Origin of the sequence: Bifidobacterium parmae (assembly GCF_002860365.1) — a bacterium.
Lineage (GTDB): Bacteria > Actinomycetota > Actinomycetes > Actinomycetales > Bifidobacteriaceae > Bifidobacterium > Bifidobacterium parmae.
On sequence record NZ_NMWT01000016.1, the window covers coordinates 1 to 57,671 of the forward strand.

A 57,671-nucleotide genomic window follows, 5' to 3' on the forward strand; every position below is an offset into this window, starting at 1 on the left:
GGTTTCCACACGGTCGTCGACAGGCGTGTTCCCAATCCGTGGAATGGAGCGCGTTGTCGACGACCGTGTGGAAACCGGCGAGGGCTTCGGCGAGCGTCGGATCATCGGGTCGTGGCGTATCGCCATCCCCGTGGGGAGGATCGAGGGGGGGCATCGAGAGGATCGGGCGGCAACAGCCCGCCGTCCATGTCGTCGAGGGGGATGCCGTCGTCCTGATGATGGACGCCGTGCCGCTGGTGGTAGGCGTCCATGGGACCGAGCATCATCCGGCCCGCCTCACGGGTGGGAATCAGCGGTCCGGACGATCCCTCGCGCATCAGATGATTCGCGTATTTGACGCATGTGTTCGACCAGAAGAACAGCACGTTGCGACCGTCGGCATCACGCTTCTCCTCGTCGATGCGCTTCAACACGCCGTCGAGTGCATAGGACGGCACTCGACGGCGCCGCATGACGGACGATTCGGATGCATCGGACGCGCCGGGCGCCGCATCCCCATGCCCGTCGGCCCATCGCCGGCGCAGTTCGTAGAGCACCGCGCCCACATGCTTGCAGTATGGCGTCCGGTGATACGGACAGGTGCATGCGGCCGACATGACATCACCGGCGTCGTCGATACGGACGTCGACGTCATAGGAGTCGGCCTCGTTGCCGGAGACCTGCGCGTGGAACAACGACGGCGCGACGCTCTCGATACGCCCCACACGGCCGTCCTGCCAATAATCGTAGGCGCGTTCGAGTATCCACGGTGCGTCGTCGAACATGGACTCGAACTCGTATAACGCGGGTTTCGCGGGAAGACTCATACCTCGAGTGTAGCCGCGAAACCCGCATGCCGGGGTCTGGTCCCGGAACCGGTCAGGCCTCTTCGTGCCAGTGCGGGTTCTGGCCGAACGTGTAGCCCTCCGGATTGTCCATCGCAGCGATGTCGCGCATGTCCTGCTCGTCGAGCGCGAAGCCGGTCAGGTCGAGGTTCGCGCGCTGGCGTTCGCGGTGCATCGACTTCGGGATGGCCACGTCGCCCAGCTGGATGTGCCAACGCAGGATCGCGGCGACGGGGGAGACGCCGTGCTTGGCGGCGATGCGCGTGACCGTCGGATCCTTGAGCATCTGGTTGGCGCGTCCCAGCGGGCTCCACGCCTCGGTGATGATGCCGTGCGCGTCGTCGTAGGCGCGCTGCTCGTTCTGCTGGAAGAACGGGTGCAGCTCCACCTGGTTGACCGCGGGCGTCACTCCGGTGGCGCGGATGAGCAGGTCGATGTGGCCGGGCAGGAAGTTGCTCACGCCGATATGCTTGACGATGCCCTGCTTCTGCGCGTCGACGAGCGCCTGCCAGGCCTCCACGAACTGGCCCTGCGACGGGTTCGGCCAGTGGATGAGGTACAGGTCGATATAGTCGAGGCCCATGCGCGCTACCGACTCCTCGATGGTCTCGCGCGCCTGGTCGTACTGGTGGTGGCGTCCGGGCAGCTTCGAGGCGACGATGATGTCCTCGCGCGGCACGTCGGATTCGCGGATCGCCTTGCCGACCACGCCCTCGTTCTCGTAGTTGAATGCCGAATCGATGAGACGGTAGCCGACCTCGAGCGCCGACTTGATCGCCTCCACGCCGGCGAAGCCGTTCACCTTGTACGTGCCGAAGCCGATGGCCGGCAGTTCCAGTCCGTCGTGCGCGCGGCGCACTGGGATGGCGGGAGGATCGAGCAGTGTTGCCATGATGGTTCCCTTCGTTGGTCATATGGTCGTATGGTGCGGGCGGGGCCGCCGCATCCTCATCAACTCTACGCGCGTCCGCCCGTCTGTGCCCCGGGATTCGCGACACGCCGAAACTGGTGCAGTTTCCGGTAGATATCTACCGGTTTCCGATTCACCTGGTGATGATGGAGGTCAAGGAGGTACCGACATGAGGCACTTGGACGGATTCTACGAGTTGTTCGACCCCAAGGTATACGACCGTGGCCACGCATATTACGATGCCGGTAAGGTCGATCATCCTGTGGAGATTTCCGAGGGGCTCTGGCATGCCGTGGTGCGTGGTTCCGAGGATTATCAGGTCGATGTGAGGCTGCGCCATGGCAAGGTGGTCTCGGCGGCGTGCACGTGTCCGTACGGACAGCGCGTAACCTACTGCAAGCATGTCGCCGGCGTGCTGATCTCCCTGGACGAGAGCCTGCGGCGTGAGGATTCACTGGATTCGTTCCCGCGCGAGGCGTCATTCTGCGTCGACTGGTATCTGATGAAGGAGTTCCCGACCCGCAAGAAGCTGAAGGAACTGGATTGGCGAACGGTGCGTATCCTTCTTGAGCGTTTATGCAATCCTCAGGACCTCGACGGGATGTTGTTCCATGAGGGAATACGGTTGTCGCGGGCACAATCCGAGATGATTGATGAGGATGCCGTGTCGAATGATGCACGGTCGCGTGACGAGAGACATCGTGCACAGACGCGTGCTAGAAGGAACGAGTATGAGCCGAGGACACGGACGTTATTTGAGGAATATGAGGACGGTTACCGGAAAAAAGAACGTGGAAACCGATTCCGGAAAGACCCCTTGGCGAATATCCGGCTCTTGGTACCGGGGCTGATGCCGACGCGCCTGAACGAACTGCCCCATGTCTGGCTGACGATTCTGGAGGCGGCATACGAGCACCTTCATGACGAAAAAGGGTTGCGGCACCTGTATGCGTACTACATCCTCATCGCTCAGACCGACCCGGAAGCCGTGTACGTGGAGAGACTGCGTCGCATCAGTGGACGGCATTGGAACGAGGATCGTGACATGATCACGGCATTGCACAGGAAACGTGACCGCATGCCGCGCTGGGCGCCGGTGAATCCCGCATACGAACGGTTGCTGCGTGAGGAGCGTCTGCCCGATGAGGCCTTCAACTACGCGTTGACGAAATCTCCGGACGTGATGATCCGCATGTTGGATGTCATTGCGGGGGATTCGGAGAAGGCCCAGTGGGCCGAGCAGTATTTGCGCAATACGCTGCTCGACCCCGACTCGGTACTCTATGAATCCGATACGGTGGAGTCGGCCGCTCGCGTGGGACGGTGGATCCGCAGAAGCGAGACCGTATATGGCTATGACGAGGCGCGCGCACTCGTCGCGGGGATTCTGGACATGTTCCCGCGGCGAAAGAAGCTGCACGACGAACTGTCCGAATATCTTTCCGGAGAACAGGACGGCGAGCAAGGACGCGAATCGATGTCCTCGGATGAGGGAGACGACGATGGAAAGCGATGACAGGACGGATACGCCGCGCATCATCGGCGATGGCGCCGCGGGACGTAAGATTTATGCGTACGTCTATGACCATTTCGGAGGGCACGCGCTCACACGAGACGAAACCTCGGATTACAGCATGATCACCGACGTGCGTGGGTGGCGGTGGATTCGCGATTTCATGCAGCGTTTGCTCGCCATGGACGACGGGCTCGAAATCGCCGTCTGTGCGAGAACCGCGCGCGAAACGAGTCAGCTCTTCGCGGAATGCCATTGCGGGCAGGAAGACGGACAGGTGAATCCGCCGATACTCAATCCTCCCGATATCTGCTGGACTTGGCTCGAAGCCTCTTATGAACGTCTCGGCGACGTCGAAGGCCTTTGCCGACTGTACGCATACCGGATCATCACGGATTCCATCGACGGTAGGATCCGGACGGAGGACGAGCAGCGGGCCCACGATTCATGGTACGTACGCAAACTGCGTGATCTCGCCGGAGACGCTTGGAACGATTATGTCCTCCGCATCATCGATCTGCAGGAGCGATACCATGGCGATCCCATGTTTCATGGGCGGAATCCCGCATACGAGGCGCTGCTCAGCCAAGAGATGCTCAGCGATGCGGCGTGGAAATACTGCAAGGCAAGATGTCGTGATTTCCGCGATGACAAAGTCATCGAACGCCTGTTCGCAGTGATGGCGCATACGCGAGCCGAGGATTCGTGCGATCTGTTGCTGGAACCATTGCACGACGCGGACTCCGACCTGATGCGCTCCGACTCGGAACGGAACGTCGATCGCGTATGCTCCATACTCCGACTCGTGGCCGGGGCAGCGGGCTCCGGCAAAGCGCGTGACGAGATCGACCGGTTGCTTCGCATGTACAGAAGCCGCAAATCCCTACGTGTCGCATTGGAGGGACTGCGTGACGAATTCGACATGAAAGGAGAGTGACGATAATACGAAGTATGAGCATGAGAACGGACGACAAAGAGATGGCATACGACCCGTTGAAGATCGCCATCGCGCAGTTCGCGGTGGCGAAAGAGCCGGGCGCGAACCTTGAGACCATCGAGGGGTATGCGCGGCGTGCGGCGGAAGACGGCGCGCGAGTGCTGCTGTTGCCGGAAGGACTAATCGCACGCGACGACGGGGATCCGTCGTATACGGCACGCATGGCACAGCCGTTGGACGGTCCGTTCGTCACGGGACTGCGCCGCATCGGCGAGCGGCATGGCATCACGCTGATGGGCACCGTGCACGTACCGGCGGACGCTCCGGACACCGTGGGCGCGACAGCCCGACGGGTATCCAACGTGTTCGTCGTCATCCGTGATGGCGAGATTATCGCGAGCTACCGCAAACTCCACTTGTACGACGCGTTCGCGGAACGCGAATCCGACACGGTCGAACCGGGCGACGCGCTCCCTCCGATCGTGGATGTCGACGGATGGCGCATCGGCGTGATGACCTGCTACGACCTGAGATTCCCCGAGACGGCGCGCTCGCTTGCCGTGCGCGGCGCGGATGCGATCGCGGTCTCGGCCGCATGGGTGCGTGGCCCTCGCAAGGAACGGCACTGGGAGATCATGACCGCCGCCCGCGCATTGGAGAACACCTGCTATGTGCTCGCATGCAGCACGACGGGCGCGAGGACCATAGGCCTGAGCCGCGTCATCGACCCGCTCGGCGAGGTCGTCGCGGCGGCCGGACCGCAGCCGGCGCTCATCACCGCCGAACTGCGCCGCGACGCGCTCGCCGTCGCGCGCCGTTCGCTCCCCGTCCTCGCCAACCGTCGTTTCGCCGATCCCGCACTGGCGTAGGCGCCGGTCCAGCGGCCGCCACCCGAATGCTCAGTTCCTCCCATCCGACGGCATGTCGAGCGGCACGGCGCGCGAGGCGCCGGCGGCATGCTCGTGGAACCAGTCGACGATGCGGGTCTCGCTCACCGGTTCGAGATTCCACGCGTCGAGACCCACGTTGAGCGCTTCCGGGCGGGCTCCTTCGGGTGAGAGCTGATGCGTGTGTCCGTAGAGCAGGCGGCGGCCGTCGAACGGCAGCGCCTTGTCGCGGAACCGCACGGCGTCGTCCGGCCAGCCGTAGGCGAGATCCTCGCGGTACGGGAAATGCGACAGGTTCACGGTCTCGACCGCGTCCGGCCGCGCGGAGTCGAGCCCGTCGAGGTCGACCGTGCCGTTCGGCTCGATCGATGCGAACAGGTTGCGGGCGGGACGGTCGTCCAGCCACCAGTCGTCATGGTTGCCGATCACCGCGTGCAGATGCCGGCAGCGCAGCTGCCTCAGACAATCCTTGAGATGGTTGACGGACGTGCGGAACCCGATGTCGCCGAGAATCCACAGCTCATCGTCCTCGCCGACCAGCCGGTTGATGTTCGCGACGACGGCCGCGTCATGCGCGTCCGTGTCGGCCGCCGTGTGGAACTTGAGCCGTGAATCGTCGAGCACGACGCCCTTCGCCCAATCCTCGGCGGCCTTGCGCCCCTGGGCGGCAAGCAGCGCGGCATAGTGCTCGCGACCGGGATCGAACCTCGTGAATCCGCGCAGCACGCTCACCAGCGGATGTCCGAAATGCGTGTCGGTGGTGAAATACCTCATATGCGTGTTCCCTCCTCGGACTGCATTATCGTACCGATGCCGGTCATGGAACGTCCCGGCGTGGAATGCCGGCTTTGAGCAGTTTCATCGTCAATGGTGTTCTTCGGATGACGTCGTCGTAGTTGAAATGGACGATTTCGCGTGCGCCGGCGCGTCTCAACCCCTCATCCCGGCGGCGTTCGTTCGCCACGATCTCGTGGATGCTTCGATTGTCGGTCATGTCGGGGTCGATGTATTTGCGTGTGCCGTCGTATTCGCCGACGACCGTCGTACCGTCCGCCAGCGTCCATACGAAATCGGCTCGGTATTCCGCTCCGGTCTGCGGATCCTTCACCGGCACCTGAAGGCGCGGCGTGGAGAATCGTTCCTCGATCATCGTTCCGCGTGCCAATGATTCCCCGCCGTTCTCGCTTTTCGCGTTCACGTGACGCAGCAGACGCAGGGCCGCGCGTGGATCGGCGTGCATCCGTCCGGTCGCGTCGAGCACATCCTCGGCGGTGGTCCCCTTGGCGAACGCCGAGTCGAAGAACGGCAGCGCGAAACGGAACTCATGTGAGCCGGCGCAGTCGAGCAGCGTCATGGCGGGCGGCAGCAGGAACAGCCCCGTCTCCTCGTGTTCGATGCGCGTCGTTGCCGGCTTCGACACATAGACGCGTTTCAGATGACGGTTGGGACGGTACGTGCCATGATCCGATGTGGCGATGGTCACCGAGCCGTCGTGCAGACACCATTGGTGTTCGAATCCGTAGGCGACCGCGGCGACGAGTCCACCGAACACCCATGTGCGATGGGCCTGCCCGAGCGTGCGGGCGATATGCATCGTGCGCTCCGGAGGCATCAGCCCGTTCCAGTACATGGTCTCGGCGTACAGCGATGGAATCCCCGGATAGACGCGCGTGAAATCGCCGGTCTTCGCGCGTCTGCGCAACGCCGCCTGCTCGGCCGCGTCGCGGGAATACGCGCACCTGCCTGCGCGCTGGGCATCCGTCATCAGCTTCGTCACCGTTCTATGCGTTCTCATGGTTCGACCGTAGCCGATTCGCGATCCATGGAAGTCCATGGATCGACCCTTGTGGTCGGAGCCCTGTTCTTCGGCGTGTCGGTTATGGGAATCGGCGGAATCAAGCCGATTCTCGCTCAAGGTGTCCGATGTGGATAACCGTACGGGGTCGGGATCCGGGTGAGGCCGCCATCCTCGCCGTAGCGGTAGCCGGGTATCATTGACGGCTCGCTGCAACAGGTGTGCCGTAACACAATAGGCGGTCGTACTGCAGCTGGCATGCCGGAGCGTTGCCGGCGGATTGCCCTCCTCTCCGTCGGTTTCGTGCCAAGGATGGCGCGGTTCCGCTGTTTGGAGGCCGCCCTGCGTCGTTTCCGTGCCATGGGTGGCAGAGAGGTGACGCCAGCAGGGGATTGGTCATCGGTTGCGTGCCATCCTTGGCGCGGAACCGACGGTGACGGCTCCTCCAGCGTCGCTTCCGTGCCACGTTTGGCGCAGCTCCGACGCCATGGGGCTTCCTAGCGTCGGAGCCGGCCAGTGGGTGGCGCGCATGCGACGCCGTTGGCGGGAAGCGATCGGAGGGTGATGTCTGGCGATGGGTAGGTGGGGGTACCCAGTGATGAATGGGGCGGAAGAAATGTCCGGCGATGAGAGGACAGGAGGGGCCGGCGATGAGCGGGTAGGAGTGTCCGGCTATGTGAGGCAGCGTGGACACGGAGCGCACCCGGCGATAATCGGCAGGTGCGGACATGGGGCGCGCCCGGAGATGAGCGGGTAGGAGGGGGTGCGGTTTGGATGAGGGGTGGTGCGGATACGGGGTGCGCCCGGCGATGGGGCGGCCGGTGCGAATCCCGGATCCGTTCGGCGGTGAGCGGGCGGCGAACGGATGGCGCATGACGGCAGGGGGTCGGCTATCATTTGTGGGGTTTGGGCATGTGAAGGCCATACAGCCGGCATAGAAGAACAAGCAGGAGCAACAGGAACCATGTCATTCGAGCATCCGAACAGGGACAACGAGACCATCCAGGACGTCGAGCTGGACATCATGAGCCGTCCGCCGGAGCACAACACCACGAACCTCGATCTGGACCGCATGACCCTGATGCTCGACGTGCTGGGACATCCGGAGGAGTCGTTCCGCGTGATCCACGTGACCGGCACCAACGGCAAGGGCTCCACCGCGCGCATGGCCGAGGCGATCTGCCGCGCCTACGGCATGCGCACCGGCCTGTACACGTCGCCGCATCTGGAGAAGATCAACGAGCGCATCGCCATCGACGGCCAGCAGCTCTCCGACGACGATTTCATCGACGCGTGGGACCAGATCAAGGACCTCGTCGCGCTCGTCGACCGGAAGATGGAGGAGCAGGGCAAGCCGCGCATGAGCTTCTTCGAGGTGCTCACCGCCATGGCCATCTGGAAGTTCGCCGACGCCCCGGTCGACGTGGCCATCGTGGAGGTCGGCATGGGCGGCGCCTGGGACGCGACCAACGTGCTCGACGCGGACGCCGCGATCATCGGCCCCGTCGACATGGACCACATGAAGTGGCTGGGGAACACCGTCGAGCAGATCGCCACCGAGAAGGCCGGCATCATCAAGCCCGGCTGCACCGCCGTCATCGGCCCCCAGCCGCACGAGGAGGAGGTCATGCCGATCATCGAGGCGGCCGCCGAACGCAACCACGCGAAGCTCGTGCGCGACGGCTACGAGATGGAGGTCGTCAACCGTATGCCCGCCGTCGGCGGCCAGGTCGCCACCCTGTCCACGCGGCTCGGCACGTACACGGAGGTCCCGATCGCCAAGTTCGGCGAGCATCAGGCGCACAACGCGCTTTCCGCGCTCGCCGCCTGCGAGGCCGTGATCCCCGTCTCCGGCGCGTTGGACGGCGACATCGTCGCCGAGGCGCTCTCCAGCGTGAGGATTCCGGGCCGCATCGAGCAGATCCGCACCTCGCCGACGATCATCGTGGACGGCGGGCACAATGTGAACGCCGCCGAATCCCTGCGTGCCGCCATCGAGGAGAACTACCACTTCGAGCAGCTGGTCGGCGTGATCGCCATGATGGAGGACAAGCAGGTCGAGGAGTACCTCGGCGTGCTCGAACCGGTCCTGAGCCAGGTGGTCGTCACCGAGAACTCGTGGCGCGACCGCGTCATGTCCGCCGACGGTTTGGAGAAGATCGCCGTCGAGGTGTTCGGCCGCGACCGCGTCGTCAAGGAGCCGGAACTGCCGGACGCGATCCAGACCGCCGTCAACATGGTCGACGAGGCGGACGAGCTGGGCGTCGGCTACGGCCACGGCGTGCTCATCTGCGGCAGCTTCGTCACCGCCGGCGACGCCCGCGAGATGCTCGAGGAACATGCGAGCCCGATCATGAGGAAGGCGATGAGCATCCACCAGCCCGTCGTCGAGCCGGACGACGGGGACGCGGCCGATGCGGCCGACTCCGACGCGGACGCCGGCGACGACGTGCTCGGCGGCCTGTTCGGCGGCGAGGAGCAGCCCTCCGCCGATATCGACGCGAACACCGACGCGAACGCCGCCGACGATACCGCCGACAAGACCGAGTAAAGGACGACCAAGGGGTGTATCTCAAGGAACTGACGCTGCGCGGCTTCAAATCGTTCGCCTCGGCGACCACGCTGCGCTTCGAGCCCGGCATCACCGCCGTGGTCGGCCCGAACGGCTCCGGCAAATCGAACATCGTCGACGCGCTCACCTGGGTGATGGGCGAGCAGGGCGCGCGCAACCTGCGCGGCACGTCGATGGAGGACGTGATTTTCGCGGGCACGTCCTCCCGTCCGGCGCTCGGCCGCGCGCAGGTGAGCCTCACCATCGACAACACCGACCACGCGCTCGACATCGACTACACGGAAGTCACGATCTCACGCACGATCTTCCGCAACGGCGGCTCCGAATACGCGATCAACGGCTCGCCCTGCCGCCTGCTCGACATCCAGGAGCTGCTGAGCGACACCGGTCTCGGCCAGCAGATGCACGTGATCGTCGGCCAGGGCAGGCTCGACCAGATCCTTCGGGCCGACCCGGCCGGGCACCGCGCGTTCATCGAGGAGGCGGCCGGCGTCCTCAAACACCGCAAACGCAAGGAGCGCGCGCTGCGCAAACTCGCCAACACGGACGCGAACCTGCGCCGTCTCGACGACCTGCTCGGCGAGATCCACCGCCAGCTCGGCCCGCTCGGCCGCCAGGCCCGCGTCTCCCGCCGCGCCGACGCGATCAAGGTCACGCTGCGCGACGCCCAGTCGCGCCTCTACGCCGAGGACGCCGTCAAGGCGATGCGTCGACGCGACCGCGCGCACGAGGAGCTCACGGCCGTCCGCGGCGACCTCAACGCCCTGCGCCGCGAACTCGCGCAGGTCAAGGTGCGCATCGAACAGGTGGAGGCGCAGGCCGGCGAGGCCGATCCCGCCATCGAACGGCTCGACCGGTCCTGGCACGAGCTCACGCAGCTGAAGGAACGTTTCGGCTCGCTCGCGGCGCTCGCCGACGAACGCGGCCGCGCGCTGTCCGCCGCCGTCACGGCGGAACGCGGCGAGGACCCGGACATCCTCGACCATCGCGCCACGGAACTCGACCAGCAGGCCGCCGACGCGAGGGACGCGGAACGGGACGCGCGACTCGCGCTCGAACAGGCCACCGAGGCGCGCGCCGCCGACGAGCAGCGCCTCGCCGGCATGCGACGCACGATCGCCGAGATCGACCGCGCCTCACGCGAACGGGACGCGCGTGCCGCGCGGATGCGCGAGCTCATCGCGCGCGAGGAGGCCGCCGTCGAACTGGGGGAGAGCCGCGGCAAGGACCTCGCGGCGCAGCGCGAATCCCTGATCGCCCAGCAGCGTGACGCGCGCACGCGGCTCGCACGCCTGCGCGAGCAGGCCGAGACCGGCGGCGACGACGGGAACGTCGCGTTGGACGAGGCTCGTGCCGCGCTCGACGAACGCCGTACCGCCCTGGATGCGCTGCTCGCCGAACAGCGTGACCTCCAGTCCGCGATCATCTCGCTCGACGCCAAATCCGAGGCGCTGAAGGACACGCTCGAATCCCGCGGCGACGCCGGGTCGCTCGAATCCGATCCGGACGTGACCGTGCTCGGGCGTCTCGCCGACCTCATCCACGTGGCCGACGGCTGGGAGGAGGCGGTCGCGCACGCGCTCGACGGGTATGCGGGCGCGCTCGTCGTCCCCGACGACGCGGCCATGCTCGCCGCCCTGCGCGCCGCCCGCGAACGCCGGATCGGCAAGGCCGCGGTCATCAACGCGGGCGCCGCCATCACGGATGTCGCGGGAGCGCCGGCCGATGCCGCGGGAAACGACGCCGCGGAAAACGATGCAGCCGCCGGCGCGTCCACGCTCGCCGCGCTCGTCACCGCGAACCCCCAAGCCGCCGATCCGGCGCTCGCCGCCCGCGTCGCCGCGGCGGTGCGCATGCTGCTCGCCGACACGGTCGCGGTCGACCGGCTCGAGGACGCGCAGCGCATCCTCGCCGAAGGCAAGGCGGCCCGCGCCGTGACGCGCGCCGGCGACATGCTGGTCGCGCGTATCGCCGCGTCGGGTGGCTCCGGCTCCGCGCAAAGCGACCTGTCGCTGGCCGCACGCCGCGACAAGGCGCTGCGTCGGGCGAAGGAGCTCGCCGCACGGCTCGAACAACTGGAGCCCAAGGTGTCGCAGGCGCGCACCGCGCTCGCGCAGGCGTCGGCGAACGTCGACGCCGAGACCCGCCGCCGCACCGAGGCGCGGATCAAGGCCGAACAGGCGCATCGTGAGACGCGCGACGTCCAGACGCGGCTCGACGGCGTTACGCGAGAGATCGCACGTCTCGACGAGCGGCTCGAAGCCGCGCGCGGAGAGCGGGAGAACCATCGCACGCGGCTCGCCGACCTCAACGCCGCGCTCGCCGCGGAATCGGAGGGCGCGGCGGGTCGACAGGACGCCGCCGGTCTCGCCGAGCGCGCGCACGCGCTCGAGACGGCGCTCGCCACGGCCCGCGACCAGGAGGTCGCCGCGAAGATCGCGTGGACGGAGGCGAAACGCAGGGCCGAATCGCTGCAACGCCAGTCCGCGCTCCTGCACGTGCAGGCACGGGAGGCGCGCGAACGCCGCGCACGGCTCGACAGGCTCGCCGAGGAACGCCGCGAACGCGCCGCACGCGTCCGGGAGGTCGCGCGGAAGGCCGCAGCGGCGGCAGCGAAGGCGGAACAGGCGGTCGCGAAGGTCGTCGCCGAACGCGACGGGCTCAGGGCCGCGGCCGCCGGACGCAACGAGACGCTGCGCGACCTGCGCGAACGCCGCAACGGGCTCGAACCGAAGGTCGGCGGATTGGCGGAACGCGAGCACGCGCTCGACGTGGATCGCGAACGATACGCGGGCGAATATGCGCAGATCGAACGCAAGACGGGCGACGAACTCGGCATGAGCGTCGGGGAGCTCGTGGCGGAATACGGCCCGGACCGGCCGGTGCCGGTGCTCGACGAGCACGGCCGGCCGGTGCCGGTCGAGCATCCCGACGCCCCCGATGCGGACGGGACGAACGCGGGCGGCGCCGACGGGTCCGAGGCTTCCGCCGCGATCCGCACCACGCCGTACGTGCGCGAGGAGCAGGAGCGACGCCTCGACAAGGCGAAGCGCGACCTCGCCAAGCTCGGCAAGGTGAACCCGCTCGCCACCGAGGAGTACGAGGCGCTGGAGGAACGCAACCGGTACCTCAACGGGCAGCGCGACGACGTGGCCCGTTCACGCGACGACCTCATGCGGCTCATCCACGACCTCGACGCGACGATGGTCGACGTGTTCCGCACCGCCTTCGACGACACCGCCAAGGCGTTCGAACAGGTCTTCGCGACCCTGTTCCCCGGCGGCACCGGGCGTCTGCGGCTCGAACGCCCCGACGACCTGCTCTCGACCGGCGTGGTCGTCGAGGCGAGCCCCGCCGGCAAGCGCGTGAAACAGCTGAGCCTCCTGTCCGGCGGCGAACGTTCGCTGACCGCGTTGGCGCTGCTGTTCGCGATCTTCACCGCGCGCCCCAGCCCGTTCTACGTGATGGACGAGGTGGAGGCCGCGCTGGACGACGTGAACCTCACGCGCCTGCTCGACGCGCTGAACGACCTGCGCGAACACGCCCAGCTCATCGTCATCACCCACCAGCAGCGCACGATGTCGATCGCGGACGCGCTCTACGGCGTGACGATGCGCGCCGACGGCGTCACCGCCGTGGTGAGCCAGAAGCTCGACGGCGGCCTCGCCATCGCCGACTGACCGAAGACCGAGAACTGGGCGAAGACCGAGCGAGGACCGGGCGAAGACGCGGAAAGCCCCTTCCATCCGTAATCCGTAGCGGATGGAAGGGGCTTCGTCGTATCGGTGCCGCCGGAAGAGCCGGAAGAACCAGTCTGCTCACGCCTTGCGGGATTCGCGCAGCGCCTTGGCGCGGGCGATCGTGTCGTCCACGAGCACGGCCTGCGCGTCCACGAGCGGCAGCTGCGGCATCGGGAACGCCTCGTTGAGCACGGAGAGCTCGGTGCAGCCGAGAATCAGCGCGTCGGCGCGCACCGGACCGGACGGGTCGAGCATGTCGTGCAGCACCGACTCGTAGCGTTCCAGGTTCAATCCGCCGGAGCCCTTCACGTCGTCGTAGATGAGCGACGTGATGCGGTCCTGCAGCGCGTCGTCCGGTTCGACGAACTCGTAGCCCGCCTCTTCGACGGCCTGACGGTACACGCCCGCGGCGCGCGAGCCGAGCGTGCCGAGGAAGCCGACGCGTTCGCACGTGCCCGAAGGCGCGTGCGGGTACAGGGCGGCGAGGCGTGCGACGGCTCCGCGCGGCATGTGCAGGATCGGCACGGGGGTGAGCGCCTGGAAATGGTCGTAGAAGTAGTGCGCCGTGTTGCAGGTGAGCACGATGAAGCTCGCGCCCATCGCGGTCGCCTTCTCGATGTCGTCGGCAATCACCGGGAACGGGTCGTCGTCCGACTGGCCGGTGATGAACGCGGTGCGGTCCGGCACGGCGGCGTCGTTGAACACGACGTAGTCGAGGTACTCCTGGTCGCAGTGCGCATGCGTGCCCTCGTTGACGAGACGCACGTAGCTTTCCGTGGCCAGCGAGCCCATGCCTCCCAGCACGGCGAAGAACGGTCTTCTCACTTCAATGCGCCCTTCTGTCGGAAGTACTTGGCGTAGCTCTTCTTGTAGATCGAGAACATGTGGTGGATCATCAGCCAGCGCAGCGGGTTCATGTCCTTCGAGTACTCGAGCGTGGTGCCCCAGTCGCCGGCCTTCATCATCGCCATGCCGCGCGTCTTGTCCTCGCCTTCGGCGACGTAGTCGGTGAAGATCGAGCGCGGGATCTCCAGCCACAGCTTCGAGCCGCGGCCGAACACGGTGTTCCCGTCGAACGGCGTGTCCTCGACGAGGTCGTCGACGAAGTACTTCGCCAGGTTGAAGCCGTTGAGCGTCACGAAGTAGCTGGAACGGCCCTGGCGCAGGTTGATCTCGAACAGCTTGTACTCGCCGTCGCGCTCGTCATACTTCATGTCGAAGTTCGCGACGCCCTCGTAGCCGATGTCCTCCAGGAACGCCTTGATGTGGTCGAACACTCCCTGGTTGAAGTCGGGGATGATGGCCGCGTAGTTGCCGGCGGCCACGGGGGAGGGGTCCTCGAGCAGCGGGTGGCCGAGGAACATCATGCGCACGCGGTGGTGATGGTCCACGTACGCGTTGAGCACGCGCATGCGCGAGTCGTCGCCGGGGATGAAGTCCTGGATGATCATCTCGGACTTGTAGCCGGCGTCGTAGGCGCGGCGGATCATCGTGTCCAGCTCCTCCGGACGTTCGAAGATGTACGCCTTGCGGCGGCCCTCGAAGTCGATGTCGAGCCATTCGACCGAGTTGGCCGGCTTCATGGCCACCGGGTAGGAGAACGGCAGGTCCTTGTACGCGCCGAGCCTCACGTCCTCGGCGGTCACGGTCTTCGTCTTCGGGTGCGGCAGGTCGTACTTCTCGCACAGCTTGTAGAACGTGGCCTTGTAGGCGAGCTCGCGCGACAGGCGGATGTCGAGCGTGTTGTAGACGAAGTACTTCCTCAGGTCGTCGCCGCACTGGCTCAGCAGGTTCGCGTACACGTCGCCGCAGGGGATGAGCAGCAGCGCGCGGTCCGGGTCCTCGGCCTTCATGCGCCGGCCGAGGTCGAGCATGAAGTCGCGGAACGTCACGAAGTTGTCGAAGTCGGGCACGATGTGCACGTTGACGATCTTGCTGAACTTGGTGGGGCTCAGCTGGAAGTACGCGTACGCGTCGGAGACGATGCCGTACTCCTCGTGGAACGCGCGGGCCATGCCGTACACGTTGATGTCGCTGCCAAGCAGAATCGGTTGGAATCGGGTCATGGTTGCTCACCTTACTCCCTGCGCATGCCGTTCGAGCGCATGCCGCACGACGTTCGCGTCGCCCGGCCACGCCACCGGCCTGCCGTCGATGATGTTGCGCGTCTCGTGGCCCTTGCCGATGACGAGCACGATGTTGAGGCGTCCGTTGGCCTCGGCATCGGCGCGCGCCTCGTCGATGGCCGTTTCGATCGCCTGCTCGCGGTCGACGATCACCTTCGCGGTCGCGTCCGGGTCGGTCACGTGGGAGGCCATTTCCTCGGCGATCGCGCGCGGGTCCTCGAAGTTCGGGTCGTCGGTGGTGAGGATGAACGACTTGGCGCGTCCCAGCGCGCCCTTGACGATGCCTTCGCGGCGGTCGATGGCCTTGCCGCCGGTCGATCCGGCGACGAGCGTGATGCGCGGGTCCCGTTCGCCGTACACGCGCAGCACCTCGTCGACGACCGATTTGGTGGAGATGTAGTTGTGCGCGTAGTCCACGTACACGTGCAGGTTCCCGCCTTCGGTGAACCGTTCCATGCGTCCCGGCACCTGCACGCGTTCGACGGCGCGCATCGCCGGGTCGTCGAACGGCACCCCGGCCTTCATCGCCAGCGTCATCGCGGTGCCCGCGTTGAGGAAGTTGAATTCGCCGAGCATGTCGAGTTCGAGCGCGACGGTCGCGCCGCCGCTCGTCACGCGGATGCCGGTCTTGCGCGTCGGGTCGACGGCGATTGTCACGTCGGCGGGCGTCGTGTGGCCGGTCGCCGGGTCGTCGAGCGCGAACGTCGTGACCGGCACGCCGGCGCGTCGCGCGTCCTCGCGCAGCAGGTCGGCGTGGTCGCAGTCGGCGCCGAGCACGAGCGTGCGCGAGTTCGCGATGATGCGGCGCTTGCAGTAGAGGTAGTCCTCGAACGTGGGGTGTTCGATCGGGCTGATGTGGTCGGGGGAGATGTTGAGGAACGCGCCGACGTCGAAGGTGAGCCCGTGGACGCGGTTCACCTTGTACGCCTGCGAGCTGACCTCCATGACGAGGTACCGCATGCCGTTGTCGACGGCCTCGCGCATCATGCGGAACGCGTCGAGCGATTCGGGCGTCGTGAGTTTGGACGGCGTCCACGTGTGCCCGTCGAGGCAGCAGGTGAGCGAGCTCATCATCGCCGCGTGGCCGTGCGAGTATTCGTTGAGGATCGCGTGCGTGAAGTAGTCGGTGGTGGTCTTGCCTTTGGTGCCGGTGATGCCGATCAGGGTGAGCGCGTCCTGCGGGCGGCCGTAGAACTCGGCGGACAGCAGGCTCATCGCCTTGTGTACGTCCTCGACGATGAGGCCCGGGGCCTTCGTGCGGTCCGTGTAGGGGGTCTCGGCCACGTAGGCGCCGAGGCCGCGGTCGTCGATGTCGTCGAGGAACTCGGGTTTGAACCGTCCCTTGACGAACAGCAGCGTGCCGTCCGCCACCTTGCGGGTGTCGTAGGTGATGGACGGGATCGGATCGTCGGCGCCGGGCAGCGTCGAGGCGTCCATCGTCCAACGCTCGCCCGTGACGATCTCACGAAGCAGATGATGGTTATCCAGCAGCTTGGCCGCGGCGGCGAGGCTCAACGGCGAAGTCGTGGTGGGCATATGGTTCTCTCCCTAGTATCGAGTGGCGGCGCCGGGTCTCCCCGGCGTCACCGCACGATACTACTCCACCGGCGTCTCACCGCGATGCCAGCAGCCGTTCGACCACCTTGTCGTCGCCCTCGTATGGCACGTGCCGGTTGCGGTCCTTGATCCAGCGTTCGTCGCCCTTGCCGATGACGAGCACCACGTCCGTGCGTTCCGGGTGCGCGCGGGCCTCGTCCAGCGCGTCGGCGATGGCGGCGACGCGGTCGACGATCGTGGTCGTGGCGACGCGCGGGTTCGTCACGTGGGAGTGCATGTCGCGGCAGATGTCCTCGTAGGGTTCGGTGTCGGTGTCCTCCGCGGTGAACACGAAGCGGGCGATGCGGTCCTGCGCCGCCTCGACGATCTCCCGGCGGCGGTCGAGCGCCTTGTCGCCCGCCGCGCCGGTCACCAGCGTGACGACCGGCGTGCGGCCGGCGTAGCGCGCGTCGACGAAGTCGAGCAGCGCCGTGACCGAGACGCGGTTGTGCGCGTAGTCGACGATGACGTCGGTGTCGCTCGTCTCGTCGTGGAAACGCTCCATGCGGCCGGACACGCGCGTCGGCTCCATCGCGTGCAGCGCCCCCCGCCTCGTCGGCCGGCACGCCGGCCGCATGCGCGATGGCGACGGCGGCCAGCGCGTTCTCGTAGTTGAAATCGCCGGCGAGCGCCAGCCGGTATCCGCCGAGGTCGTGGCTGTCGAGGCGCATCGCGTAGGCGTCGTGGCCGCCGTCCGTCGGCCATGCGATGGCCGACGCGTCGGCGTATCCGCGGGTCTCCGTCGCGTCGTCGCCGTCGGGCGCGGCGTCCAGCAGCGCGAATTCGGTCACGGGCACGCCGGCGGCGGCCGCGTCCTCGCGCAGCAGGTCGGCGTGGTCGGTCCGCGCGTTGAGCACGAGCGTGCGGCTGTTGTCCACGATGAGGCGCTTGCAGCGCAGGTAGTCCTCGAGCGAGGGGTGTTCGATGTCGCTGATGTGGTCGGGGGAGATGTTGAGGAACGCGCCGACGTCGAAGGTGAGTCCGTGGACGCGGTTCACCTTGTACGCCTGGGAGCTGACCTCCATGACGAGGTATTTCATGCCGTTGTCGACGGCCTCGCGCATCATGCGGAACGCGTCGAGCGATTCGGGCGTGGTCAGGTCGGATTCGATGTAGGTGCGGCCGTCGAGGCAGTTGTCCACCGAGGAGAACAGGGCGCAGCGGCCGTCTGAGTGGGTGTTGAGCACGGCCTGCGTGAAGTAGGCGGTGGTGGTCTTGCCTTTGGTGCCGGTGATGCCGATCAGGGTGAGCGCGTCCTGCGGGCGGCCGTAGAATTCGGCGGCGAGCAGGCTCAGCGCCTTGCGCGCGTCGTCGACGATCAGTCCGGGCGCTGCGGCGTGGGCGGACATGTCGGTCTCGGCCACGTAGGCGGCGAGTCCGCGGGCGTCGCAGCCGTCGAGGAATTCGGGGCGGAATCGGCCCTTGCATACGAGCATCGCTCCGGGGGCGACCTTGCGGGTGTCGTAGGTGAGCGAGGCGAACGGTTCGTCCGCTCCGGGCAGCGCCGCGGCGGTCCTCGACCAGCGTCCGCCGTGGATCACCTCGCGCAGCAGATGGTGGCGTTCGAGCAGTGCCGCGGCGGAGTTGAGGGTCAGTGCCATCGGTGTCGCTTCCTTTCATGGCGGGGCCGTGCCCGCCCGATCGTGTCGGTCGTATGCGGCCGTACGTTCCCGTACGGTCGGAAGGCCCGTGCCTCCCGTTCGGACGGCTCCACTGTGGGCGACGAATCTCAACGTCGACTGGGAGGTTGCTTGGGATTCTATCGCCGGATATGCCCGGATGCGCGGACTGCGGCGATTACAATGGGCAATCGTGACCAGCGAGACGAAAGAGACGATGACGGAGCGTCGTGCGCGCTTCGAGAAGCTCGCCATGCCCGCGCTCGATGCACTGTACCGGCGGGCGATGCGCCTGACCAACGACCCGGACGATGCGCAGGATCTCGTGCAGGACACCTTCGAGAAGGGGTTCAAGGCGTTCGACTCGTTCACGCCGGGGACGAACTTCGAGGCGTGGATGACGACCATCGAACGCAACGCCTACTTCAACCAGTACGCGAAGGCGAAGCGGCGCCCGCAGCGGGCGAACGACACGAGCGGCGAATACGACGACTGGGACCTGTACGAGGCGTCCGAGCATTCCTCGGACGGGCTCAAATCCGCGGAGGACGAGTATCTGGACGCGTTCGCGCCCGAGGAGATCATGCAGGCGCTGGCGAAGCTGTCGCCCGAACGCCGGCAGGTGTTCATCGACACGGCGATCGACGGCAAGACGTACCGGCAGGTCGCCGAGGAGCAGGGCGTCGCCATCGGCACGGTGATGAGCCGGCTCAACCGCGCGCGCACCCAGCTCAAGCACGAGCTCGCGTCCTACGCGCGCGAGCACGGGTACGGGTCGCAGCTGCCGGCGAAACCGTCCTCCGGTTCCGGTTCACCCTCGGCGAAGTCGGGGCGGGGGCGTGCCGGTTCGCGCGTTTCCGGCGATAATGGAACCGTCAGGCGGGAATCCGCACAGGGAAAGGAGACGCGATGAACCAGATGCCGGTGGAGCATGTGCGTCGCATCGCCGTCACCCGCACGTCGGCGGACGGCGTCGTCAGCCATACCGAGGTGCGCATCACCGAGACGCGCGTCGTCGACGTGGATCCCGCGGCCGACGCGGACCGTGATCTGCGTGACATGGGGGAGTGCTTCGACCCCGCGACCTGCTGCTCCGAACGCGAGCAGGCGATGATCGCCGCGCTGCGCGCCTACCTGAGGCCCGAGGCCGCGCCGGAATGCCTCAGGATGCGGGTGAAGGCGTGCCTCGACCACTGCTGCGGCGAACAGTGAGCCGGAGAGGCGAATATGAGAAAACCCGCCGGGCCGTGAGGCTCAGGCGGGTTTTCCGCGTCTTGAACAGACAAGAATCAGGCGTTGGGGCGCTTGCCGTGGTTGGCGGCCTTCTTACGACGATCCTTGCGCTTACGTCCGCGCATGCCCATGATGGACTCCTTTACTGGAAAGATAAATAAGCCTTCGGCATTATGCCACAGGACGCGGACGCGCCGCAAACCGCGTTTCGGGGGACGCCCGTCATGCGGTTCGCGGCGCGTGCCGCGGGAAGGGGCGTCAGTCGATCTCGGCCTTGATGAACAGCTTCGTCACGCTGGACTCGCCCGGCTTGATCGCGATGAGGTCCTTGCCGGTGTTGAACGCGTTCGCGTAGGCGGTCTGCGGTTCGACGGCGGTGCCCGCCGGATGCTTGAACGCCGGGAAGCCGGTGCCGGTGCACACCTGGAACGAGGTGATCGTCTCGTCGCCGCCCACATGGACGGTCAGGCCGTCCGGGCGGTGGAACGTGGCGGTCGCGGTGCCGTCGGCGGCGTGCTCGACGTCCGTCCACGCGTCGTCGTACGGCTGCTCGGTGAGCAGGCGCGGCTCGCGGAAGTCGTACTTCGTGCCGTCGACCGGCTCGGTGCCGGTCGGGATGAGGTTCTCGTCGACGGTGACGTGCGTGCGCGCCGGCACGGTGAGCGTGCACTGCGCGTTGTGGCCGTCGATCTCGTCGCCGTGGCCGTTGAAGCCGTTGTCGAGCCACGGGTGGATGGCGAGCGCCCACGGGGCGTCCACGTCGCCGTTGTTGGCGGCCTCGACGGTGATCTTCAGGCCGTCGTCGGTGAGCTCGTGCGTCGCGGTGACGGTCACGTCGAACGGGTAGCCGAGCAGGAACGGCACGCGCCAGGACTGGGTGACGGAGTTCTCGGTGAGGGATTCGAGCTTCCAGAAGGAGCGGTAGCCGTAGCCGTGGATGGCGGTGTTCTTGTCGTGCTCGTCGATCGGCAGCTCGTAGGTCTTGCCTTCGAAGGTGTAGACGCCCGCCTCGATGCGGTTCGGGAACGGGACGAGCAGCTGGCCGTGGCAGCAGGTGACGGGGTCGTCCGGTCCGAGCGGGACGATCACGTTCCTGCCCTTGTAGGTGACTTCGCGCATCGTCGCGCCCAGCTCGGTGATGACGGCCTTGTAGTCGCCGTGGCTGATCGTGTACTGCTGTCCCGTGCGCGGGGGAAGGTTCTTGGTCATATATGTCACTCCAGAGTGAATATGAAGTTGTTTGCGGTGTACGCGACAACTTGCGTTATCGCTAACACGTCCAGTCTAGCGTTATTTTCACGTCACGCGCCCGTGCGCCTCCCGCGAATCGCGCGGCGCAGGTCGCCGGCGGTGCGGTAGAGTGCATGCGTAACGATTGCGGCGCGGGGCGCGCCGATGCCCGAGACGATCGAGAAAGGTCCCTGATACCCATGGCGAAACGCATCGTATTGGCCGATCCGCGCGGATTCTGCGCCGGCGTGGACCGGGCGATCCTCACCGTGCGCACGATCCTCAAGGGCTCGCACGTCGCGCCGGGGTCGGACCTGCCGCCCGTGTACGTGCGCCGTCAGATCGTGCACAACAAGCACGTGGTCGAGGACCTCGCCTCGCAGGGCGCCGTGTTCGTCGAGGAGCTGGAGGAGATCCCCGACGGGGCGGCCGCGGCGGGCGTGCCGGTCGTGTTCTCCGCGCACGGCGTGTCGCCCGCCGTCAAGGCGGAGGCGAAGGCGCGCGGGCTCAACGTGGTGGACGCCACCTGCCCGCTCGTCGCCAAGGTGCACCGCGAGGTGCTGCGCTTCGCCCGCTCCGGCTACGAGATCGTCTACATCGGGCACAAGGGCCACGACGAGGCGGTCGGCGTCGTGGGGGAGGCGCCGGAGCACGTGCATCTGATCGAGCACGAGCGCGACGTCGAGGGACTCGACTTCACGCCGGGCACGAAGCTCGTGCTCCTGAGCCAGACCACGCTGAGCGTCGACGAGACGGCCGGCACGATCGCCGCCCTCAAGGCCCGCTTCCCGTGGATCGAGATGCCGCCCAGCTCGGACATCTGCTATGCGACCTCCAACCGCCAGGCCGCCGTCAAGCTCGTCGCCGAACGCTCCGGATGCGTCGTGATCGTGGGGTCGGCGAACTCGTCGAACTCCGTGCGCCTCGTCGAGGTCGCGCAGGAGGGATTGGGGGAGCGCGGCCGCGCCCACCGGGTCGACGACGCCGGCGACCTCGACCCCGCATGGTTCGAGGGCGTCGAGGCGGTCGGCGTCTCCTCCGGCGCGTCCGTGCCCGAGGAGTACGTGGACGGCGTGATCGCCGCGCTGCGCGAACGCGGCTACACGGACGTCGAATCGGTGGAGACCACCAAGGAGACGATGCACTTCGTGCTGCCGGCTGAGCTCCGCAGGCGGTGATGCACAGGACCGTCACATCGCGTTGGTAGGGTATTGCCCGTTGAGCCAACCCCGAGGAGATGGAATACCTTATGTGCGGAATCGCCGGATTCGTCAACGACGACCCGATCGACGTCAAATGCCCGGTCATCAAGCGGATGACCGACATCATCGCCCATCGCGGCCCCGATTCGGAAGGCAAGTACGTGGACGGGCACGTGGCGCTCGGCCACCGTCGTCTGAGCATCATCGACCTCGGCGGCGGCCAGCAGCCCATCTACAACGAGGACGGCAACCTCGTCATCACGTTCAACGGCGAGATCTACAACTACCAGCCGCTGCGCGCCCAGCTCATCGAGGCCGGGCACACGTTCACCACCGAATCCGACACCGAGGTGCTGCTGCACGGCTACGAGGAGTGGGGCGTCGAACTGCTGCAGAAGATTCGCGGCATGTTCACCTTCGTGATCTGGGACAAGACCAAGAAGGAGCTGTTCGGAGCCCGCGACCACTTCGGCATCAAGCCCTTCTACTACGCGAAGATGAACGGCACGTTCATGTACGCCTCCGAGATCAAGAGCCTGCTGCAGCACCCCGACTTCGTCAAGGAGCTCAACCGCGAGGCCCTCAAGCCGTACATGACCTTCCAGTACCCGCCGTTCGCCGAGACCTTCTTCAAGGGCGTGTTCAAGCTGCCCGAAGGCCACTACTTCACCTACCGCGACGGGAAGATGGACATCCACCGCTACTACGACGAGCGCTTCCGCGAGTCGGACGTGACCCTCGACCATCTCGTCGACACCATCGACGACACGGTCATGGGCTCCGTCAAGGCCCACCAGATCGCCGACGTGGAGGTCGGCTCGTTCCTCTCCTCCGGCGTGGACTCCAGCTATGTGGCCGCCGTGGCCCGCCCGCAGCACACGTATTCGATCGGCTTCGGCAAGGGCACGTACAACGAGAGCCAGCAGGCCGGCGAACTCGCCGAGATCCTCAAGCTCAACAACACGGCCGAGGCCCTGACCGACGAGGAGGCGTTCAGCGCCTTCCCGCAGATCCAATGGCATCTCGACGAACCCGACTCGAACCCGAGCTGCGTGCCGCTGTTCTTCCTCTCGAAGCTCGCCGCGCACGACGTGAAGGTCGTGCTCTCCGGCGAGGGCGCCGACGAGCTGTTCGGCGGCTACATCGACTACGGCGTGCACACGAAGTCGAAGGCCATCAAGGTCGTCACCCGCTGGCTCACCCACCTGCCCGCCGGCGCACGCCACGCCATCGCCCGCTGGTGCAAGGGCAAGACCTTCCACGGCGCCTGGCACCTGTACGCGAACCTCGCGCCCGCCGAGGAGAGCTTCATCGGCCAGGCGCGCGTGTTCGAGGAGTCCGAGTCCGACCGCATCCTCAAGCCCGCGTACCGCAAGGCGCCCAGCGTGCAGAGCATCGTCGACAGGACCTACGCCCGCATCGAAGGCAAGGGGCTGAGCGAGCTCAAGAAGAAGCAGTACCTCGACATGCACCAGTGGATGCCCGGCGACATCCTCCTCAAGGCCGACAAGCTCACGATGGCCCACTCGCTCGAACTGCGCGTGCCGCTGCTCGACAAGGTGCTCATGGGCGTCGCCGAACAGGTGCCCACCAAGTGGCTCATCAACGACGAGAACACCAAGTACGCGTTCCGCCAGGCCGCCGGCCGCCACTTGCCCGAGGAGTGGAAGAGCCGCGAGAAGCTCGGCTTCCCCGTGCCGATCAAGAAGTGGCTGCGCGAGGAGAAGTACTACAAGCTGGTGCGCTCCGTGTTCGAACGCGACTACGTGAACGAGTTCTTCGACCAGGACGCGCTCCTCAAGATGCTCGACGACAACTACGCCGGCAGGACCGACGACCGCCGTCGCATCTGGACCGTCTACACGTTCCTCACCTGGTACGACGTGTACTTCGTGCACGACGGCTCCAAGCCGGCCGTGCTCGACCTGGGAGACTGAGCCGCCCCGAAGGGCCGGCGCGGACCGGCTCCCCGGCCCCGCGCCATTCACCGGAAGGCTTGACCGTGACCGCGGTCAAGCCTTCCGGCTATCATCAGTGCGGTTTGTGTGCACACACAGGTTGGACCAATCCAAGTTGTCCATACTGTCGAGAGGGCGGCGCGCGGGAGGCCCCGCGCCGCGCGGTTACGCGACAAGAACAAACAGAATCAATCAAGAGAGGTTTCGATGGCGGTTCGCGGTGATATCCGTAATGTGGCGATTGTGGCTCACGTCGACCACGGCAAGACCACGCTGGTGAACGCGATGCTCCAGCAGTCCCACGTGTTCAACGAGCGTGAGGAAGTGCCGGATCGCGTGATGGACTCCAACGATCTGGAGCGCGAGAAGGGCATCACCATCCTCGCGAAGAACACGGCCGTCGAGTACACCGGCCCGCTGGCCGCCAAGTACGGCCACCCGGAGGGCATCACCCTCAACATCATCGACACCCCCGGCCACGCCGACTTCGGCGGCGAGGTCGAGCGCGGCATCTCCATGGTCGACGGCGTTGTCCTGCTCGTCGACGCCTCCGAGGGCCCGCTGCCGCAGACCCGCTTCGTGCTGCGCAAGGCGCTCGAGGCGAAGCTGCCGGTCATCCTGTGCGTGAACAAGGTCGACCGTCCGGACGCCCGCATCGAGGAGGTCGTCGGCGAGACCTCCGACCTGCTGCTCGGTCTGGCCGACGACGTGCAGCACGAGGGCATCGACCTCGACCTCGACCAGCTGCTCGAGATGCCGGTCATCTACTGCGCCGCCAAGGCCGGCTACGCCTCCGCGAACCAGCCGGAGAACGGAGGCCTCCCGGACAACGACAACCTCGAGCCGCTGTTCGAGGCCATCATCTCCAACATCCCCGCCCCGGAGTACGAGGAGGGCGCGCCGCTGCAGGCCCACGTCGCCAACATCGACTCCTCCGACTTCCTCGGCCGTCTCGGCCTCGTGCGCATCTACAACGGCACGCTGGAGAAGGGCAAGACCTACGGCCTGAGCCGCGTCGACGGCTCCATCGAGAACTTCCGCGTCGCCGAGCTGCTGCGCACGCAGGGCCTCGAGCGCACGCCCGTCGAATCCGCGGGCCCCGGCGACATCGTCGCCGTCGCCGGCGTCAACGACATCATGATCGGCGAGACCATCGTCGACCCGAACGATCCGAAGCCGCTGCCGCTCATCCACGTCGACGACCCGGCCATCTCCATGACCTTCGGCGTCAACGACTCCCCGCTGGCCGGCACCGAGGGCAAGGACCACAAGCTCACCGCCCGCATGATCAAGGACCGTCTCGACCGCGAGCTCATCGGCAACGTGTCCATCAAGGTGCTGCCGACCGACCGTCCGGACGCGTGGGAGGTGCAGGGCCGCGGCGAGCTCGCGCTGGCCGTGCTCGCCGAGCAGATGCGCCGCGAAGGCTACGAGCTGACCGTCGGCCGCCCGCAGGTCGTCACCAAGAAGATCGACGGCGTGATCAACGAGCCGATGGAGAACACCACCATCGACGTGCCCGAGGAGTACATGGGCACCGTCACCCAGCTCATGGCCGACCGCAAGGGCCGCATGGACGGCATGACCAACCACGGCTCCGGCTGGGTGCGCCTGCAGTTCACCGTGCCGTCCCGCGGCCTCATCGGCTTCCGCACCGCGCTGCTTTCCGCCACGCGCGGCACCGGCATCTCCTCCTCCATCTCCGCCGGCTACGCGCCGTGGGCCGGCCAGATCACCATCCGCCAGAACGGCTCGATGGTCTCCGACCGCAAGGGCGTCGCCACCCCGTACGCCATGCAGCGTCTCCAGGCGCGCGGCAACTTCTTCGTCGAGCCGCAGTCCCCGGTGTACGAGGGCCAGGTCGTGGGCGTCAACAACAAGCCCGACGAGCTGGACGTGAACATCACGCTCGCCAAGCACATGACCAACATGCGCTCCTCCACCGCCGACGTGCTTGAGACCCTCACCCCGCCGATCAAGATGAGCCTCGAGGAGTCCCTCGACTTCGCGAACGAGGACGAGTGCGTCGAGGTGACCCCGGAGTCCATCCGCGTGCGCAAGATCATCCTCGGCCGCGAGGACTGGTACAAGTGGCGCGCCAAGCAGCGTCGCCAGAACGCCGCCCAGCAGGGCAAGTGACGTCCGTGAGGACGGGCGCGAAGACCACGGCCGACTCCGACGGGCGGCCGTGGTCGCACCGGTTCGGCCCGTTGGGCCGGACCGTCGTCACGCTGCTCGCGGGTGCGGGCGCCGCGTTCGTCGGCACGCTCGCACACCGCATGGGCGCGGCCGTGAACATCCCCTACGGGCTTCTGCTCGCGTTCCTCGTCATCGCCCTGTCCACCTACTGCGCCCGCGCGCGCCAGGGCGTGACCGGCCTCGCCCTGCATCTCATCGTCTCGTCGGCCGCCGCATGGGGCATCGCCCTGTTCGGCGGCCCGGGCGGCGACGCGCTCGTCGTCGCCGGGTTCAGCACGCCGACCACCTATTTCAGCCAGCACGCCGGCTACATCTGGCTGTACGGCGTGATCCTCATCCAGGCCGCCATGCTGGTGCTGCCCGCATCATGGTTCCGCATCCCCGCCCCGAAAGGCGAATGACGGTACAGTGGTGTCCTATGACACGCGAAACCCTGTTCTATCTCGGGCCGGAAGGCACGTTCACGCATCAGGCGGCCATGGAGGCCGCCGCGCAGCTCGCGGATGAGACGGCGGGGCGGGCGGGCTTCGACCTCGTCCCCCTGCCCGACGTCCCCGCCATCATGGAGGCCGTCCGCTCCGGCCGCGGCCTCGGCGTCATCGCGTGGGAGAACAACGTCGAAGGCTACGTCGTGCCGAACCTCGACGCGCTCATCGACGCGGACGACGTCGCCGGTCTCGCGCGCGTGCGCGTCGACGTCGCGTTCGACGCGTTCACGCGCCGCGGCGACGATCCGCTCGCCGCGCGCGACGCCGCCGGAACCGCCGACGGCGCTCGCCCCGCCGCGATCCCCGTCTCCGCGCACCCGCACGGCCTCGCCCAATGCAAGCGCTTCATCGCCGAGCATCGTCTCACGCCCACGCCCGCATCGTCGAACGCGGCCGCCTGCCGCGACCTCGAACCGGGCGGCGTCGCGCTCGGACCGCGCATCTGCGGCGAACTCTACGATCTCGACACGCTCGCCGCGCGCGTACAGGACTTCGCGGGCGCGCACACCGACTTCCTCGTCCTCGGCAGACGCGACGACGTGCGCGCGTCGAACGACCGCGCACGCGCGCGCGACACCGACTTCGAGACGATCATCACGTTCATCCCGCTCGTCACCGGCCCCGGCGTCGTCGCCAACGTGCTCGACATCCTGCGCGACGCGGGACTCAACATGACGAGCTTCATGTCCCGTCCCATCAAAGGCGACGACGGCACGTACAGCTTCATCGACACGCTCGACGCCGCGCCGTGGGAGCCGCGCTTCCGCGACGTGCTCGCGACGCTCGCCGCGCACGGCATCTGGCTGAAGACGCTCGCCGTCTACCCGCGGCGCGAACGCTCCAACCCGCCCGTCGAAGCGTGGCGGCTGCCGCAGGGCGGCGTTCACCTCGACGCGACGCGCATCAGCGACGACTGGGAGCAGGACGAGACCACGAGGAGGGAACTGCTGTGGTAGACACGACCACCATGACCGACATGACCGCCGGACGTCCCACGCCCGCGTCCGCCGGGCCTGTCGGCATCATCGGACTCGGCCTGATCGGCGGCTCGCTCGCCCGCAGGCTCGTCGCCCGCGGCATCGACGTCGTCGCATGGAACCACCGCCCCCACCCGTACGCGGAAGCCGAGAAGGCCGGCATCCGCTGCGTGCCGACGCTCGACGCGCTCGTCGCCGCGCGCCCCTCGACGATCGTCCTGTGCAACCCGTTGAAGGCGATGCCCGCCATCCTCGCCGTGCTCAGACCCCTGATCGACATGACGCCCGGCCTCGACGTGACGCTCACCGACGTGGGCAGCGTCAAAGGCATGGTGCGCGACCAGGTGAAGGCCGCCGGGCTCGGAAGCCGCTACGTGGGCGCGCATCCGATGGCCGGCAACGAACTGTCCGGCTGGTCTGCCGCCGACCCGCGTCTCTACGACGACGCCCTGTGGGCCATCACCGTCGACGGGACGACCGACTACGCGCGTTTCCTCGACGTCGCCTGGCTCATCACCGCCGGCGTCGGCGACCGCGTGATTGTCCTCGACGACGACACGCACGACAAGGCGGCCGCGCTCATCAGCCACATGCCGCACGTCGTCGCCACAGCCATGATCAACACGCTCGTCGCCAGCCCCGACCGCAACATCGCGGCCGCGCTCGCCGCCGGCAGCTGGCGCGACATGACGCGCGTCGCCCTGACCGACCCGGACCGCACGCGCGCCATGGTCGAGGAGGACGCGGAGAACGTCGAACGGCTGCTGCGCGACATGGCCGCGCGCCTGCTCAAGGTCGCGAACCTCCTGCACGACGAGCGGGACGAGCGCGACATCGCCGTCGACGCGCAGGCACAGGCCGACATGCTCGGCTTCTTCGCCGAAGGCCAGCCGTTCCGCGACTACAAGGCCGCGCAGCGCGCCATCGCCGCGCGGGCCACGCCGGCGGGGGAGCGGGGCACGGAACCGCCGCGCGACGATGCGGCCCCGCACGGGAACCCGTACAGGACGGTCGAACTGCGCATCGACTCGTCCGGCGACTGGCGGGGCGAACTGCTCGCCTCCGCGCGCCGCGGCGAGCACATCATCGCCTTCGACGGCCCCTTCGCCGCCCGCGCCGAGATCCGTTCCGCCGTCTGACGGCTACGGCCTCGTCCGCGGCCGCTCCGGCACCGGTTTCAGCGTGGCGATCGTGTCCGCGTCGATCGTCACGCGCTGCTGCGGGCGCGAGCCGTTCGCGGCGGCGTCGCGCGACAGTTCGAGCGTGCGCCCGTCCCATCCGAGCACGTGGCCCACGTAGTCGCGGAACTTGGTGCGCCCGTCGGCCGGATCCACGCCTTCGATGACGCGCACGACGATGCGTGCGCCCGACGGTATCTGTCTCGGCAATGCCATGATGCCCTCCCCAAACGGCGTTGTTTCGGTGGCCGCGGCCGTTCATTCGCCGCGCCACCCGGTCTCTCCACTGTACGCGCGTCGCATGCCCGCCGCGCGTACCGACATGCCGTCAGTCCGTCGCCACGGCGTCGAGCACCGGCACCTTGAGCGCGCGTCGCGCCGGCGGCAGCGCGGCCACGACGCCCACGAGGATCGACGCGGCGAGGAACACGCCCAGCTGCCCCCACGGGATCGACAACCGTTCCAAGCCGTTCGACGCGTACACCTCGCGGATCACCGCGCCCGCCGCCACGCCCGTCACGACGCCGAGCAGCGTGCCGAGCACGGCGATCAGCGACGCCTCGATCGCGAGCATGCCGCGCACCTGTCCGCGCGACGTGCCGATCGCGCGCAGCAGGCCGATCTCGCGCGTGCGTTCCGACACGCTCAGGGCGAGCGTGTTCACGATGCCGAACACGGCGATGACGATCGACAGGGCGAGCAGCGCGTACAGGATGATGAGGATCTGGTCGACCATCGTCGACATCGTCGATTTGAATTCGTCGCGGTCCTGCACGGTGATCACGTAGAACGGTTTGACCGCCTTGACGAGACGCCGCTTCACGGCGGCCGTGTCGGCGTGCGCGTCCGCGTTGATGAACAGCATGATCGTGAACATCGTGTTCTCGTTGTTGATCCGCTCCGCCCGCTCGTCGTTCATCAGCACCATCGACCGGTAGACGGAGTTCTCGATGATCGCGCCGACCTTCACCTTCACATGCGTGGTCTCGGTGGTCGTGCGCACCAGCGTCGACGGGTCGACCGGCTGCGCCTGCCCGGCCATCAGCTTCGCCTGGTAGTCGGCCTGCGCCTTCGCGGTCGCCTCCTCGTCGACGACGACGCGCCGGCCGTTGACCTGCACCGTGTCGCCGACCTTCCAGCCGTTGTCCTGCGCGACGGAAAGCCCGACGACGAGATCGCCGGCCCTGAGCGCCCGGTCCGCGTCGCCCGAGTTCGCGACGGGCGCGAACACCTTCGAGAACAGGGACGGCTGTTCGGCGAACGTCATCGCCTGCGCCGCGTCGTCGCCGGACCCGTAGGTGACGCCCATGAGCATGCGGCTCTGCGAGACGGAGGCGACGCCCTTCGTCTTCCTGATCGCCGCGACCGCCTCGTCGGGGATGCGTCCGGAGGACGCGCTCATTGCGGTGAAATCGGATTTGAGGCCCGTGTCGACGATGCCGGCGACCGACGCCTTCGCCGACGAGGCGACCACGCCGAGGCAGCTGACGATCGCGACGCCGACGAACAGGGCGGCCGCCGTGTTCGCCGTGCGCCGCTTCTGCCGCGTCAGATTGCGCGCGGCGAGACGGCCCGTCACCGGGAACACGTGCGCGGGGAGCCAGCCGAGCACGACGCCGGCCGGTCCGACCAGCGCCGGAGCGACTACGATCACGCCGACGACGATGAGCGCCGCGCCCACGCCGAGCGGCCAGCCGACGCCCAACCGCGACGCCAGACCGTTGAGGAACGCGACCGGCGTCGGATCGCCGGCGTCGCCCGCCGCGGCGATCCGATGGCAGAAGACCCAGCATGCGGCGCCGAGCGCAATCATCGCCGTTCCCGCGACGCCACGCGGCAGGACCGGCTTCTCCGGGTTCACGGTCTCGTTCATCGCCTGGATGGGCGGCGCGGTCGCGGCCCGTCGCGCCGGCAGCGCCGCGCCGACCAGCGTGACCGCGACGCCGACGATGAGGCCTATGAGCATGTCCGCGGGACCCGGGTCGGCGGCGCCGGTCATCGGCGTGCCCTCCTGCGCGAGACCGAACACGATGAGCCGCACCATGCCCCAGCCGAGCGCGATGCCCGCGCCCGAACCGATGAGGCCGAGCAGCAGCGCCTGCACGATCACCGTGGAGAACACCTGCGCGGGGGAGGCGCCCACCGAGCGCAGCAGCGCGTAGCCGCGCATCGATTCGCGCACGATCATCGAGAACGTGTTCGCGATGATGAACGAGCCGACGAACAGGGCGATGACGCCGAAGATGAGGATCAGCGGCTGGATGAAGCCCAACTGGTCCTTGATGGCCTGCGAGTATTCGTCGCGCAGTTGGTCGCCGGTGATCGCCGTCGCCTTCGCGTCCTTCGGCAGCGCGCGGTCGATGCGCCTGGCGAGCTCCCGCTGCCGCGCGTCGTCGAGGGGCGCGCCGCCGTCGGCGGACCCGTACACGCCGATGTACTGGGTGACGCCGATCTCGCCGGTCTGCTCCTGGCTGAGCTCCTTGGCGACCGACGGGGCGAGACCGATGATGATTGCGCCCGCCTGCGAGACGTCCGTGTCGAAGACGCCGACCACCTTCACGTCCTCCGGACCGGACGGGTAGACGAGCTTCGTCGTGTCGCCCACCGTGAGCCCCGCGGTCTCGGCGGCGAACGCGTGCAGGGCGATCTCATGCCGGTCCTTCGCCCAACGTCCCTCGGTCAGGTGGGCGGAGCGCCACGTGCCCCGCTCCAGGCCGATGCCCATCGTCGGCGAACCCATCGTGGAGACCGCGTTGCCGTCCTTGGCGACGAGCACGAGCGAACCGGACACGGAGTAGGTGACCACGGCGGATTCCACGCCTGTCACCTTGGCGACGTCGTCCGTCAGGGACACGTCGATGTCGTTGTAGGTCTTGAGCGATGAGGACGAGCCGGAGCCGGAGCTCGCTCCCGCCGTCATGGCGTCGTCCTTCTTCTCCTTGACGCCGCGCACGTACACGTCGGCGTCGGTGTTCGAGCCGAGCATCTGGTCGACCTGGTCGTTCATCATCGCGCGGAACGCGAACGAGCCGACCACGAACGACACGCCCAACGCGATCGCGATGATCGACATGACGAACCGCGGCAGATGCGCCCGCGCGTCACGCAACCCGATCCGGATCATGCGCCCGCCTCCTGCCCCCGCTCCTCATCGCCTTCGGTCGCGAACTCGGCGAGGATCTCCTCATAGGTCGGGTGCTTGAGGTCGCGGGTGATGCGCCCGTCGGCGAGCACGAGCACACGGTCCGCGTAGGAGGCGGCGCGCGGGTCGTGCGTCACCATGACGATCGTCTGCCCGTATGCGCGCACCGAATCCTTGAGGAACCCGAGCACCTCGCGGCTGGAGCGCGAATCGAGGTTGCCGGTCGGCTCGTCCGCGAAGATCACGGAGGGGCGGGCCATGATCGCACGCGCGCAGGCGACGCGCTGCTGCTGGCCGCCGGACAATTGGCTCGGCCGGTGCTTGAGGCGCGGGCGCAATCCCACCACGTCGACGACCTTGTCGAACCATGCGCGGTCGATGGGCCGCTTCGCGATCTGCAGCGGCAGGAGGATGTTCTCCTCGGCGGTGAGCGTGGGCACGAGGTTGAACGACTGGAAGATGAAGCCGATCTGGTCGCGGCGCAGTCTCGTCAACTGGCGCTGGCCCATCGACGAGACCTCCAGCCCCTCGACGAGCACACGGCCCGAGGTGGGCGTGTCGAGACCGGCCATCATGTGCATGAGCGTGGACTTGCCGGAGCCGGACGGACCCATGATCGCGGTCATCTCGCCGCGCGTGAACGAGACGTCCACATGGTCGAGGGCGGTGACGCGCGCGTCCGCGTCGCCGTACGTCTTCGTCAGGTCGATGGCCTGCGCCACGACCTCCCCGCCGCCGTCCGAGGCGCGCGTCGCCGCCCCCGTGGCCGGCGCGGCGTCGGATCGCATCCCGCCCCGCCGTCCGTCGTTCTTCCGGTCGCCGTTCCTCCGTGCCGCATGTCGTGCCATCGCCGCCCCATTCCCGTCTATCGCGAACGGTTATAGTCTATCGGAGAACGGCATGGAGGAAAGGGACGGCATGCGCTTCGACGACCGGCTGGGGGAGTTCCTCGGATATCTGAAGGCGAACCGCGGGCTGAGCGCGAACACGCTCAAGGCGTACGGCGCGGATGTGGGGGAGTGCCTGCATGTTCTGGAGCTGCGCGGCGTCGAGGATCTGAACGAGGTGACGCCCGACGACCTGCGCGCGTGGATGGCGCACGGGTCGCGCTCGCACGCGCGTTCCAGCATGGCGCGCAAGACCGTCGCCGTGCGCCGGTTCTTCTCGTGGGCGCACGCGCATGGCGTGACCGCGGCCGATCCGGCCGCCATGCTGATGACGCCGAAGATCCCGAGCACGTTGCCCGCCGTGCTCACCGAGGCGCAGGCGGAACGGCTCATGGACGAGGCCGAGGAACGGACGCACGGCGGTATGGGAGACGGGGCGTCGGGCGGGCGTACGTCCCGGCATGGCGATGACGGGGGTCTCGCCGCGGCGATGCGGCTACGCGACGCGGCGATCCTCGAACTGCTGTACGCGACCGGCATCCGCGTGGCCGAACTCGTCGGACTCGACCTGGAGGACGTGGATTTCTCGAACCGCACCGTCAGGGTCACCGGCAAGGGGAACAAGCAGCGGGTCGTGCCGTTCGGGCTTCCCGCGTCGCGCGCGCTGGAGGCGTGGATCGCGCGCGGGCGGCCGGCGGTCGTCTCGAAGGCCGCGGCGCGCGGCGGCCATGACGCGCGTGGCGCGCGCGACGTCGGGACGCCGTCCGTTCGCGCAGGGCGAACGGAACGGCGTCCCGACGCGCTGTTCCTCGGCGCGCGCGGCGGGCGCCTCGACCAGCGCGTCGCGCGCGGCGTCGTCCACGCCGAATCGCGTCGCGCCGGCGTGCCGGACATCTCCCCGCACGCGCTGCGCCATTCCGCCGCCACGCACCTGCTCGACGGTGGAGCGGACCTTCGTGAGGTGCAGGAGATGCTCGGACACGCCTCGCTGAAGACGACGCAGCGCTACACGCACGTCTCCATCGAACAGCTCAAGGCGCGGTACGAGCAGGCGTTCCCGCGCGCGTGAGCCGCGGCCGATGATGTCCGCAATGTGGAATCGACGCGGCGTCAACGCCGTTCCCAGTGAATTCAGGGGTGAATCGGCAGAAAACATCAAGACCGTTCACCGAATTTTCGCAATTCGGTAACACAACGTCTCCGACCTGCGGCACAATGGGACGCGATCAGCAAGGGGGTTGGCTGGCCGACGATACGGCCTCCCAACCCTCTTCGCTTGGCAGGGCGCGGAACCCCCGCGCCCGGATGAAACAGGAGAATATCCATATGAAGAAGAAAGCCTTCGCGATCGCCGCGGCCGTGTGCGCCGTCGCGACCATGCTGGGCGGCTGCGGCTCTTCGAACAGCGCCAGCACCGCCGCTTCGGGCAACATCATCACCGCGTACAATTCCGAGCCGCAGAACCCGCTCATCCCGGGCAACACCAACGAGACCGGCGGCGGCAAGCCGGGCGACCTGCTGTTCGCCCGCCTCGTGTCCTTCGACGCGAAGGGCAACGCCTCCAACGAAGTGGCCGAGTCCATCACCCCGAACGACGACGCCACCCAGTACACCATCAAGATCAAGGACGGCTGGAAGTTCACCGACGGCACCCCGGTGACCGCCGAGTCCTTCACCAAGGCCTGGAGCTACGTGGCGAACGCGAAGAACGCCCAGAAGTGCTCCTCCTTCTTCTCCACCATCGCCGGCTTCGAGGACCTGCAGAAGGACGGTCTGAAGGGCACCGAGCAGCTCTCCGGCCTCAAGGTCGTCGACGACCACACCTTCACCGTCGCCATGTCCCAGCCGGACGCCACCTTCCCGATCAAGGTCGGCTACCTGGCGTTCGCCCCGCTGCCGGAGTCCTTCTACAAGGATCCGAAGGCCTTCGGCCAGGCCCCGGTCGGCAACGGCCCGTACAAGTTCAAGTCCTGGGACCACAACAAGGAGATCCAGCTCGTCAAGAACCCCGACTACAAGGGCAATGACGTGCCGAAGAACGACGGCATCACCTTCAAGGTGTACACCGACGACGACTCCGCCTACGCGGACGTCCAGGCCGGCAACCTCGACGTGATGGAGACCGTCCCGGCCTCCGCCACCAAGACCTTCCAGAAGAACCCGAAGGTCCAGGCCTACAACAAGGCCGGCTCCCTCTCCCAGACGTTCACCATCCCGTCCAACCTCGAGCACTTCCAGACCAACACCAAGGAAGGCCAGCTGCGTCGTCAGGCCATCTCCATGGCCATCAACCGCCAGCAGCTCGTCGACAAGGTCCTCGGCGGCGTCGGCACGCCGGCCAAGGACTTCACCTCCCCGCTGACCCCGGGCTACTCCAGCAGCCTCAAGGGCGAGGAGAACCTCGAGTTCAACGCCTCCAAGGCCAAGGAGCTGTGGGCCCAGGCCGACGCCATCTCCAAGTACGACGGCCAGCTCACCTTCGCCTACAACGCCGACGGCGGCGCCAAGCCGATCTACGACGCCATCGTCAACCAGCTGAAGAACAACCTGGGCATCGACGCGGCCACCAACCCGATGCCGACCTTCCAGGAGTTCCGCGACGCGGTCACCAACCGCCAGATCAAGGGCGCCTTCCGCACCGGCTGGCAGCCGGACTACCCGTCCGCCGAGAACTACCTGTTCCAGCTGTACTCCTCCAAGGCCGCCGACGGCAACGGCTCCAACGACGGCGACTACAAGAACGCCGAGTTCGACAAGCTGATGGACGAGGCCTATGCCGCCAAGTCCACCGAGGCCGCCAACAAGATCTACCAGCAGTCCCAGGAGATCCTGCTCAACGACCTGCCGGCCATCCCGCTGTACTACAGCAACGCCAACGGCGTGGCCGCCACCACGGTCAAGGGCTTCGAGATGAACTGGCAGAACCTGCCGGTCTACGAGGAGCTGACCAAGTGAGCCTGACGCTCGCCTGATCCGGTCCCTTGCGATCGAGACGACAGGGGCGGAACCCATCCGGGTTCCGCCCCTGTCGTTTTCCCTTGATTCACCGTTGTGAAACATTCGTGTCGTCCCGTGGGGTAAACTTACGGGGTACTGAGCGACCGGCCGGGCGCTTTGGCGCGCCCTCGACACGATGCCGCGCCGGGGCGGACGAGGCCGGTCCGTGACACAAGGAGAAACCGATGGGCAAATATCTTCTGCGCCGTATCCTGCAGATGATCCCCGTGGTTCTCGGTGCGACGCTGCTGGTCTATGCGCTCGTCTTCGCGCTGCCGGGTGATCCGGTCAAGGCGATGTTCGGCGACAAGCCGGTCAACGAAGCGGTCGCCGCCCAGATCCGCGCCGAATACAACCTCGACAAACCATTCATCATCCAGTACCTGCTGTTCCTGAAGAACGCGTTCACGCTGGACTTCGGCAACACGTTCGCCGGGCAGCCGGTCATCGACGAGATCGGGCGCGCGTTCCCGGTCACCATCAAGCTGGCGGTCATGGCGTTCGTCTTCGAGGCGCTCTTCGGCGTGGTGCTCGGCATCGTCTCCGGCCTGAAGAAGGGCAAGTGGTACGACTCGGTCATCCTGATCGTCTCCCTGCTGCTCATCTCCGTGCCGACGTTCGTCACCGGCTTCGTCGGCCAGTACTTCCTCGGCGTCAAGTGGAGCCTCATCCCCGTGACGGCCAGCGCGAACCCGACGTTCACCGAACTGCTCTTCCCCGCGATGGTGCTGGGATCGGTCTCGATGGCGTACATCATCCGCCTCACCCGTTCCGAGATCTCCTCGAACATCGCCCAGGACTACGTGCGCACCGCGCGCGCCAAGGGCATGTCGAACAAGTCGGTGATGGCGCGCCACGTGCTGCGCAACTCGCTCATCCCCGTCGTCACCTACCTCGGCCAGGATCTCGGCGCGCTCATGGGCGGCGCCATGATCACCGAGCAGATCTTCAACATCCACGGCGTCGGCTTCCTCACCTACCAGAGCATCCTCAAGGGCGAAGGCAACCTCGTCGTCTCCATCGTCACGCTGCTGCTGCTCGTGTTCGTGATCTGCAACCTGATCGTCGACCTGCTGTACGCGGCGCTCGACCCGCGCATCCGCTACGAGTGACGAGGGAGGAAAGGACATCATGACCGACGAAACCAAGATCCCCGCATACGAGCCGCTGCCCGGACAGGAGCGCTACGTCGCCCCGATCGACGAGACCCCGCTCCAGGCCGTCGACAAGGTCGACGAATCCGCCCCCGCCACGAGCATGTGGGCCGACGCGTGGCGCACGCTGCGCAAGAACCCGCTGTTCATCGTCTCCGGCGTGCTCATCGTCATCATCGTCTTCGTCGCCCTGTTCCCGGGCGTCATCACGAAGATCGACCCGAACTACTGCGACCTCGACAACTCGCTCGAACCCGCCGAGGCCGGCCATCCGTTCGGCTACGACTTCCAGGGCTGCGACGTGTTCGCCCGCACCGTGTACGGCACCCGCACCTCGCTGTCCGTGGGCATCCTGACCACGCTGATCGTCGTAGCCATCGGCACGCTCATCGGCGCCGTCGCCGGCTTCTGCGGCGGCTGGGTCGACGCGCTGCTGAGCCGCATCATCGACATCTTCTACTCGATCCCGTTCCTGCTGGGCGCCATCGTCGTGCTGCAGATGTTCCGCACCTCCAGCTCCATCTGGAAGGTCGTGCTCGTGCTCGCCCTGTTCGGCTGGGTGTCGACCGCCCGCATCGCCCGCGGCTCGGTGATGGAGGCGAAGAACCTCGAGTTCAACACCGCGTCCACCGCGCTCGGCTCCACGCCGATGAGGAACCTGTTCCGCCACATCATCCCGAACGCGCTCGCCCCGATCATCGTCATCGGCACCACGTCACTCGGCTCCTACATCGTGTCCGAGGCGACGCTGAGCTTCCTCGGCGTCGGCCTGCCGACCACGACCGTCAGCTGGGGCGGCGACATCTCGCAGGCGCAGGTCAACCTGATGACCAACCCGATGGTGCTGTTCTACCCGTCCATGGCGCTGGCCATCACCGTGCTGAGCTTCATCATGATGGGCGACGCCGTCAAGGACGCCCTCGATCCGAAGAGCCGCACGGCCTGAGTGTGAGGTAGGAAGACAAATGGAAAACACGAACGATGCCAAGATCGTCGAGATGCAGAAGGCCCACGGCCCGCTGCTCGAGGTGAAGAACCTCGCCATCGACTTCACCACCGACGACAAGCGCGCCGTGCACGCCGTGCGCAACGCGTCCTTCTCCGTCTACCCCGGCCAGTGGGTGGCCATCGTCGGCGAATCCGGCTCCGGCAAGTCCACGTCCGCCATGGCCGTGCTCGGCCTGCTGCCCGGCACCGGCCACGTGGTCGGCGGCTCCATCAAGCTCGACGGCCAGGAGCTCACCGGCCTGAAGCCGAAGGACTTCGACAAGCTGCGCGGCGACAAGATGGGCCTCGTCCCGCAGGACCCGATGAGCAACCTCAACCCGGTGTACCGCATCGGCACGCAGGTCAAGGAGGCGCTCACCGCCAACAACATGGACGTGGCGCACGAGAAGCGCTCCGCCCTCGCCAAGGCCCTGGCCGGCGAGGAGGCGGACGTCGAGCTCAAGGGCAACGACGACGAGACGTTCATCGGCTCCGCCGAGCTGCCCGCCCTGCTCGACGCCGCCAAGGCCGCGCTGGCCGAGGCCGGCGTCGGCGACGAGGCGGCCGCCAGGTCCATGGAGTACTTCAAGGGCGAGTGGGTGCCCGGCTCCGAGACCCGTTGGCGCGTCGCCGACGACCTCATCAAGGCCGGCGTCTCCGACGACAAGGCGTGGACGATCGCCAAGGCGCACGTCACCGGCTCCACCGTGGACGACCGCATCGCAGGCCTGCTCTCCGAGGCCGGCCTGCCCGACGCGGCCACCCGCGCCCGCCAGTACCCGCACGAGTTCTCCGGCGGCATGCGCCAGCGCGCGCTCATCGCCATCGGCCTCGCCTGCCGCCCCGACCTGCTCATCGCCGACGAGCCGACCTCCGCGCTCGACGTGACCGTGCAGAAGAAGATCCTCGACCACCTGCACATGCTCACCGACTCGCTCGGAACCGCCGTGCTGTTCATCACCCACGATCTGGGCCTCGCCGCCGAGCGCGCCCAGCACATCGTCGTGATGTACAAGGGCCAGGTCGTCGAATCCGGCCCGTCGCTCGAAGTGCTCCAGCACCCGCAGCACCCGTACACGAAGCGTCTGGTCGCGGCCGCCCCGTCGCTCGCCTCCCAGCGCATCATCTCCGCGCACGAGCGCGGCGAGGACGCGGACGCGCTGCTCGAACACCACGTCGTCGGCGAGGAGAAGCTCGAGAAGAGCGAGAACGTGATCGTCGTCGACCATCTGACCAAGGAGTTCAAGCTCCCGCGCAAGAAGGAGATGTTCAAGGCCGTCGACGACGTGTCCTTCTCCGTCAAGCGCGGCTCCACGCTCGCCATCGTGGGCGAATCCGGCTCCGGCAAGTCCACCGTGGCGAACATGGTCCTGAAGCTCCTGACGCCCACCTCCGGCAAGGCGCTCTACGAAGGCAAGGACATCGCGGGCCTGACGGGCAAGGAGCTCCTGGAGTTCCGCCGCCACGTGCAGCCGGTGTTCCAGAACCCGTACGGATCGCTCGACCCGATGTACTCGATCTACCGTTCCATCGAGGAGCCGCTGCGCATCCACGGCATCGGCGACAAGACCAGCCGCGCCAAGCGCGTGCGCGAACTGCTCGACATGGTCGAACTGCCCGAATCCGTGATGACCCGCTACCCGAACGAGCTGTCCGGCGGCCAGCGCCAGCGCATCGCCATCGCGCGAGCCATGGCCCTGAACCCGGACGTGATCGTGTGCGACGAGGCGGTCTCCGCCCTCGACGTGCTCGTGCAGGACCAAGTGCTGCGCCTGCTCAACGACCTGCAGGCCGAGAAGGGCCTCAGCTACCTGTTCATCACCCACGATCTGGCCGTCGTCCGCCAGATCGCCGACGAGGTCGTGGTGATGCAGCATGGCCGACTGGTCGAGCACGCCACCACCGACGAGGTGTTCAACCACCCGAAGATGCAGTACACCCGCGACCTGCTCGACGCCATCCCCGGCGGCAAGCTCCAGCTCGGTCTCGACTGATTCCACCATCCCCTAGGCCCCCTCCGACGAGGGGGCTCCCGGCGAAGCCGGGTGGGGGAGAGACCGGGAACGCGCGAAGGCTCCCTCTCCATGCGAGAGGGAGCCTTCGTCATACTTGCCCGTATAGTGAACCGCATGATCTCCATCACGACATCGAACATGAACGGCATCCGCGCGGCGAAACGCAAGGGCGTGGAGGAGTGGGTGCGGCGCAACACTCCCGACGTGTGGTGCATGCAGGAGGTGCGCGCCCCGCAGGCCGAGCTCGATCCGATCCTCGACGGCCTCGCCGCCGACTACGCGGAGGCGGGCCGCATCGAAGGCCCGGCCGCGCTGCACCGCGTCAACGAGGTGTGCCGCGTCAAGGGCCGCGCCGGCGTCGCCCTGCTCTCCGACCTCGAGGTGACGGACACGCGCCACGGCCTGCCCGGTCTCGACGAGGACGTCGATTCGGGCCGTTGGATCGAGGCGGACGTCACCACCCCGCAGGGCTATTCGATCACCGTCGCATGCGTGTACGTGCACGCCGGCAACGCCGACGACGAGACGAAGATGGCGCAGAAGTTCCGTTTCCTCGACGCCATGCTCGCACGCATGGGCGAACTGCGCGACGAGGCGGCCAGGGGCGGACGGCAGGCCGTGCTGTGCGGCGACTTCAACATCGCGCACACGCCGCTCGACATCAAGAACGCCAAGGGCAACGTGAAGCACGCCGGCTTCCTGCCCGAGGAGCGCGCCTACGTGGACCGCTGGCTCGACGAGTACGAGTTCGTCGACGTGATGCGCGACCTCGCCGGCGACATCCAAGGCCCGTACACGTGGTGGAGCCAGCGCGGCCGCGCCTTCGACAACAACGTCGGCTGGCGTCTCGACTACCAGTTCGCCACGCCGGAGCTCGCCGAGACCGCGCGCGGGTTCGTGATCGACAAGGCGCCCACCTACGACCTGCGCTGGTCCGACCACGCGCCCCTCACCATCCGCTACGACGTGTGACCTCCGGGCAGCCGAAGGTGTTAGGCTTAACAGGGTCGCAATCGTAAGCAACCGTAAGAACGCAACGAAACGAGGAACCATGGGACTGTTCGGATTCGGCAAGAAGAAGGACAAGGCCGAAAAGGCCGCAGTCGAGACCGAGGACGAGGACGCGAAGGCCGCCGCGGCCGCGAACGCCGCCGCCAAGGCCGACAGCGAGACCGCCGAGGAGACCGCCGCCGCGGCGCTGCCGGAGGCGAGCAGCGAATACGTGGGTCGCGGCGAGGAACGCGGCCCGTGGGACGTGGACGACGAGGACGTGCCCGACTACGACGACTACCTCGACCTCGGCGCCTACTATCTGCCGTTCATGCAGCACATCGAGCTGCGCATCAAGGCGAACCGCGCCACCCGCGCCATCCTCGGCTCCACCATCACCTACAAGAACTCCAGCCTTGAGATCGAGGCGTACGCCGCGCCGAAGACGCTCGGTCTGTGGGAGGATTGGCGCGACGACTTCCTCGCCGCCAACAAGAAGGCCTCCGCCGTCGAAGGCGTGTTCGGCACCGAGCTGCGCCTGCCCGTCGAGATCAAGGGCGGCAAGACCCTCACCACGCGCATCGTCGGCGTGGACGGCCCCCGCTGGATGCTGCGCGGCATCTTCTCCGGCGTGGCCGCCACCGACCCGGACGCCGAGGAGACCGAGGCGCTGAACCGCTTCTTCTCGGAGATCGTCGTCGAACGCGGCGAGGAGCCGCTCGCCCCGCGCGACCTCATCCCCATGCATCCGCCGGTCGGCCCGGCCGAGCGCAAGGCCGCGAAGGCCGCCGCCGAGGGCGACGGCGTGGACGAGACGCAGGGCAAGGAGCACCTGAAGGACGTGCCCACCCGCCCGGACGGCCCGTTGAGCCAGGACCAGCAGACGGAAGTCAAGACCACGCTCTCGCGCGGCCCGATGTTCTCCGAAGTCCGCTGACGTGAGCGCATCCAAGCGATCCACGCAACGCGGCCGCACCGGTCTCGGCGCACTCGCCGGGGCCGGTGACCATGCGGATGGCGGCGCGGGGGAGGACTTCTCCGTCATCGAGGCGATCGGCGGCCCGCGCGGCGTCGTCGAATCGATGCTGCCCGGCGTCGTGTTCGTCGTCCTGTTCATCGCGACGAACGACCTGAACCTCACCATCGGCGTATCCGCCGCGCTGGCCGTCGTGCAGGTGCTCGCCCGTCTCATCCAACGCCAGTCGGTGATGGGCGCGCTGAGCGGCCTCATCGCCGTGGGCATCTGCCTTGTCTGGGCGTGGAAGAGCCATGAGGCCCGCAACTACTACATGCTCGGCTTCATCACGAACGGCGTGTACGCTGTGCTGCTCGCCGTCTCGCTCGCCGTGCGCGTGCCCGGTCTCGGCCTCGTCATCGAGTTCATCCGCCAGATGCCCACCGAACGGTTCCGCGCATGGTTCCGCGACTGGATGGACGACAAGTCGCTGAAACGCGCGTACATGATCATCACCGCCCTGTGGCTGGGCCTGTTCGCGCTGCGTCTCGCCGTGCAGGTGCCGCTCTACGTGACCGACCATGTGGCCGCGCTCGGCGTGACCCGTCTCGTCATGGGCATCCCGTTCTGGGCGTTGGCCATCTGGGTGAGCTACCTCGTCATCGCGACGCCCCTGCACCGGCACAAGGCCGCCGCGCGCGCCCGCGAAGCGACCGAATAGCCGAGCCAAGCATCGAAGACAGCAGAAGACACCATCGAAAAGGAACCCATGGAAGCCGAAGTCCGCATCGAACGTTATGCCGACCAGGGCCGCTGCGTCGCCCACATCGACGGACGCGTCGTGTTCGTCCGTTTCGCGCTGCCCGGCGAACACGTGCGCATCGCGCTCGACGAGCCGCACGACCGCGACGACCGGTTCTGGACCGGCGAGGTCGTCGAGGTCATCGAACCGAGCGACGACCGTGTCCCGCCCGCATGGCCGCTCGCCGGCCCGCTCGCCATGGGCGGCGGCGTCGGCGGCGCCGACCTCGTGCACGTCTCCCTGCCCGGCCAGCTCAAATGGAAGGCGGTCACCGTCTCCGAACAGCTGAGCCGTCTCGGTCATATCGATGTGGCCGTGCCGATCGAACGCGCGGAAGGCGACGAGGCGCTCGGCGGCTTCCACTGGCGCACGCGCATCGAGATGATCGCCGACGAGGACGGCCGCCCGTCGATGCGCCGCCGCGGCACGCACGTGCGCGTCCCCCTCGACACGATGCCGCTCGCCACGAAGACCCTGCTCGACGTGGCCGGCGAACACCACGTGTGGGACGGCGGCTTCGAACCCGGCTCGCAGATCCGTCTCGCCGTGCCCGAACCGCGCGGCGGCGTCGCCATCCGCGACAACCACTCCGTCCTCGTCGACGGCGAACTGACCGCCGGCTCGCACGTGCTCAACGAGCAGGTCACGGTCGCCGGCACCACGTTCACCTACGAGGTCGACGCGAACGGCTTCTGGCAGGTGCACCGCGAGGCGCCCGTCGCGCTCGCGAACCACGTGATCGACCTGGCCCGCCGCGAACTCGACGGCCGCGACGACGCCGTCATCTGGGACCTCTACTCCGGCTCCGGCCTGTTCACGCTGCCGCTGGCGACGCTCGTCACCGCGCGCACGCGCATGTTCAGCGTCGAGGGCGGCCGTGACGCGGTCAGGAGCCAGCAGCGCAACCTGCGCCGCATGGACCTCGCGGACGTGGACGCGCGCTGCGGCGACGTCGCGCGCACGCTCGCCCACGTTCCTGCGCATCTCGCGAAGCCCGACCTCATCGTGCTCGACCCGCCGCGCGCCGGCGCCCGCGCCAAGGTGTGCCGTCAGATGGCCGAGGCGGGCGCACGCTCCATCATCTACATCGCCTGCGATCCGACGTCGCTCGCCCGCGACACGGGCACGCTGCGCGGACTCGGCTACGAGCTCGCCGACGTGCGCGCCTACGACATCTACCCGATGACCCACCACGTCGAGACGGTCGCCCTGTTCCGCCGCGGAGGGGACGCCGCGTGACGGCGGGCTTCGTCTCGCGGAACGCCGCCGCTTCGGGTGACGGTACCTCTGGCGAGGGTACTTCGGGTACCGCTGGGGTAGAGGATTCCATGACGACGGATGCCGCATCGTCGCTTTTGATGGTCGGGGCGCATGCGTTGCGTCAGACGGCGAGTCGGGCGGCCCGCATCGGTGCCTGCGCCCTGTGCGTCGCGGCCTTGCTCGTGCCGGCGGCATGCGCGCCGAGCGGCACTGCGGTCGGCGACACGCAGGGCCGTTCGCCGTCCATCGCGCATGTCGGCACGGTGCGCGACGACGCGGTGATCGGCGTCGTCGGCTCCGCCACGGCCGCCGCCGATTCGGTGGTGTTGGACGCGCTCGCCGACGCCGGGATTGAGGCCGTGTACGTGTCGGTGAAGGATTCCGGAGCCTCGGGGGTTTCCGATGATTCTGCTGGTTCCGGTTCCGCTGGTTCCGGCTCTTCCTCTTCCGCCGCTGGTTCCGATTCCGGTGATGGCTCCGTCGCTTCCGCCGCCGCGGCCGCCCGCGCCCAGCAGGGCGTGCACGACATGGTCTCGCGCGTCGTGAGCCTCATCATCATCGCCGACATCGACGTCACGGCCGACGCGGACGGCTGGAATTCCGCGCTGCGCGACGCCCGCAATGCCGGCATCCCCGTCGCGTTGCTCTCGCCCGTGCATGCGCCCGCCGACGAGCGCCTCTACGCCGCCACGCTCACCATCAACGACCGCGCCGCCGACGCCACCCCGATCGACGACGCCGCCATGACCATCCTCAACGACGAACCCCACACCCGCCGGATCACCGTCAGCACCGTGAAGTGAGGCAGCGGTAGGGGAACCGCACGGGATGGGGATGAGGCATCGTTCGCATGCCGTTTTTCCCAGTGCAATCTGCCCTTCGGCGTCGGAATCTGCTGTTCGGTGTCGGAACCTGCCACTCAGCGTCGGTTCTCCGCCATGCTTGGCACGGAACCGACGCCGGGCGCCCTCCAAGCGTCTGTTCCATGCCAGCCATGGCATGCTCCCGACGCTGAATCCCCGCTTAGCGTCGTTTCCGTGCCAAGCTTGGCGATCCGACGATGCCCAGACCTCCGCTGATGTCGCTTCCCTGCCATGCGTGGCGCGCTCCCGACGCTGGAAGCCGACTGAGCGTCGGAAGCACGCCACGCACTGGCCCCGAGCGATGCTCAGCCGACTTCAGGGAGTGGCGTCATGCAGCGCATGCTGGAACGATGGTAGAATCCCCGCACCGGATCGGGACGGACCTTTGTCACCATCGCCGCATCGAGCCAAACCGGTGGAACATGCTGCACGACGACTCTTCAATTATGGATTCTTCAACTACGGAGGAGTCTGCTGTCGGGGTCGAATGCGATCCATTGGCCGTCCGGATCCATCGCGACCGTCGGGTGGGGGAATAGTTGGTCGAACAGATCGGCGTGCCGTGCGAGGCGCGTCGTGTTGTCATCCGCGACGACACCTGGTTCCCGTAAGCCGGATGCGCGCGTCATCCACCTCGAACCGGCCTACGGCCAGCAAGCTGCCATCGAGCAGGGGCCAGTCGAACGAGCCGTGGGTGTCATATGCCCGAAGAATCCATTCCGATTCCATACGCCCATTATCGCGCGTGATCTCGAAGGGGCCTTCAACAGTGCTGGTTCATTGTGACAGCATGCAGATATACATGGTTCTGAACATGGAGGTTTGATATGGCTATGCTGATCGTCCCCGTGGATACTTTGGTTCCCGTCGGCCGCTTCGGCCGCGGCACCGCGAGCGCCGAGTTCGCGAAGGTCGCGGACGACACGCCCGTCACCGTGCTCCGCAACAACGAGCCCGTGTATTGCATCATCAACGAGCATGACTACCGTCATTTCCGGGAATTGGAGGAAGAAGTCAAGGAGCTGCGCAACGCGGCGGCGCGACGTCAGGCGTTGAACGGCGAATACACCCACTCCTTCAAGTCCGTCGACGATATGGATGATTATTTCGATGCGCTCTGAACCACTGGCCATCGGCAAACTCAGCAAGGATGCTACGCTACAGTAGTAGCAAGGAAGCGACAGAATGGCGTCATTTTTCGAATGGTCGCCATTCTGCACAGATGAAAGCAATTCGGTGCTTTCTGGAGCGTCGTCGAGGAGTGCATCCATGGTCAATAAGCGAATGCCCGCAATGATTGCCGCAACGAGCCAAGGGACTTCGACGTCATGCATTGCCAATTCCGCGGATTTGGATGCGGACAGAACAGTATCCGTGTTTGACGAGGCGGCATTTGAGCAAGCGGTTATCCAACATCTGCGGGCCATGGGTTATGAGTGGCTGTATGGACCAAACGTGACGCGCATCGATGAGTCATATCGTGATGCCTTGCTACCTGGCGTACTGGAGGATTGCCTTCGTCGAATAAATCCCAAAGCCCATTCCGCTGCGCTCGCTGAAGCGATGCGAAAGATTTCGGATATCGAAGGTGTGGATCTTCTGTCTCGGAATATCCAGTTCATGGATTATCTCCAGTCCGGTGTTGAAGTGTCTTTCTTTGATGGGGAAAAGATGGACACTGATCATGTGCGAATCTTGGATTTTGAGCATCCGGAAAGCAATGTATTCAACGTGGTCAACCAGTGGACGTATGTCGAGTACGAGGAGAAACGTCCCGATGTGATCGTGTTCGTGAACGGCATGCCGCTGGTGGTGTTCGAGTTGAAATCGCCGTCCCGCGAGAACGTGGACGCCTCGGATGCCTACTTGCAGCTACGCAACTATATGAATGTCATACCCTCATTGTTCGCTTACAACGCGTTCTGCGTCATGACCGATATGAGCGATACACGCGTGGGCACCATCACGGCCAATGAGGATCGCTTCATGCAATGGAAGACCGCTGATGGTGATTACGCCAAGATCGCCAATAAGATTACCGTCCGATGGACCACCCTTCTTGATGGCATGTTCCCGAAAGAACGACTGCTTGACATCCTGCGCAACTTCATCTGCTTCTCCAAATCCGAGGACGGAACCGCAAAGATTCTTGCCGCATACCATCAGTATTTCGGTGTCCATAAGGCAGTCGAAAGTACCCTGCATGCCATGAGCGGTGATGGCAAGGCCGGCGTGTTCTGGCATACGCAGGGTTCTGGCAAATCACTGTCGATGGTGTTCTACGCTCACCTGTTGGCCGAACAAGTGAATAGTCCGACGATTGTGGTGACCACCGATCGCACGGACTTGGACGGCCAGCTGTATAGCCAATTCGCCAAATGTGCTGATTTCCTGCGTCAGCGGCCGCAGCAGGCGATGAGTCGTGACAACCTCATCGAGCTTCTGGACAATCGTCAAGCGAACGGCATCGTCTTCACGACGATGCAGAAGTTCAGTGAATCCGATGAACCGTTGTCCGAACGCCGCAACATCGTGGTCATGGCCGATGAAGCGCATCGCAGCCAGTATGGGCTGGAAGTGAAATTCCACGCGGATGGCACGCATTCAGTGGGCGATGCGCTGAAAGTGCGTCAGGCGCTTCCGAACGCATCATACATCGGCTTTACCGGCACTCCGATCGAGACGCAGGACAAGTCCACGCGTGAGATATTCGGCGATTACGTGGATGTGTACGACATGACCCAATCAGTGGAGGATGGTGCCACACGTCCTGTATTCTATGAGAGTCGTGTGGTCTCGCTCAAGCTGGATGAGAACGTGCTCCGTGAACTGGATGAGAAGTATGAGAATATCGCGGATGATGTCGATGAGCTGGCCATTGATCGCAGCAAACATGATCTGGCGACGATGGACAGTATCCTTGGGGCTCCGGAGACCATTGATTCCCTGTGTCGTGACATTGTGAAGCATTACGAGGGAAACCGCGCGGACGAACTTACCGGCAAGGCGCTGGTCGTTGCCTATTCACGAACCATCGCCATGCGCATGTACGAGAAGTTCCTTGAACTGCGCCCGCAGTGGGCAGACAAAGTGCATGTGGTCATGACCTCTTCCAATCAGGATCCGGAGGAATGGCACCGAGTTATCGGCAACAAGGCCCATAAGGTGGAGCTGGCCAAGGAGTTCAAGGACGATGACAGTCCGTTCAAGATCGCCATCGTGGTGGATATGTGGCTGACCGGATTTGATGTGCCGTCGTTGTCCACGATGTACGTGTACAAGCCCATGAAGGGCCACAACCTCATGCAGGCCGTGGCCCGAGTGAACCGAGTGTACAAGGGCAAGGAAGGCGGCCTGATCGTCGATTACATCGGCATCGCGGGTGCCCTGAAACGTGCGATGCGCGACTACACCAAGCGTGATCGTGAACGGTATGGCGACATGAACGTGGCCGACACCGCGTACCCGCTGTTCCTCGACAAGCTGAGCGCGTGCCGGGACTTCCTGCACGGATTGTCGTATCAGGATCGAATCCATACCAGTTCCGCCGAGCAGATGGCCGAAGCCATCGCGGATGGGGCCGATTATCTGCTTGCCCCGGAACGGGAGAAGGACCGCAAGGACTTCATCAAATGCGCCAAGGAGATGGCCCAGGCATTCGGCTTGTGCCGCAGCATGGTTCCCGACGAGCTGAAAATTGAGGAAGCATATATCGACGTGCTGCGCACGCAGATGCTCAAAGTGTTGAACGTTAATCCCGGCAACCCGCGGATGTCCCTCAAGGAAATCAACAAGCAGATCGCCGCAATCGTGGAACAGGGCGTGCACAATGAGGGCGTCATCAACCTGTTCGAGGATCGCACCGTGGAAGTCTCGTTGTTCGACGAGTCATTCCTTGCCGAAGTCGCGCAGATGAAGCAGAAGAATCTGGCGGTGGAGCTTCTTCGCAAGCTGATCGACGACCAGGTCAAGGCCTATCGGAAGAAGAGCGTAGTCCAGGCCGGCAAATTCTCGGAGATGCTGCAGAAATCGGTGAATGCCTATCTCAACGGCATGCTCACCAACGCCGAGGTCATCCAACAACTGCTGGACATGGCCAAGGAGATCATGGCGGCGCGAGAGGAGGGCAGGAAGCTTGGTCTCGATGAGGAAGAACTCGCTTTCTACGATGCGCTTACCAAGCCACAGGCAATCAAGGATTTCTACGAGAACGACGAGCTGGTCGCCATCACGCGGGAGTTGACCGATACGTTGCGCAGGAACCGCACGATAGACTGGCAGAAGAAAGACGACGCCCGCGCGCGCATGCGTCGTGCGATCAAGCGATTGCTGAAGCGGCACAAGTACCCGCCGGATGAGGTGCCGGAAGCCATTGATACGGTGATGCAGCAATGCGAACTATGGGTTGATTATGGAGAGGGTAACTGATTCATGGCAAAGAAAACAAGTACCAAGGCTCTTGGATTCGAGGAACAGATCTGGGACGCGGCCTGCAAGCTGCGTGGCAACATTGACGCCTCCGAATACAAGAACGTCGTGCTGGGTCTGATCTTCCTCAAGTACATTTCGGATAACTTCGAGGCCAAGCACGCCGAGCTTGTGGAAGAGGGAGAGGGCTTCGAGGAGGATCGCGACGAATACACTTCCGAGAACATCTTCTGGGTGCCCAAGGAGGCTCGCTGGGAGACCGTGGCTACCGCCGCCCATACGCCTGAAGTCGGTAAGGTCATCGATGAGTCGATGAGGCTCATCGAGCAGGAGAACAAGAAGCTCAAGGGCATCCTGCCCAAGAACTTCGCCCGGCCGGAATTGGACAAGCGCCGGCTCGGGGAAGTGGTTGATCTGTTCACCAATGTGAAGATGGCCGAAAGCGGCGATACGCATGATCTACTCGGCCGCACCTACGAATACTGCCTGTCACAGTTCGCTGCACAGGAAGGTAAGAACGCCGGCGAATTCTATACGCCGAAGTGCGTGGTGAAGACACTGGTCAATGTGATTGAGCCGTTCAAGGGTCGTGTCTATGACCCGGCGTGTGGTTCGGGCGGCATGTTCGTGCAGTCGGCAGAGTTCGTGCGCAACCATCAGGGCAATATCAACAACATCTCCGTCTACGGACAGGAGTCGAACCCGACAACGTGGAAGATGGCCATGATGAATCTCGCCATCCGTGGAATCGATGCTGACCTTGGCCCGAAGAACGACGACACATTCTTCAACGATTTGCATCGCACCGAACGATTCGACTATATTCTGGCCAACCCGCCATTCAACCTTTCCGATTGGGGCGGAGACAAGCTCAAGGACGATCCGCGCTGGGAGTATGGAGTACCGCCCGAGGGCAACGCGAACTTCGCGTGGATGCAGCATATGATTCATCATCTTTCCGTCTCCGGTCGTATCGGTCTGGTGCTCGCCAATGGCTCGCTGTCTTCGCAGACGAATAACGAGGGCGAAATCCGCAAGAACATCGTCAACGCCGGATTGGTGGAAGGCATCGTCGCCATGCCGACACAGCTGTTCTTCTCCACACAGATCCCGGTATGCCTGTGGTTCCTGCGTAAAGGACGCCCCACGGATGCCAAGACATTGTTTGTGGACGCCCGCAACATGGGCACGATGATCAGCCGCTCGCAGCGCACGCTTACCGATGAAGATATCCAAAAAATCGCGTCCATGTTCGACGCATTCCGTGACGGAGCATTGGAAGAGGAGAAAGGCTTCAGTGCGGCGGTCTCCATTGAAGATATTGCCAAGCAGGACTATATCCTCACGCCCGGCCGCTATGTCGGCATCGCCGAACAGGAAGGGGACGACGAGCCGTTTGACGAGAAGATGAAGCGTCTGACCGGTGAACTTGCCAAATGTTTCGAGGAGTCCAACCGACTGCAAGCCGAAATCAAAAAGAATCTGGGGGCGATTGGATATGAGCTGTAAGAATTACAAACTTTCGGAAGTTGTCGTTCTTGAAGATGCGCTGCGGGAGCCGTTATCTGCAAAACAGAGATCAAAAAGAAAAGGTATTTACCCTTATTATGGTGCTCAAGGCATAGTCGATTACTTGGATGATTATACCTTCCAAGGTGACAGGTTGCTAGTTGCTGAGGACGGGGAAAATCTACGTTCTAATAAGCAGCCTATTGCAAACTGGGCAACAGGAAAGTTTCGTGTAAATAATCATGCGCACGTGCTTTGTGAATCTGCGTTATGTAATCTTAAATATCTCCACTACCTCTTAAACGAGTTAGATTTATCGGCGTATATAACTGGTTCAACTCAGCCAAAATTAAGTCAAAAATCACTTTTGAGCATAGAAATTCACCTTCCTGATCGTGAACTGCAGGATAAAGTGGTTGCATTCATGAGACCGATTGAAAGTGAGATTACCTGCCTCACTCAGGCAAACGGCCATTTGTTGGAGATTGGGCAAAGCATATTTGACGAGAAACTTAAACTCTGTGATTTTACTGAGGGGACCCCAGGTTCACTTGGGGATATAGCGGAAGGTAATCCTCGACGGCAATTAAGTAAAGGAACAATAGCTAAATATATTGATATGAGCAGCCTATCCACTACAGGGCCATATCCCAATGGCTGGATTCAGAAAGCATATAATGGTGGTATGCGATTCACCAATGGTGACACGCTTCTCGCCCGAATTACCCCATGTTTGGAGAATAGTAAAGCATCCTATGTCAATTATCTCGATGAGAATGAAGTAGCCTTTGGTTCGACGGAGTACATCGTTTTAACTGGCAAAGATGAAATCCCGAACGAAATTTTCTATTTTTTGGTACGTAATAGCAACTTCATTGAATATATGGTTGGGCATATGAATGGAAGTAGTGGCAGGCAACGAGTTTCTGTGAAGGATGCATTGAGCTATCCAATTCATATTCCCGACGACAAAATCATAAAGACAATTGGGCATAGATTATCTATGCTACTGAATGCAGTAAATATGAATTCCAAGCAGATTAGGAAACTGTCACAATTACGCGACACATTGCTGCCCAAACTTATGTCCGGCGAGATTGACTTGTCGAAGGTTGAATTGCCTATGCCGTCAGCTCGAACTGCTCCAACAAATGGCCGTTTAGCTGATTAAGCAATTGGATTTCACGATCAAAAGAAGCGAGGAACTGCGAAACCTGCTGCTGAACGGCAATCGAAGGTAACTCTACAATTTGCTTCGCAAGAGTTCTCACTGACAGGCCAGGTTGTGCGGACTGGGCGGATAGATTCCCAAGGTGCATCGTCGACAGCAGATACGCGAGGTATCGCGTATCTGCTTTGTCGTTTGTCTGAACGACAACCGCATGCTCTGTCATGAAGGCGCGTCCTTCAAAGAATCGAACGTTCCCGCAGTTCGCCCCTTGTCGGCCGATGACGGCGCACTGACCGTCGAAGTTATATGTTGTTGTACGGCCACGTTCTCCGTTGCCGCCGATTACAGGGTATGCACCACTGTCGGAGAGCTCACTGGAACGGATCCCTTTGCCGCTGCTCAGACGAGAGCATATAGACGCGAGTTGGAATTCGGTCATCCCAAGTACCTCCTATGTGACGCCTTTACGTTGCTTTGACTGACCATTGCGTATTGCATGGTGGTATCTATCTTAACGTGGCCAAGCAGTTTCTGGACCTGTTCGACGGGCATACCCCGGTCGATGGCGTTGGTGGCCATAGTTCGACGGAACTTGTGCGGATGGATCCGGGGCAGTCTCAGCTTTCTGCCTAAAGAACGAAGCCGGCTTTCCACTGTTGAGATGGTGATGCGCTGGTGCTTTCCGCTCAATCCGACGAACAGAGCGGAATCGTCGTCGATGCGGGTACGTAGATATTCTTCAAGGTGAAGTTTCGTTCGTGCATCGAAGTAGGCTTTTCGTTCCTTGTTGCCTTTACCTTGGACGATGCACTCACGTTCGCCGAGGTCGATGTTTTCCCGGTTTAGTTTGACCAGTTCTCCGACACGCATGCCGGTAGAAGACAACAGGTCGATTATCGCGAGATCGCGTAGGGTCTCGCACCCATCGCGCAAACGTTCCATATCCTCATCGGAGATAGTCTCCTTCACGCGGACCGGCGTCTTGACTCGACGTATCTTGCGAGCTGGGCTTTTGACGATATAGTCCTCATCCTCCAACCATGAGAAGAACGTAGCCAGAATGCGTCTGATGTTGTCTATCGTAACCTTCCCTACGGTATGTGTTGCTTGATAATTGGTAAGGTATGAACGAAGCTGTTCGGTATCCACTTTGGTTAGGGGCATGTCGGTTTTGCTGATGTAGTATGCGAGTGTTGATTCATAGTACTGCAACGTGCGCTCGCTGCACCCTTCTAGCTCCTTTGCTGCCAGAAAGGAATCGAGGAGTTCTTTGGCTTCGCCTGCATCGTCAGGAAGTGCTTCCATCGCTAGTTGGCTCGAGAGAACGCTTTTGAGCTGCTTCAGCTGCCGCGCATCCAACACACTTTGCATAGCCTGTAAAATCGATTCGATGGTACTGCTTTCTACCATGTGGAGCCTTTCGCTTAATTCATGTATGCCTGTATACGTGTAGTGCAAACCGCAGAAAAGAAAGTTGTTGACAGGCAAACGGCCATTTGTTGGAGCAGTTCGAGCTGACGGCATAGGCAATTCAACCTTCGACAAGTCAATCTCGCCGGACATAAGTTTGGGCAGCAGCGCGTCACGCAGTTGCACCAAAGCAGCGATTTCATTTTCGTTGTTCTTAATCGCATTCAGTAGAGGTTCAGCGTATGAACTGAATGATTGTGCGCATTCGACTGAAGGAATCGGAGCAACAAAATGACGCATGGTCCTGCTGGACACCTCAATAAAAGTAGTACCCGAGCCTGCCTTTTCAATCTCCTTTGCATTGTCCTTCAAGAAGCAGAAAACAAATGATGTACCAATATTATTGAATGGCACAACTGATTTAAAGCCCTGGTTAGTGCATACCTCTTTCGCTGCGATTGCAACATATCCAACTGGAGCGCGCGAGCTAAATAAGACCGAACCAGCAGGCATCAATTTTGTACTACAGGATTGATAGCCAGCGTCGGTAATATCCGTTGCGCCATGCCCAATGAATAAATTTGTTGCATTAGAAAGATCTTTAGGCGTTATCCAGCTAATGCCGGAGTCCGCAAAATACTCTTTTCGCTTTTTTGATGGAGTTGCACCACCAACTACTGTGCCCAAGTCTTCGATGCAACCATATGTGTCAATGGAATCAACAACGTCACAATATTTCGCCATCAGCAACTCCAACAAATGGCCGTTTGTGCGCAATAATGGCTACTCGCTCATCTTGCTGTTCAAAGCCGTTTCAGTGGTTCGTTATGGTATTTGTGGATCGGATGCGATTCGGGCATGATAGCCCCTGAGAATAGCGAAACCGTCGGTAATCAACGAATCCTGAGAAAATAATGAACCGGCATCATTGCAATGAAAACATAATTAATGAAGCTCACTGAAAACCGGCGGGGCAGTCTTTCAGGTCAGCAAAGGGGTTAACCAGTCATTCTGGGGAATCGATGGTGTGGGGCCGACTCCTCGACAAGTCGGCCCCACACCACCAAATTGATGCGATTAAAGCCGTACCACCATGGCGCTCACATCATCAGAAATCGAAATCGTCCGGGTCGGCGCCGTTGCGGCGGCCGGTCTCCAGCGCGCTGACGGCGGCCATGTCGGCGGCGGTCAGGTTGAAGTCGAACACGTCGAAGTTCTGGCGGATGCGGTCGGCGTGCGTGGACTTCGGCAGGACGACCACGCCGCGCTGGATATGCCAGCGGATGACGACCTGCGCCGCCGACTTGCCGTACTTCGCGCCGATCTCGGCCAGACGCGGGTCGGCGAGCAGCGTGCCGCCGGTGCCGCCGAGCGGGCTCCACGCCTCGACGGCGATGCCGAGGCCGTGCGCGAAGTCGACGAGCTCCTGGTTCGCGAACTGCGGCGACGATTCGATCTGGTCGGCCGCGGGCGTCACGTCGCTGTCCTTCAGCAGCTCTTCGAGATGATGGCGCTGGAAGTTGCTCACGCCGATCGCCTTCGCGCGGCCGGAGGCGTAGATCTCCTGCATATCGCTCCACGCCTGCCGCCAGCCGTCCGCCGGCCAGTGGATGAGATACAGGTCGACGTAGTCGACGCCCAGACGGTCGAGGCTTTCCTGGAACGCGTCCTTCGCGCGGTGCGCGCGGATGTCGTCGTTCCACAGCTTTGTCGTGAGGAAGATGTCCCCACGCGGCACGCCGGAGCGGCGGATGCCCTCGCCCACGGACTCCTCGTTGCCGTAGATTCTCGCCGTGTCGATGTGACGGTAGCCGGCTTCGAGCGCCGCCGTGACCGCGTTCACCGTCGTGTCGCCGTCCGGCGTCTGGAACACGCCCAATCCCACCTGCGGGATGACCGTGCCGTTGTTCAATGTGATCGTCGACTGGATAGCCATGACGCTCCCTTCCTGCGCAATGATGCCGTAATGATGTCGCGGTGATGCTGACGCAACCATTCTACGGAGCGACGCACGGTAGGGTAGTGGGCATGAGTGCGAATTCAGCGATTGGCGTGGGCGGCGATGTGAAGGAGACCGGTCTCACGGCCGCCGAGGTGCGGGCGCGCGTCTCGTCCGGGGCGGTCAACAAGGTGAAGGACTCCACGTCGCGTTCGGTGAAGGACATCGTGCGCGCCAACGTGTTCACGTTGTTCAACGGGATCATCCTCGCGGCGATGATCCTCGTGCTCGCCACCGGATCGTGGAAGGACGCGGTCTTCGGCTTCGTCATCATCATCAACACGGGCATCGGCATCGTCACCGAACTGCGCGCGAAACGCACGCTCGACCGGCTCTCCATCCTCGTCGCCTCCGACTATCTCGTGCGCCGCGACGGACGCGACGTGACCGTGCCGCACGACGGCATCGTCATGGACGACCTGCTGTGGGTTCGCTCCGGCGAACAGGTTCCCGCCGACGCCGAGATCATCCGCGACTGGGGGCTGGAACTCGACGAGTCGATGCTCACCGGCGAATCGCGCACCGTCCGCAAACATGAGGGCGACGACGTCTACTCCGGCTCCACCGCCGTCTCCGGCATGGCGCTCACGCGCGTCACCGCCGTCGGCGCGAGGTCGTACGCGGCCACGCTCACCGCGAAGGCCAAGGTGTACAAGAAGACCGTCTCGGATCTCAACAAGGGCATCAACACGATCCTCAAGTTCATGACGTTCCTCGTCGTGCCGTTGTGCGTGCTGCTCATCATCTCCCAGATCCACACGGTCGGCGGATGGTCGGTCGCGCTCGCCACCGGGCAGTGGCGGCAGGCGGTCGTCTCCGCCGTCGCCGGCGTCGTCGGCATGATTCCGGAAGGACTCGTGCTGCTCACCTCGCTCAACTTTGCGGTCGCCGCGATGCGGCTCGCACGGCACGAGACGCTCGTGCAGGAGCTGGAATCCGTGGAGACGCTGGCGCGCGTCGACTGTCTGAACCTCGACAAGACCGGTACGATCACCGACGGCGGCATCGCGCTCGACCGGGTGGTCATGCTGCGGGATGACGGCGATGATGCGGGTGGCGGTGATGGCGATGATGGCGGCATTGGCGATGCCGGCGATGATGACGGTGTGATGGCCGGGGAGCGGGAGACGATGCAGGCGCTCTACGATCTCGCGAACGAGGAGCAGCCGAACGCGACCGGCCGCGCCGTGCTCGACGGATTGGCGAAGCGGGGGTACGCGCCGGGCGAGGTCGTGGCGCGCGTGCCGTTCTCGTCGTCGCGCAAGTGGAGCGCGGTGACGGTCGCGGGAGAGACCACCCCCAGTCGGCCTGCGGCCGACAGCCCCCGCCAGCGGGGGCGGAACGAGAAGGTTCGGCAGGAGTCCGGTGTGGTGCGCCAGCGGGGGCGGAACGAGAAGGTTCGGCAGGAGTCCGGTGTGGTGCGCCAGCTGGGGCGGAACGAGGAACGCGGGCGCACGACGACATGGTATCTGGGGGCGCCGGAGGTGCTGTTGGCCGCGTTGGACGGCGACCATGCGGCGCTGCTGGAACAGGTCGAGGCGATCGCGAAGGAAGGCAGCCGCGTGCTGCTCGTCGCGCGGGCGCGTACCGACGGACAAGGTGCGGTGCCCGGTTCCCGGCGGGGGTCCCTCCCTCAGTCGGCCCATGCCGACAGCTCCCTCGTCAGAGGAAGCCAAGATACGGTCGCGCTCGACCGGAGGGCGGTGCCGGTGGCGTTGGTGGTGTGCTCGGAGCGCGTGCGCGACGACGCGGAGGCGACGCTCGCATGGTTCCGCGAACAGGGCGTGCGATGCCGCGTCATCTCCGGCGACAATCCCGTCACCGTCGGCGCGATCGCGCGCAAGGTGCGGCTCGCGGGCGAGAGGGACCCGCGCATCATGGACGCGCGCATGCTGCCCGACGATCCGGCCGAACTCGGCCGCATCCTCGAGGACGTCGACGTGGTCGGCCGCGTCCTGCCCGACCAGAAGAAGCTCATCGTCGACGCGTTGCACGCGCGCGGCTACACGGTCGCGATGACCGGCGACGGCGTCAACGACGCGCTCGCCCTGAAGGAGGCCGACCTCGGCATCGCGATGGGCAACGCCGCGCCCGCCACCAAGGCCGTCGCCCAGGTCG

General features: G+C 65.0%; 43 protein-coding genes and 1 pseudogene (1 of these 44 running past the window's edge). 28 read left to right on the plus strand and 16 right to left on the minus strand.

All coding sequences use genetic code 11. The annotated features are described in order from the left end of the window. Window positions 1–101 precede the first annotated feature (101 nt). Complete coding sequence (locus tag Uis4E_RS06380; RefSeq protein ID WP_101622373.1) at window positions 102–764, minus strand: SWIM zinc finger family protein; 663 nt, start codon at window positions 762–764, stop codon at window positions 102–104. Between the two features lie 94 nt (window positions 765–858). Then, window positions 859–1,707 carry an aldo/keto reductase gene (locus tag Uis4E_RS06385; RefSeq protein ID WP_101622415.1) on the minus strand — a complete coding sequence of 283 codons (849 nt, stop codon included), beginning with the start codon at window positions 1,705–1,707 and terminating at the stop codon, window positions 859–861. Between the two features lie 196 nt (window positions 1,708–1,903). On the opposite strand from Uis4E_RS06385, the gene Uis4E_RS06390 reads away from it, so the two are divergent. From Uis4E_RS06390 to Uis4E_RS06400, 3 genes are read left to right on the plus strand one after another with little or no spacing between them, the layout of a single operon-like run. Then, window positions 1,904–3,250, plus strand: coding sequence for an SWIM zinc finger family protein (locus Uis4E_RS06390; protein ID WP_101622374.1), 1,347 nt, complete (start codon window positions 1,904–1,906; stop codon window positions 3,248–3,250). After that, window positions 3,237–4,184 (plus strand): hypothetical protein, encoded by a 948-nt coding sequence (locus Uis4E_RS06395; protein ID WP_133125411.1) that lies wholly within the window; start codon window positions 3,237–3,239, stop codon window positions 4,182–4,184. Before Uis4E_RS06390 ends, Uis4E_RS06395 begins: the two co-directional genes overlap by 14 nt. A 14-nt stretch (window positions 4,185–4,198) precedes the next feature. Beyond that, entirely contained in the window at window positions 4,199–5,053 is an 855-nt protein-coding gene (locus Uis4E_RS06400) for a nitrilase-related carbon-nitrogen hydrolase (protein WP_243394391.1), read from the plus strand. Window positions 5,054–5,083: 30 nt separating this feature from the next. On the opposite strand, the gene Uis4E_RS06405 is transcribed toward Uis4E_RS06400, so the two are convergent. After that, window positions 5,084–5,845 (minus strand): metallophosphoesterase family protein, encoded by a 762-nt coding sequence (locus Uis4E_RS06405; protein ID WP_101622376.1) that lies wholly within the window; start codon window positions 5,843–5,845, stop codon window positions 5,084–5,086. Window positions 5,846–5,888: 43 nt separating this feature from the next. Further along, a complete protein-coding gene (locus tag Uis4E_RS06410; RefSeq protein WP_101622377.1) occupies window positions 5,889–6,866 on the minus strand; it encodes a hypothetical protein in 978 nt (325 codons plus the stop codon). Between the two features lie 964 nt (window positions 6,867–7,830). Between Uis4E_RS06410 and Uis4E_RS06415 the strand changes: the two genes are divergently transcribed. Both Uis4E_RS06415 and smc read left to right on the plus strand, forming a co-directional pair. Further along, entirely contained in the window at window positions 7,831–9,417 is a 1,587-nt protein-coding gene (locus tag Uis4E_RS06415) for a bifunctional folylpolyglutamate synthase/dihydrofolate synthase (RefSeq protein ID WP_165784887.1), read from the plus strand. 14 nt (window positions 9,418–9,431) lie between these two features. Beyond that, on the plus strand, window positions 9,432–13,118 hold the full coding sequence (gene smc, locus Uis4E_RS06420) for a chromosome segregation protein SMC (protein WP_101622378.1): 3,687 nt from the start codon (window positions 9,432–9,434) through the stop codon (window positions 13,116–13,118). A gap of 138 nt (window positions 13,119–13,256) precedes the next feature. Here the strand turns inward: smc and Uis4E_RS06425 are convergent, their stop codons facing one another. The 4 genes and pseudogenes from Uis4E_RS06425 to Uis4E_RS06440 form a co-directional block, all read right to left on the minus strand. Beyond that, window positions 13,257–14,003, minus strand: a complete 747-nt coding sequence (locus tag Uis4E_RS06425; protein WP_101622379.1) for an aspartate/glutamate racemase family protein — start codon at window positions 14,001–14,003, stop codon at window positions 13,257–13,259. Further along, on the minus strand, window positions 14,000–15,244 hold the full coding sequence (locus Uis4E_RS06430) for a carboxylate--amine ligase (RefSeq protein WP_101622380.1): 1,245 nt from the start codon (window positions 15,242–15,244) through the stop codon (window positions 14,000–14,002). Before Uis4E_RS06430 ends, Uis4E_RS06425 begins: the two co-directional genes overlap by 4 nt. 6 nt (window positions 15,245–15,250) lie before the next feature. Continuing rightward, window positions 15,251–16,840, minus strand: coding sequence for a UDP-N-acetylmuramoyl-L-alanyl-D-glutamate--2,6-diaminopimelate ligase (locus tag Uis4E_RS06435; RefSeq protein ID WP_101622381.1), 1,590 nt, complete (start codon window positions 16,838–16,840; stop codon window positions 15,251–15,253). Window positions 16,841–16,916: 76 nt separating this feature from the next. Continuing rightward, window positions 16,917–18,501 (minus strand): annotated as a pseudogene (locus Uis4E_RS06440) (UDP-N-acetylmuramoyl-L-alanyl-D-glutamate--2,6-diaminopimelate ligase). A gap of 235 nt (window positions 18,502–18,736) precedes the next feature. On the opposite strand from Uis4E_RS06440, the gene Uis4E_RS06445 reads away from it, so the two are divergent. Both Uis4E_RS06445 and Uis4E_RS06450 read left to right on the plus strand, forming a co-directional pair. After that, complete coding sequence (locus tag Uis4E_RS06445; RefSeq protein ID WP_165784892.1) at window positions 18,737–19,432, plus strand: sigma-70 family RNA polymerase sigma factor; 696 nt, start codon at window positions 18,737–18,739, stop codon at window positions 19,430–19,432. Then, complete coding sequence (locus Uis4E_RS06450) at window positions 19,429–19,731, plus strand: hypothetical protein (RefSeq protein WP_101622383.1); 303 nt, start codon at window positions 19,429–19,431, stop codon at window positions 19,729–19,731. The genes Uis4E_RS06445 and Uis4E_RS06450 overlap by 4 nt, the downstream gene beginning before the upstream one ends. Window positions 19,732–19,808: 77 nt before the next feature. On the opposite strand, the gene Uis4E_RS12425 is transcribed toward Uis4E_RS06450, so the two are convergent. Both Uis4E_RS12425 and Uis4E_RS06455 read right to left on the minus strand, forming a co-directional pair. Beyond that, entirely contained in the window at window positions 19,809–19,883 is a 75-nt protein-coding gene (locus tag Uis4E_RS12425; RefSeq protein ID WP_003817083.1) for a 50S ribosomal protein bL37, read from the minus strand. Between the two features lie 127 nt (window positions 19,884–20,010). Next, window positions 20,011–20,961 carry an aldose 1-epimerase family protein gene (locus tag Uis4E_RS06455; protein WP_101622384.1) on the minus strand — a complete coding sequence of 317 codons (951 nt, stop codon included), beginning with the start codon at window positions 20,959–20,961 and terminating at the stop codon, window positions 20,011–20,013. Window positions 20,962–21,182: 221 nt separating this feature from the next. On the opposite strand from Uis4E_RS06455, the gene Uis4E_RS06460 reads away from it, so the two are divergent. The 6 genes from Uis4E_RS06460 to Uis4E_RS06485 all read left to right on the plus strand — a co-directional run bounded on the left by Uis4E_RS06460 (window position 21,183) and on the right by Uis4E_RS06485 (window position 28,945). Further along, a complete protein-coding gene (locus tag Uis4E_RS06460) occupies window positions 21,183–22,160 on the plus strand; it encodes a 4-hydroxy-3-methylbut-2-enyl diphosphate reductase (protein WP_101622385.1) in 978 nt (325 codons plus the stop codon). Window positions 22,161–22,231: 71 nt separating this feature from the next. Continuing rightward, window positions 22,232–24,121: an asparagine synthase (glutamine-hydrolyzing) gene (gene asnB / locus Uis4E_RS06465; protein ID WP_101622386.1), complete on the plus strand. Its 1,890-nt coding sequence runs from the start codon at window positions 22,232–22,234 to the stop codon at window positions 24,119–24,121. A gap of 228 nt (window positions 24,122–24,349) precedes the next feature. Then, on the plus strand, window positions 24,350–26,281 hold the full coding sequence (gene typA, locus Uis4E_RS06470; protein ID WP_101622387.1) for a translational GTPase TypA: 1,932 nt from the start codon (window positions 24,350–24,352) through the stop codon (window positions 26,279–26,281). Next, complete coding sequence (locus Uis4E_RS06475) at window positions 26,278–26,742, plus strand: alcohol dehydrogenase (RefSeq protein WP_243394392.1); 465 nt, start codon at window positions 26,278–26,280, stop codon at window positions 26,740–26,742. The genes typA and Uis4E_RS06475 overlap by 4 nt, the downstream gene beginning before the upstream one ends. Before the next feature lie 17 nt (window positions 26,743–26,759). Continuing rightward, window positions 26,760–27,785 (plus strand): prephenate dehydratase, encoded by a 1,026-nt coding sequence (locus tag Uis4E_RS06480; RefSeq protein WP_101622388.1) that lies wholly within the window; start codon window positions 26,760–26,762, stop codon window positions 27,783–27,785. Window positions 27,786–27,796: 11 nt separating this feature from the next. Beyond that, window positions 27,797–28,945 (plus strand): prephenate dehydrogenase, encoded by a 1,149-nt coding sequence (locus Uis4E_RS06485; RefSeq protein ID WP_423734923.1) that lies wholly within the window; start codon window positions 27,797–27,799, stop codon window positions 28,943–28,945. A 3-nt stretch (window positions 28,946–28,948) separates the two neighbouring features. Here Uis4E_RS06485 and Uis4E_RS06490 read toward each other — a convergent pair whose 3' ends face one another. The 3 genes from Uis4E_RS06490 to Uis4E_RS06500 form a co-directional block, all read right to left on the minus strand. Next, window positions 28,949–29,200: a DUF6725 family protein gene (locus tag Uis4E_RS06490; protein WP_101622389.1), complete on the minus strand. Its 252-nt coding sequence runs from the start codon at window positions 29,198–29,200 to the stop codon at window positions 28,949–28,951. A 112-nt stretch (window positions 29,201–29,312) separates the two neighbouring features. Then, complete coding sequence (locus tag Uis4E_RS06495) at window positions 29,313–32,108, minus strand: ABC transporter permease (RefSeq protein ID WP_101622390.1); 2,796 nt, start codon at window positions 32,106–32,108, stop codon at window positions 29,313–29,315. Continuing rightward, window positions 32,105–32,914 carry an ABC transporter ATP-binding protein gene (locus Uis4E_RS06500; RefSeq protein ID WP_101622391.1) on the minus strand — a complete coding sequence of 270 codons (810 nt, stop codon included), beginning with the start codon at window positions 32,912–32,914 and terminating at the stop codon, window positions 32,105–32,107. Before Uis4E_RS06500 ends, Uis4E_RS06495 begins: the two co-directional genes overlap by 4 nt. Before the next feature lie 112 nt (window positions 32,915–33,026). Between Uis4E_RS06500 and Uis4E_RS06505 the strand changes: the two genes are divergently transcribed. From Uis4E_RS06505 to Uis4E_RS11865, 14 genes are all read left to right on the plus strand, one after another. Then, entirely contained in the window at window positions 33,027–34,082 is a 1,056-nt protein-coding gene (locus tag Uis4E_RS06505) for a tyrosine recombinase XerC (RefSeq protein ID WP_423734922.1), read from the plus strand. 257 nt (window positions 34,083–34,339) lie between these two features. Continuing rightward, window positions 34,340–35,968 (plus strand): peptide ABC transporter substrate-binding protein, encoded by a 1,629-nt coding sequence (locus Uis4E_RS06510; protein ID WP_101622393.1) that lies wholly within the window; start codon window positions 34,340–34,342, stop codon window positions 35,966–35,968. 227 nt (window positions 35,969–36,195) lie between these two features. After that, window positions 36,196–37,122 (plus strand): ABC transporter permease, encoded by a 927-nt coding sequence (locus tag Uis4E_RS06515; protein ID WP_101622394.1) that lies wholly within the window; start codon window positions 36,196–36,198, stop codon window positions 37,120–37,122. A 19-nt stretch (window positions 37,123–37,141) separates the two neighbouring features. Then, window positions 37,142–38,110 (plus strand): ABC transporter permease, encoded by a 969-nt coding sequence (locus Uis4E_RS06520; RefSeq protein ID WP_101622395.1) that lies wholly within the window; start codon window positions 37,142–37,144, stop codon window positions 38,108–38,110. Between the two features lie 19 nt (window positions 38,111–38,129). Further along, on the plus strand, window positions 38,130–40,145 hold the full coding sequence (locus Uis4E_RS06525; RefSeq protein ID WP_101622396.1) for a dipeptide ABC transporter ATP-binding protein: 2,016 nt from the start codon (window positions 38,130–38,132) through the stop codon (window positions 40,143–40,145). Between the two features lie 135 nt (window positions 40,146–40,280). Beyond that, window positions 40,281–41,138: an exodeoxyribonuclease III gene (locus tag Uis4E_RS06530; protein ID WP_101622397.1), complete on the plus strand. Its 858-nt coding sequence runs from the start codon at window positions 40,281–40,283 to the stop codon at window positions 41,136–41,138. A 79-nt stretch (window positions 41,139–41,217) separates the two neighbouring features. Then, a complete protein-coding gene (locus Uis4E_RS06535; RefSeq protein WP_101622398.1) occupies window positions 41,218–42,093 on the plus strand; it encodes a DUF3710 domain-containing protein in 876 nt (291 codons plus the stop codon). 1 nt (window position 42,094) lies between these two features. Further along, on the plus strand, window positions 42,095–42,832 hold the full coding sequence (locus tag Uis4E_RS06540) for a DUF3159 domain-containing protein (RefSeq protein ID WP_101622399.1): 738 nt from the start codon (window positions 42,095–42,097) through the stop codon (window positions 42,830–42,832). Window positions 42,833–42,880: 48 nt separating this feature from the next. Further along, window positions 42,881–44,152, plus strand: coding sequence for a class I SAM-dependent RNA methyltransferase (locus Uis4E_RS06545; RefSeq protein WP_101622400.1), 1,272 nt, complete (start codon window positions 42,881–42,883; stop codon window positions 44,150–44,152). Window positions 44,153–44,241: 89 nt separating this feature from the next. Next, window positions 44,242–44,976: a hypothetical protein gene (locus tag Uis4E_RS06550; protein ID WP_243394394.1), complete on the plus strand. Its 735-nt coding sequence runs from the start codon at window positions 44,242–44,244 to the stop codon at window positions 44,974–44,976. Window positions 44,977–45,863: 887 nt separating this feature from the next. Next, a complete protein-coding gene (locus Uis4E_RS06560; RefSeq protein ID WP_133125412.1) occupies window positions 45,864–46,157 on the plus strand; it encodes a prevent-host-death family protein in 294 nt (97 codons plus the stop codon). Between the two features lie 148 nt (window positions 46,158–46,305). After that, on the plus strand, window positions 46,306–49,464 hold the full coding sequence (locus tag Uis4E_RS06565; RefSeq protein WP_243394397.1) for a type I restriction endonuclease subunit R: 3,159 nt from the start codon (window positions 46,306–46,308) through the stop codon (window positions 49,462–49,464). 3 nt (window positions 49,465–49,467) lie between these two features. Then, entirely contained in the window at window positions 49,468–50,973 is a 1,506-nt protein-coding gene (locus Uis4E_RS06570; RefSeq protein WP_101622402.1) for a class I SAM-dependent DNA methyltransferase, read from the plus strand. Beyond that, window positions 50,963–52,144, plus strand: a complete 1,182-nt coding sequence (locus Uis4E_RS11865; protein WP_165784888.1) for a restriction endonuclease subunit S — start codon at window positions 50,963–50,965, stop codon at window positions 52,142–52,144. The genes Uis4E_RS06570 and Uis4E_RS11865 overlap by 11 nt, the downstream gene beginning before the upstream one ends. Here Uis4E_RS11865 and Uis4E_RS06580 read toward each other — a convergent pair. The 3 genes from Uis4E_RS06580 to Uis4E_RS06590 all read right to left on the minus strand — a co-directional run bounded on the left by Uis4E_RS06580 (window position 52,095) and on the right by Uis4E_RS06590 (window position 55,490). Then, window positions 52,095–52,583: a restriction endonuclease subunit S gene (locus tag Uis4E_RS06580; protein WP_101622403.1), complete on the minus strand. Its 489-nt coding sequence runs from the start codon at window positions 52,581–52,583 to the stop codon at window positions 52,095–52,097. The genes Uis4E_RS11865 and Uis4E_RS06580 overlap by 50 nt on opposite strands. Next, window positions 52,580–54,298: a site-specific tyrosine recombinase/integron integrase gene (gene xerA, locus Uis4E_RS12470; protein ID WP_101622404.1), complete on the minus strand. Its 1,719-nt coding sequence runs from the start codon at window positions 54,296–54,298 to the stop codon at window positions 52,580–52,582. Before xerA ends, Uis4E_RS06580 begins: the two co-directional genes overlap by 4 nt. Window positions 54,299–54,662: 364 nt before the next feature. Continuing rightward, on the minus strand, window positions 54,663–55,490 hold the full coding sequence (locus Uis4E_RS06590) for an aldo/keto reductase (protein ID WP_101622405.1): 828 nt from the start codon (window positions 55,488–55,490) through the stop codon (window positions 54,663–54,665). 92 nt (window positions 55,491–55,582) lie between these two features. Between Uis4E_RS06590 and Uis4E_RS06595 the strand changes: the two genes are divergently transcribed. Then, a protein-coding gene (locus Uis4E_RS06595; RefSeq protein WP_101622406.1) for an HAD-IC family P-type ATPase crosses the window boundary here: on the plus strand, window positions 55,583–57,671 show its 5' portion. Its footprint extends 740 nt past the window's final position; the window shows 2,089 of its 2,829 coding nt (coding positions 1–2,089); the start codon lies at window positions 55,583–55,585; the stop codon falls past the right edge of the window.

What these genes read in the sequence shown, in the direction of transcription:
- Uis4E_RS06460 (WP_101622385.1), top strand. Translation starts at nt 21,183, where the DNA reads ATGGCGAAACGCATCGTATTGGCCGATCCGCGCGGATTCTGCGCCGGC.
- Uis4E_RS06570 (WP_101622402.1), top strand. Translation starts at nt 49,468, where the DNA reads ATGGCAAAGAAAACAAGTACCAAGGCTCTTGGATTCGAGGAACAGATC.
- Uis4E_RS06565 (WP_243394397.1), top strand. Translation starts at nt 46,306, where the DNA reads ATGGTCAATAAGCGAATGCCCGCAATGATTGCCGCAACGAGCCAAGGG.
- Uis4E_RS06485 (WP_423734923.1), top strand. Translation starts at nt 27,797, where the DNA reads ATGACCGACATGACCGCCGGACGTCCCACGCCCGCGTCCGCCGGGCCT.
- Uis4E_RS06505 (WP_423734922.1), top strand. Translation starts at nt 33,027, where the DNA reads ATGGAGGAAAGGGACGGCATGCGCTTCGACGACCGGCTGGGGGAGTTC.
- Uis4E_RS06560 (WP_133125412.1), top strand. Translation starts at nt 45,864, where the DNA reads ATGGCTATGCTGATCGTCCCCGTGGATACTTTGGTTCCCGTCGGCCGC.
- Uis4E_RS06550 (WP_243394394.1), top strand. Translation starts at nt 44,242, where the DNA reads ATGACGACGGATGCCGCATCGTCGCTTTTGATGGTCGGGGCGCATGCG.
- Uis4E_RS06520 (WP_101622395.1), top strand. Translation starts at nt 37,142, where the DNA reads ATGACCGACGAAACCAAGATCCCCGCATACGAGCCGCTGCCCGGACAG.
- Uis4E_RS06510 (WP_101622393.1), top strand. Translation starts at nt 34,340, where the DNA reads ATGAAGAAGAAAGCCTTCGCGATCGCCGCGGCCGTGTGCGCCGTCGCG.
- Uis4E_RS06515 (WP_101622394.1), top strand. Translation starts at nt 36,196, where the DNA reads ATGGGCAAATATCTTCTGCGCCGTATCCTGCAGATGATCCCCGTGGTT.
- Uis4E_RS06435 (WP_101622381.1), bottom strand. Translation starts at nt 16,840, where the DNA reads ATGCCCACCACGACTTCGCCGTTGAGCCTCGCCGCCGCGGCCAAGCTG.
- Uis4E_RS06590 (WP_101622405.1), bottom strand. Translation starts at nt 55,490, where the DNA reads ATGGCTATCCAGTCGACGATCACATTGAACAACGGCACGGTCATCCCG.
- Uis4E_RS06545 (WP_101622400.1), top strand. Translation starts at nt 42,881, where the DNA reads ATGGAAGCCGAAGTCCGCATCGAACGTTATGCCGACCAGGGCCGCTGC.
- Uis4E_RS06495 (WP_101622390.1), bottom strand. Translation starts at nt 32,108, where the DNA reads ATGATCCGGATCGGGTTGCGTGACGCGCGGGCGCATCTGCCGCGGTTC.
- Uis4E_RS06405 (WP_101622376.1), bottom strand. Translation starts at nt 5,845, where the DNA reads ATGAGGTATTTCACCACCGACACGCATTTCGGACATCCGCTGGTGAGC.
- Uis4E_RS06480 (WP_101622388.1), top strand. Translation starts at nt 26,760, where the DNA reads ATGACACGCGAAACCCTGTTCTATCTCGGGCCGGAAGGCACGTTCACG.
- Uis4E_RS06525 (WP_101622396.1), top strand. Translation starts at nt 38,130, where the DNA reads ATGGAAAACACGAACGATGCCAAGATCGTCGAGATGCAGAAGGCCCAC.
- Uis4E_RS06445 (WP_165784892.1), top strand. Translation starts at nt 18,737, where the DNA reads ATGACGGAGCGTCGTGCGCGCTTCGAGAAGCTCGCCATGCCCGCGCTC.
- Uis4E_RS11865 (WP_165784888.1), top strand. Translation starts at nt 50,963, where the DNA reads ATGAGCTGTAAGAATTACAAACTTTCGGAAGTTGTCGTTCTTGAAGAT.
- Uis4E_RS06535 (WP_101622398.1), top strand. Translation starts at nt 41,218, where the DNA reads ATGGGACTGTTCGGATTCGGCAAGAAGAAGGACAAGGCCGAAAAGGCC.
- Uis4E_RS06455 (WP_101622384.1), bottom strand. Translation starts at nt 20,961, where the DNA reads ATGACCAAGAACCTTCCCCCGCGCACGGGACAGCAGTACACGATCAGC.
- Uis4E_RS06490 (WP_101622389.1), bottom strand. Translation starts at nt 29,200, where the DNA reads ATGGCATTGCCGAGACAGATACCGTCGGGCGCACGCATCGTCGTGCGC.
- Uis4E_RS06430 (WP_101622380.1), bottom strand. Translation starts at nt 15,244, where the DNA reads ATGACCCGATTCCAACCGATTCTGCTTGGCAGCGACATCAACGTGTAC.
- Uis4E_RS06390 (WP_101622374.1), top strand. Translation starts at nt 1,904, where the DNA reads ATGAGGCACTTGGACGGATTCTACGAGTTGTTCGACCCCAAGGTATAC.
- asnB (WP_101622386.1), top strand. Translation starts at nt 22,232, where the DNA reads ATGTGCGGAATCGCCGGATTCGTCAACGACGACCCGATCGACGTCAAA.
- Uis4E_RS06450 (WP_101622383.1), top strand. Translation starts at nt 19,429, where the DNA reads ATGAACCAGATGCCGGTGGAGCATGTGCGTCGCATCGCCGTCACCCGC.
- Uis4E_RS06400 (WP_243394391.1), top strand. Translation starts at nt 4,199, where the DNA reads ATGAGCATGAGAACGGACGACAAAGAGATGGCATACGACCCGTTGAAG.
- Uis4E_RS06580 (WP_101622403.1), bottom strand. Translation starts at nt 52,583, where the DNA reads ATGACCGAATTCCAACTCGCGTCTATATGCTCTCGTCTGAGCAGCGGC.
- typA (WP_101622387.1), top strand. Translation starts at nt 24,350, where the DNA reads ATGGCGGTTCGCGGTGATATCCGTAATGTGGCGATTGTGGCTCACGTC.
- Uis4E_RS06415 (WP_165784887.1), top strand. Translation starts at nt 7,831, where the DNA reads ATGTCATTCGAGCATCCGAACAGGGACAACGAGACCATCCAGGACGTC.
- Uis4E_RS06500 (WP_101622391.1), bottom strand. Translation starts at nt 32,914, where the DNA reads ATGCGATCCGACGCCGCGCCGGCCACGGGGGCGGCGACGCGCGCCTCG.
- Uis4E_RS06530 (WP_101622397.1), top strand. Translation starts at nt 40,281, where the DNA reads ATGATCTCCATCACGACATCGAACATGAACGGCATCCGCGCGGCGAAA.
- Uis4E_RS06410 (WP_101622377.1), bottom strand. Translation starts at nt 6,866, where the DNA reads ATGAGAACGCATAGAACGGTGACGAAGCTGATGACGGATGCCCAGCGC.
- Uis4E_RS06395 (WP_133125411.1), top strand. Translation starts at nt 3,237, where the DNA reads ATGGAAAGCGATGACAGGACGGATACGCCGCGCATCATCGGCGATGGC.
- xerA (WP_101622404.1), bottom strand. Translation starts at nt 54,298, where the DNA reads ATGGCGAAATATTGTGACGTTGTTGATTCCATTGACACATATGGTTGC.
- Uis4E_RS06380 (WP_101622373.1), bottom strand. Translation starts at nt 764, where the DNA reads ATGTTCGACGACGCACCGTGGATACTCGAACGCGCCTACGATTATTGG.